Source organism: Vogesella oryzae (genome assembly GCF_902829295.1).
GTDB lineage: Bacteria > Pseudomonadota > Gammaproteobacteria > Burkholderiales > Chromobacteriaceae > Vogesella > Vogesella oryzae.
In genome coordinates, this window is record NZ_CADEPL010000026.1 from 1 (window position 1) to 55,071 (window position 55,071).

The 55,071-nt window shown below is 62.6% G+C and carries 54 protein-coding genes, 1 other RNA gene and 1 riboswitch; of the genes, 25 read left to right on the forward strand and 30 right to left on the reverse strand.

Translation table 11 applies throughout. The annotated features are described in order from the left end of the window. Positions 1–1,521 (forward strand): TonB-dependent siderophore receptor (locus HU218_RS11080; protein ID WP_174875003.1); only part of this gene is annotated, 1,521 nt, incomplete at its 5' end. A 37-nt stretch (positions 1,522–1,558) separates the two neighbouring features. Here the strand turns inward: HU218_RS11080 and HU218_RS11085 are convergent. Next, complete coding sequence (locus tag HU218_RS11085; protein WP_174875004.1) at positions 1,559–2,413, reverse strand: DMT family transporter; 855 nt, start codon at positions 2,411–2,413, stop codon at positions 1,559–1,561. 201 nt (positions 2,414–2,614) lie between these two features. Here HU218_RS11085 and HU218_RS11090 point away from each other — a divergent pair, with 201 nt between their 5' ends. The 3 genes from HU218_RS11090 (at position 2,615) to HU218_RS11100 (ending at position 4,704) form a co-directional block, all read left to right on the forward strand. Continuing rightward, complete coding sequence (locus tag HU218_RS11090; protein WP_174875005.1) at positions 2,615–3,382, forward strand: class I SAM-dependent methyltransferase; 768 nt, start codon at positions 2,615–2,617, stop codon at positions 3,380–3,382. 123 nt (positions 3,383–3,505) lie between these two features. Beyond that, positions 3,506–4,264, forward strand: coding sequence for a substrate-binding periplasmic protein (locus HU218_RS11095; protein WP_174875006.1), 759 nt, complete (start codon positions 3,506–3,508; stop codon positions 4,262–4,264). A gap of 62 nt (positions 4,265–4,326) precedes the next feature. Beyond that, complete coding sequence (locus HU218_RS11100) at positions 4,327–4,704, forward strand: cytochrome b562 (RefSeq protein ID WP_174875007.1); 378 nt, start codon at positions 4,327–4,329, stop codon at positions 4,702–4,704. Positions 4,705–4,815: 111 nt separating this feature from the next. Here HU218_RS11100 and HU218_RS11105 read toward each other — a convergent pair whose 3' ends face one another. Continuing rightward, positions 4,816–5,148, reverse strand: coding sequence for a DMT family transporter (locus tag HU218_RS11105; protein ID WP_174875008.1), 333 nt, complete (start codon positions 5,146–5,148; stop codon positions 4,816–4,818). Between the two features lie 128 nt (positions 5,149–5,276). Between HU218_RS11105 and HU218_RS11110 the strand changes: the two genes are divergently transcribed. Together HU218_RS11110 and HU218_RS11115 are read left to right on the forward strand one after the other, a co-directional pair. Next, positions 5,277–6,167, forward strand: coding sequence for a LysR family transcriptional regulator (locus HU218_RS11110; protein ID WP_174875009.1), 891 nt, complete (start codon positions 5,277–5,279; stop codon positions 6,165–6,167). Positions 6,168–6,405: 238 nt separating this feature from the next. Further along, a complete protein-coding gene (locus HU218_RS11115) occupies positions 6,406–6,882 on the forward strand; it encodes an FKBP-type peptidyl-prolyl cis-trans isomerase (protein WP_174875010.1) in 477 nt (158 codons plus the stop codon). A gap of 442 nt (positions 6,883–7,324) precedes the next feature. On the opposite strand, the gene HU218_RS11120 is transcribed toward HU218_RS11115, so the two are convergent. The 4 genes from HU218_RS11120 to HU218_RS11135 all read right to left on the reverse strand — a co-directional run bounded on the left by HU218_RS11120 (position 7,325) and on the right by HU218_RS11135 (position 13,095). Beyond that, positions 7,325–9,535, reverse strand: coding sequence for a DUF2357 domain-containing protein (locus tag HU218_RS11120; RefSeq protein ID WP_174875011.1), 2,211 nt, complete (start codon positions 9,533–9,535; stop codon positions 7,325–7,327). Between the two features lie 140 nt (positions 9,536–9,675). Further along, entirely contained in the window at positions 9,676–11,364 is a 1,689-nt protein-coding gene (locus HU218_RS11125; protein ID WP_174875012.1) for an McrB family protein, read from the reverse strand. Positions 11,365–11,367: 3 nt separating this feature from the next. Next, positions 11,368–12,588, reverse strand: a complete 1,221-nt coding sequence (locus HU218_RS11130; protein ID WP_217450800.1) for a DNA cytosine methyltransferase — start codon at positions 12,586–12,588, stop codon at positions 11,368–11,370. Positions 12,589–12,618: 30 nt separating this feature from the next. Next, positions 12,619–13,095 (reverse strand): very short patch repair endonuclease, encoded by a 477-nt coding sequence (locus HU218_RS11135; protein ID WP_174875052.1) that lies wholly within the window; start codon positions 13,093–13,095, stop codon positions 12,619–12,621. Positions 13,096–13,275: 180 nt separating this feature from the next. On the opposite strand from HU218_RS11135, the gene HU218_RS11140 reads away from it, so the two are divergent. Beyond that, positions 13,276–14,115 (forward strand): HNH endonuclease, encoded by an 840-nt coding sequence (locus HU218_RS11140; protein WP_174875014.1) that lies wholly within the window; start codon positions 13,276–13,278, stop codon positions 14,113–14,115. Positions 14,116–14,167: 52 nt separating this feature from the next. Here HU218_RS11140 and gyrB read toward each other — a convergent pair whose 3' ends face one another. From gyrB to dnaA, 3 genes are all read right to left on the reverse strand, one after another. Further along, positions 14,168–16,558 carry a DNA topoisomerase (ATP-hydrolyzing) subunit B gene (gene gyrB / locus HU218_RS11145; protein WP_174875015.1) on the reverse strand — a complete coding sequence of 797 codons (2,391 nt, stop codon included), beginning with the start codon at positions 16,556–16,558 and terminating at the stop codon, positions 14,168–14,170. A gap of 107 nt (positions 16,559–16,665) precedes the next feature. Beyond that, complete coding sequence (dnaN, locus tag HU218_RS11150) at positions 16,666–17,775, reverse strand: DNA polymerase III subunit beta (RefSeq protein ID WP_174875016.1); 1,110 nt, start codon at positions 17,773–17,775, stop codon at positions 16,666–16,668. A gap of 36 nt (positions 17,776–17,811) precedes the next feature. Continuing rightward, positions 17,812–19,257: a chromosomal replication initiator protein DnaA gene (gene dnaA, locus HU218_RS11155; protein WP_174875053.1), complete on the reverse strand. Its 1,446-nt coding sequence runs from the start codon at positions 19,255–19,257 to the stop codon at positions 17,812–17,814. Between the two features lie 392 nt (positions 19,258–19,649). Here dnaA and rpmH point away from each other — a divergent pair, with 392 nt between their 5' ends. The 8 genes from rpmH (at position 19,650) to trxC (ending at position 24,733) form a co-directional block, all read left to right on the forward strand. After that, a complete protein-coding gene (gene rpmH / locus HU218_RS11160; protein WP_088965802.1) occupies positions 19,650–19,784 on the forward strand; it encodes a 50S ribosomal protein L34 in 135 nt (44 codons plus the stop codon). A 3-nt stretch (positions 19,785–19,787) separates the two neighbouring features. Continuing rightward, a complete protein-coding gene (rnpA, locus tag HU218_RS11165; RefSeq protein ID WP_174875017.1) occupies positions 19,788–20,141 on the forward strand; it encodes a ribonuclease P protein component in 354 nt (117 codons plus the stop codon). After that, a complete protein-coding gene (gene yidD, locus HU218_RS11170) occupies positions 20,126–20,335 on the forward strand; it encodes a membrane protein insertion efficiency factor YidD (RefSeq protein ID WP_174875018.1) in 210 nt (69 codons plus the stop codon). Before rnpA ends, yidD begins: the two co-directional genes overlap by 16 nt. Before the next feature lie 17 nt (positions 20,336–20,352). Continuing rightward, positions 20,353–22,014, forward strand: a complete 1,662-nt coding sequence (gene yidC / locus HU218_RS11175) for a membrane protein insertase YidC (RefSeq protein ID WP_174875019.1) — start codon at positions 20,353–20,355, stop codon at positions 22,012–22,014. 132 nt (positions 22,015–22,146) lie between these two features. Then, positions 22,147–23,499: a tRNA uridine-5-carboxymethylaminomethyl(34) synthesis GTPase MnmE gene (mnmE, locus tag HU218_RS11180; protein WP_174875020.1), complete on the forward strand. Its 1,353-nt coding sequence runs from the start codon at positions 22,147–22,149 to the stop codon at positions 23,497–23,499. A 3-nt stretch (positions 23,500–23,502) separates the two neighbouring features. Then, positions 23,503–23,625: a hypothetical protein gene (locus tag HU218_RS17065; protein WP_281357162.1), complete on the forward strand. Its 123-nt coding sequence runs from the start codon at positions 23,503–23,505 to the stop codon at positions 23,623–23,625. A gap of 2 nt (positions 23,626–23,627) precedes the next feature. Beyond that, positions 23,628–24,173 carry a dTDP-4-dehydrorhamnose 3,5-epimerase gene (gene rfbC / locus HU218_RS11185; protein WP_174875021.1) on the forward strand — a complete coding sequence of 182 codons (546 nt, stop codon included), beginning with the start codon at positions 23,628–23,630 and terminating at the stop codon, positions 24,171–24,173. Positions 24,174–24,283: 110 nt separating this feature from the next. After that, complete coding sequence (trxC, locus tag HU218_RS11190) at positions 24,284–24,733, forward strand: thioredoxin TrxC (RefSeq protein WP_174875022.1); 450 nt, start codon at positions 24,284–24,286, stop codon at positions 24,731–24,733. Between the two features lie 192 nt (positions 24,734–24,925). Here trxC and HU218_RS11195 read toward each other — a convergent pair whose 3' ends face one another. From HU218_RS11195 to HU218_RS11230, 8 genes are all read right to left on the reverse strand, one after another. Further along, positions 24,926–25,159 (reverse strand): hypothetical protein, encoded by a 234-nt coding sequence (locus HU218_RS11195; protein ID WP_174875023.1) that lies wholly within the window; start codon positions 25,157–25,159, stop codon positions 24,926–24,928. A 521-nt stretch (positions 25,160–25,680) separates the two neighbouring features. Next, entirely contained in the window at positions 25,681–26,250 is a 570-nt protein-coding gene (locus tag HU218_RS11200; RefSeq protein ID WP_174875024.1) for a hypothetical protein, read from the reverse strand. Between the two features lie 154 nt (positions 26,251–26,404). Beyond that, positions 26,405–28,198 carry a dihydrolipoyl dehydrogenase gene (gene lpdA, locus HU218_RS11205; protein ID WP_174875025.1) on the reverse strand — a complete coding sequence of 598 codons (1,794 nt, stop codon included), beginning with the start codon at positions 28,196–28,198 and terminating at the stop codon, positions 26,405–26,407. Positions 28,199–28,294: 96 nt separating this feature from the next. Beyond that, a complete protein-coding gene (gene aceF, locus HU218_RS11210; protein ID WP_174875026.1) occupies positions 28,295–29,959 on the reverse strand; it encodes a dihydrolipoyllysine-residue acetyltransferase in 1,665 nt (554 codons plus the stop codon). Positions 29,960–30,092: 133 nt separating this feature from the next. Next, on the reverse strand, positions 30,093–32,756 hold the full coding sequence (aceE, locus tag HU218_RS11215; RefSeq protein WP_174875027.1) for a pyruvate dehydrogenase (acetyl-transferring), homodimeric type: 2,664 nt from the start codon (positions 32,754–32,756) through the stop codon (positions 30,093–30,095). A gap of 358 nt (positions 32,757–33,114) precedes the next feature. Next, complete coding sequence (locus tag HU218_RS11220) at positions 33,115–34,572, reverse strand: M48 family metalloprotease (protein ID WP_174875028.1); 1,458 nt, start codon at positions 34,570–34,572, stop codon at positions 33,115–33,117. Between the two features lie 59 nt (positions 34,573–34,631). Further along, positions 34,632–36,341: a SulP family inorganic anion transporter gene (locus HU218_RS11225; RefSeq protein ID WP_174875029.1), complete on the reverse strand. Its 1,710-nt coding sequence runs from the start codon at positions 36,339–36,341 to the stop codon at positions 34,632–34,634. After that, positions 36,338–36,676, reverse strand: coding sequence for an ArsR/SmtB family transcription factor (locus tag HU218_RS11230; RefSeq protein ID WP_174875030.1), 339 nt, complete (start codon positions 36,674–36,676; stop codon positions 36,338–36,340). The genes HU218_RS11225 and HU218_RS11230 overlap by 4 nt, the downstream gene beginning before the upstream one ends. A gap of 110 nt (positions 36,677–36,786) precedes the next feature. Between HU218_RS11230 and HU218_RS11235 the strand changes: the two genes are divergently transcribed. From HU218_RS11235 to HU218_RS11275, 9 genes are all read left to right on the forward strand, one after another. Then, positions 36,787–37,647, forward strand: a complete 861-nt coding sequence (locus tag HU218_RS11235; protein ID WP_174875031.1) for an MBL fold metallo-hydrolase — start codon at positions 36,787–36,789, stop codon at positions 37,645–37,647. A gap of 48 nt (positions 37,648–37,695) precedes the next feature. Continuing rightward, positions 37,696–38,679, forward strand: coding sequence for a DUF2804 domain-containing protein (locus HU218_RS11240; RefSeq protein ID WP_174875032.1), 984 nt, complete (start codon positions 37,696–37,698; stop codon positions 38,677–38,679). Between the two features lie 132 nt (positions 38,680–38,811). Beyond that, positions 38,812–39,255 (forward strand): acetyl-CoA carboxylase biotin carboxyl carrier protein, encoded by a 444-nt coding sequence (gene accB / locus HU218_RS11245; protein ID WP_174875033.1) that lies wholly within the window; start codon positions 38,812–38,814, stop codon positions 39,253–39,255. 97 nt (positions 39,256–39,352) lie between these two features. After that, complete coding sequence (locus HU218_RS11250) at positions 39,353–39,778, forward strand: GNAT family N-acetyltransferase (RefSeq protein WP_246211015.1); 426 nt, start codon at positions 39,353–39,355, stop codon at positions 39,776–39,778. A 135-nt stretch (positions 39,779–39,913) separates the two neighbouring features. Then, a complete protein-coding gene (locus tag HU218_RS11255; RefSeq protein ID WP_174875035.1) occupies positions 39,914–40,483 on the forward strand; it encodes a beta-class carbonic anhydrase in 570 nt (189 codons plus the stop codon). Next, complete coding sequence (nadD, locus tag HU218_RS11260) at positions 40,483–41,190, forward strand: nicotinate-nucleotide adenylyltransferase (RefSeq protein ID WP_246211024.1); 708 nt, start codon at positions 40,483–40,485, stop codon at positions 41,188–41,190. Before HU218_RS11255 ends, nadD begins: the two co-directional genes overlap by 1 nt. Before the next feature lie 156 nt (positions 41,191–41,346). Then, on the forward strand, positions 41,347–41,715 hold the full coding sequence (gene rsfS, locus HU218_RS11265) for a ribosome silencing factor (protein WP_174875036.1): 369 nt from the start codon (positions 41,347–41,349) through the stop codon (positions 41,713–41,715). 72 nt (positions 41,716–41,787) lie between these two features. After that, complete coding sequence (gene rlmH, locus HU218_RS11270) at positions 41,788–42,258, forward strand: 23S rRNA (pseudouridine(1915)-N(3))-methyltransferase RlmH (RefSeq protein WP_174875037.1); 471 nt, start codon at positions 41,788–41,790, stop codon at positions 42,256–42,258. 231 nt (positions 42,259–42,489) lie between these two features. After that, the gene (locus HU218_RS11275) at positions 42,490–43,182 is read left to right on the forward strand and encodes a lytic transglycosylase domain-containing protein (protein ID WP_174875038.1); all 693 of its coding nucleotides are present in this window, start codon (positions 42,490–42,492) and stop codon (positions 43,180–43,182) included. A gap of 61 nt (positions 43,183–43,243) precedes the next feature. On the opposite strand, the gene holA is transcribed toward HU218_RS11275, so the two are convergent. The 5 genes from holA to HU218_RS11300 form a co-directional block, all read right to left on the reverse strand. After that, positions 43,244–44,257, reverse strand: a complete 1,014-nt coding sequence (gene holA, locus HU218_RS11280; RefSeq protein WP_174875039.1) for a DNA polymerase III subunit delta — start codon at positions 44,255–44,257, stop codon at positions 43,244–43,246. Beyond that, complete coding sequence (locus HU218_RS11285; protein ID WP_174875040.1) at positions 44,238–44,774, reverse strand: LPS-assembly lipoprotein LptE; 537 nt, start codon at positions 44,772–44,774, stop codon at positions 44,238–44,240. Before HU218_RS11285 ends, holA begins: the two co-directional genes overlap by 20 nt. 81 nt (positions 44,775–44,855) lie before the next feature. Further along, positions 44,856–47,471 carry a leucine--tRNA ligase gene (leuS, locus tag HU218_RS11290; protein WP_174875041.1) on the reverse strand — a complete coding sequence of 872 codons (2,616 nt, stop codon included), beginning with the start codon at positions 47,469–47,471 and terminating at the stop codon, positions 44,856–44,858. Between the two features lie 158 nt (positions 47,472–47,629). Continuing rightward, on the reverse strand, positions 47,630–48,442 hold the full coding sequence (locus tag HU218_RS11295; RefSeq protein ID WP_174875042.1) for a sulfite exporter TauE/SafE family protein: 813 nt from the start codon (positions 48,440–48,442) through the stop codon (positions 47,630–47,632). Continuing rightward, positions 48,442–48,900, reverse strand: a complete 459-nt coding sequence (locus HU218_RS11300) for an EVE domain-containing protein (protein ID WP_174875043.1) — start codon at positions 48,898–48,900, stop codon at positions 48,442–48,444. The genes HU218_RS11295 and HU218_RS11300 overlap by 1 nt, the downstream gene beginning before the upstream one ends. A gap of 262 nt (positions 48,901–49,162) precedes the next feature. On the opposite strand from HU218_RS11300, the gene HU218_RS11305 reads away from it, so the two are divergent. Then, on the forward strand, positions 49,163–49,375 hold the full coding sequence (locus HU218_RS11305; RefSeq protein WP_174875044.1) for a hypothetical protein: 213 nt from the start codon (positions 49,163–49,165) through the stop codon (positions 49,373–49,375). Positions 49,376–49,378: 3 nt separating this feature from the next. Here HU218_RS11305 and HU218_RS11310 read toward each other — a convergent pair whose 3' ends face one another. The 8 genes from HU218_RS11310 to HU218_RS11345 all read right to left on the reverse strand — a co-directional run bounded on the left by HU218_RS11310 (position 49,379) and on the right by HU218_RS11345 (position 54,587). Further along, entirely contained in the window at positions 49,379–49,891 is a 513-nt protein-coding gene (locus HU218_RS11310; RefSeq protein WP_174875045.1) for an anti-virulence regulator CigR family protein, read from the reverse strand. 97 nt (positions 49,892–49,988) lie between these two features. Then, positions 49,989–50,579, reverse strand: coding sequence for a 5-formyltetrahydrofolate cyclo-ligase (locus HU218_RS11315; RefSeq protein ID WP_174875046.1), 591 nt, complete (start codon positions 50,577–50,579; stop codon positions 49,989–49,991). Positions 50,580–50,603: 24 nt separating this feature from the next. After that, positions 50,604–50,784, reverse strand: a non-coding RNA gene (ssrS, locus tag HU218_RS11320) — 6S RNA. A 27-nt stretch (positions 50,785–50,811) separates the two neighbouring features. After that, entirely contained in the window at positions 50,812–51,126 is a 315-nt protein-coding gene (locus tag HU218_RS11325; RefSeq protein ID WP_174875047.1) for a cell division protein ZapA, read from the reverse strand. After that, a complete protein-coding gene (locus HU218_RS11330) occupies positions 51,123–51,326 on the reverse strand; it encodes a hypothetical protein (protein ID WP_174875048.1) in 204 nt (67 codons plus the stop codon). Before HU218_RS11330 ends, HU218_RS11325 begins: the two co-directional genes overlap by 4 nt. A gap of 21 nt (positions 51,327–51,347) precedes the next feature. Then, positions 51,348–52,220: a cobalamin-binding protein gene (locus HU218_RS11335; protein ID WP_174875049.1), complete on the reverse strand. Its 873-nt coding sequence runs from the start codon at positions 52,218–52,220 to the stop codon at positions 51,348–51,350. Then, positions 52,217–52,747 (reverse strand): bifunctional adenosylcobinamide kinase/adenosylcobinamide-phosphate guanylyltransferase, encoded by a 531-nt coding sequence (gene cobU / locus HU218_RS11340; RefSeq protein WP_174875050.1) that lies wholly within the window; start codon positions 52,745–52,747, stop codon positions 52,217–52,219. The genes HU218_RS11335 and cobU overlap by 4 nt, the downstream gene beginning before the upstream one ends. Before the next feature lie 10 nt (positions 52,748–52,757). Then, the gene (locus tag HU218_RS11345; RefSeq protein WP_174875051.1) at positions 52,758–54,587 is read right to left on the reverse strand and encodes a TonB-dependent receptor domain-containing protein; all 1,830 of its coding nucleotides are present in this window, start codon (positions 54,585–54,587) and stop codon (positions 52,758–52,760) included. 119 nt (positions 54,588–54,706) lie between these two features. Beyond that, positions 54,707–54,907: riboswitch (cobalamin riboswitch) on the reverse strand. Positions 54,908–55,071: the final 164 nt, after the last annotated feature.

Below are 55,071 nucleotides of genomic sequence, written 5' to 3' on the forward strand. Positions count from 1 at the left end.
AACCTGACCGGCCCGCTGGGCGACAGTGGCCTGGCCTACCGCGTGATCGGCGAACTGGAAGAAAGCGATTACTGGCGCAACTTCGGCAACACCCGCCGCAAGCTGATCGCGCCGTCGCTGGCCTGGCATGACGGCAACAGCAGCGCGCTGCTGTCTTACGAATACCTGGAATTCAAGACGCCGTACGACCGCGGCACGGTGTTTGCCAACGGCAAACCCGTCAACATCCCGCGCGAGCAGCGGCTGGACGAAGCGTGGAACATTGCCGAAGGCAGCACGCAAACGCTGAACGGCAGCTACAGCCGCGAGCTGAACGACCACTGGCAGCTGAGGGCCAGCGTCGGCTGGAACCTGCTGCAGTACAGCGACAACCAGGCGCGGCCGGTGTCCTACAACGCCACTACCGGCGTGCTGACCCGCCGTGCCGACGGCAACCGCAATTTCGACAACAGCACCCTGCTGCTGTCCACCCGCCTGCAGGGGGATGTACAGCTGCTGGGCCAGCGCCACCAGCCAGCCATCGCGCTGGAGAGCGAACAGCAAAGCGAAGCCAAGGGCGACGTGCTGCAAGGCAGCAACAACAGCAGCTTCAACGTCTACGACCCGGTGTACGGCACGCTGGCCTACCCGAGCAAGATCAGCAACAGCAAGAGCGACACCCGCAGCGACATCGACAGCCAGGCACTGGTGCTGCAGGACATCTGGGACTTTGCCGGCAACTGGAGCGCCAGCCTGGGCAGCCGCTACCAGCATTACCGCCAGGAAGACGGCAGCGGCCGCCCGTACCGCATCACCGCCAGCAGCAGCGGCGACGTGCTGCTGCCGCAGCTGGGGCTGCTGTACAAACTGGCGCCGCAATGGTCGCTGTACGGCAACTACAGCGAATCGTTCAAGCCCAACGCCGCCAGCGATGGCACGAGCTTCGACCCGGAACGCGGCATCGTGCATGAGGTGGGAGGCAAATACGAGCATGGCGGCATCAGTGCCAGCCTGGCGCTGTACCGCATCCTGAAGCGCAATGTGCTGGTGACCGAAAACGACGTCAGCCGCACCGTCGGCAAGGTGCGCTCGCAAGGGGTGGAGCTGGATGTCAGCGGCCAGCTGAGCCGCCAGCTGTCGCTGATCGCCAACTACGCGCACACCGATGCCAAGGTGACCGAGGATGTGGCGGCCAACGTCGGCAAGCAGTTGTACAACGTGCCGCGCCACAGCGGCGCGGTGTCGCTGGCCTATGACTTCGGCCGCGACCCGCTGGGCAACCGCTGGCGCGCCGGTGGCGGCATGCGCTATGTCGGCACCCGCCAGGGCGATGCCAGCAACAGCTTCGAGCTGCCGCGCTACCGGGTGGCCGACGCCTTTGTGGCCTGGCAGAGCAAGCTCGGCCACAACAAGCTGGATGTGCAGCTGAACGTGAAGAACCTGTTCGACAAGACCTACTACAGCTCCAGCAGCGGCAGCGCGTTGCAGGTGAAGATCGGCGACCCGCGCGAAGTCAGCGTGCAGGCGCGGTTATCGTTCTAAGCGCGTCCGGTCAATGCCAGCGGCAGCAAGCCGGCACCTAGCCGGCGCGCTGCCGGCCGGCGATCACCAGCGCGATACCGCCGAGAATCGCCACGGCTGCCAGCGCGGTGCGCCAGCCCAGCGCCTCGCCCAGCAGCAACCAGCCGGCCACCGCCGCCAGCAGCGGCACACTGAGCTGCACCGTGGCCGCGGTGGCGGCGCCCAGCCCGCGCAAGGCGGTATACCAGATGGCGTAGCCGATGCCGGAAGCCAGCGCGCCGGAGGCCACCGCGTAGGCCACGCCGTCCGCTGCCGGTAATTGCGCCGGCGGCCACAGCAACAGCGGCAACAGCGCCAACGGCACCGCGCGCAGGAAGTTGCCGGCGGTGAGCTGGGTCGGGTCGCCACCGCCGCGCCCCAGCAGCGAATACACGCCCCAGGCCACCCCGGCCAGCAGCATCAGCAGCATGCCTTGCAGCGGCGGCGCCGACACCCCGGGCAACAGCAACAGCAGCAGCCCGCCAAGCGCGCAGGCAAACCCCAGCCACTGCCGTGCGGCCAACCTTTCACCGCGCCACAAGCCGTAGCCGATCATGCTGGCCTGCACCGCGCCGAACAGGCACAGCGCGCCGGTGGCGGTGGGCAGCTGGCGATAGGCAAACGAAAACGCTGCGGCATAACCGAACAGCGCGCCGGCACCGGCCCAGCTGCCGGCCCGCGACCACGCCCCGTCACGGCCACGCACCAGTAGCGCCAGCACCAGCGCGCCACTGGCCAGCCGCAGCAGGGTGAAGCTGACGGCATCGATGCGGGTGGTGGCCAGCGCCAGCCGGCACAGCAGCGAATTGCCGGCAAAAGCCAGCATGGCGATCCAGGTCAGCAGCAGGGTACGGGCGGGTGTCGACAGCGGCATCGGGGACTCCGGCAGGAACAGCAGTCATGGCCATAGCATAGTCGGCAATCCGCCGTGGCGGCGGCCACGGTTGGCCGCCGCACGCTGCGACTTTAGTCGCAAGCGGCTGGCTGTTACTGCTGATAACAGGATAACCACCTGCCTTGTACCGGTATGCGGCAGCGGGTACGGTGCAGCTTCTCACCCCATCCGGAGCGCACCATGCAAGCACACCAGCAAGCCACTACCCGCCAGTTCGACCCGCAGGCGCAAGCCTATCTCGCCAGCGCGGTGCATGCCGCCGGCCCCGATCTGGCACAGGCGTGTCAACTGGTGGCGGCCAACGTGCCGTCCGCCGGCACGGCGCTGGATGTCGGCTGCGGCGCCGGTCACCTCGCCTTCCAGCTGGCACCGCTGCTGGCGCAGGTCACCGCACTGGACCCGGCACCCGCCATGCTGGATACCGTGCGTGCCGCGGCGGCGGCCAATGCGCTGGCCAACCTCGATACCTGCCCTGGCCACGCCGGCGCACTGCCGTTTGCCGATGCCAGCTTCGCGCTGGTAGCCAGTCGCTACAGCGCGCACCACTGGCTGGACCTGGCCGCCGGCCTGGCCGACATGCGCCGCGTTACCGCACCCGGCGGCCATGTGCTGATCATCGATGTACAGGCACCGGACCACGCCCTGGCCGATACCCATCTGCAATGCTGGGAGCTGCTGCGCGACCGCTCGCATGTGCGCAACCGCAACGACGGCGAGTGGCGCGCGCTGCTGGCCGGCGCCGGCATCGAATTGCTGGCCCATCACCGTTGGCCGCTGCGGCTTGAGTTCGCCAGCTGGGTAGCACGCATGCGCACGCCGCCGGAGAAAGTGGCACTGCTGCGCCAGTTGCAGCAGGAAGCGCCGCAGGAAGTGGCGGCCGCACTGCAACTGGAGGCCGATGGCAGCTTCACCGCCGCCACCGGGTTGTGGTGGGGTCGGGTGGCCTGACCGGCGCCACCGCCGGGCAGCCGGCTGGCGTCGCGGCGCGCAGGCTTGCGGCAAAAACAGCCTCGCTCAGCCATAATGCCAGCACCAGTCACTCTCCCGCGCGCCGCGCGACTGCCCCGCCCTATGCGCCGACTCCGCCTGCTGCTGGCCGCCATGCTGCTATCCGCTTCTCTGCCGCTGGCGGCGCAAACCCTGAAAATCATGGTGGAAGACGCCGCCAGTCCGTGGTCGAACCCGGACGGCAGCGGCTACGCCAACTTCATCGTGCGCGAGGCATTCCAGTCGCAGGGCATCGACATCGAACTGCAGGTGGTGCCGTATGCGCGCTGCAAGGCCAGCGTGCAGTCCGGCGAAAGCGTGGCCTGTTTCAATATGGCGTGGGAGCCATCGCTGCAGGATCAGGTGATCTTTGCCGACCAGCCGCTGTACACCTCGGAGGCCAGGGTATTCAGCAGCAGCAGCCGTAGCGGCGGCGCGCCGCACAGCCTGGCCGCGATACCGGCCGGCAGCAGCATCGGTCTGGTCAACGGCTACGAGTATCCGCCGGCGCTGATGGCGGCCATCAGCCGGCTGACGATCGACTACTCCAATAACGAAACCACGCTGCTGAGAAAGCTGGCGCTGCGCCGCATCCGCTACGCGGTACTGGTCACCGACCCGAAAAAACAGGCCGCACAGCTGATCGCACAGGCAGGCATTCTTCCCGGCCAGGTACGCTACCTGTTTACCGCCGGCAGCCAGGGGGTCTATATCGGCTTCAGCGTCCGTCACCCGGACGGCGAGTTTGCCCGCCAGCAGTTCAACGACGGCATGAGCAAGATCGGCAGCCACATCCAGCAGTTGCTGCTACGCGACATCCCTGCCACCAGCCAGGCGCGTTAAGCTCCGTTTAATTCCCCGGTCTTACAGTGGCGGCATCCGTGACCAACCAAGGAAGCCCTGCCATGACCCTGACCCGCCCCTTCGCCCAACTGGGCCTGACCCTGCTGACCCTGGCCTGTCTGGCAACCGCCCCTGCCCAGGCCGGCGAAATCAAGAACGTGATGAAAGACATGAAGACCACTGTGAAGGCCGCAATGGCCAGCAACAGCATGGCGGACTTCAACAAGTACTTTACCCAGCTGCAGGCGGATGTCGCCAAGGCCAGCAAGCTGCCGCTGAAAAAAGACCAGCCGACCTACGATAAAGGCATGAAAGAACTGCAGCAGCAGCTGGACGCCGTCAGCCAGGCGGTAAAAGCCAACGACCTGCCCGCTGCCAAGGCCGCGCTGCAGAAGACCGACCCGATCAAGAAGCACTACCACAAGCAGCTGGACGTTTAAGCGGCATGCGGCCAACGTTGGCCGCAGCGCTGCCGGCATAGCAACAGCCCCCGCAATACGGGGGCTGTTGGCATTGCGCCGCACCGGACTGCCGCCCGGTGTTCGCCGGTTCTAGTGTCCACTGGTTTTAGAAAAACCCTGCAGCACCACCACCCCGGCAACAATCAGTGTGATCCCCAGGTACGCCGGCCCATCCAGCACCTGCTTGTACAGCAGCTGCCCCACCATCGCCACGGCCACGATCCCCACCCCGCACCAGATGGCGTACACCACCCCCACCGGCAGTGTCTTCATGATCTGCGGCAGCAGGTAGAACGATGTCACATAGCCCGCTACCACCAGCACGCTGGGCAGCAGGCGGGTAAAACCTTCGCTGGCCTTCAGGCTGCTGGTGGCCACCACCTCGGCCACAATGGCAATCGCCAGCATCAGATAGCTGTTCATTCTGTCCCTCCTTCCCCACGCTGCGCGACACAGCAGGGCGCCCGCCCCGTCTGCCCGCAACAAACGCCGGCATCTTATATCTGCAAATCAGGTACATTAAAGATAGAAACCATCAGGAAATCTGATAGATGAAATGGACGCTGGAGCAACTGGCCACTTTCGTCGCGGCAGCGGACGCAGCGTCGTTTTCCGCCGCCGCCCGCCAGCTGGGCCGTGCGCAGTCCGCGGTGAGCACTGCGATTGCGCTGCTGGAAGCCAGCCTGGATACCGAATTGTTCGACCGCAGCGGGCGGCTGCCCAGCCTCACCCCGGCGGGCGAGGCGCTGCTGGCGGAGGCGCGCGAGCTGCTGCGGCAGTGTCAGCACTTTGACAACCGCGCGCTGACGCTGGGCAACAAGCGGCCGGAACAGCTGACGCTGGCGCTGGACGAAGGTCTGCCGTATCCGGCGGAACTGGAACTGGTGCAGGCGCTGGATCAGGCCTTTCCGCAGCTGGAGCTGACGCTGTGCCACGGCTCGGCGGCCAACATTGCCGAATGGCTGCGCGCCGGCTACGCCGATGTCGGCCTGGCCTTCCGCCGCATCCCCGCCGACGCGATGCTGGCCTCGGAGCCGGTGGGCGCGGTACCGCGCGTGCTGGTGGTGGGCAGCCAGCATCCGCTGCTGGCCGAGCCGCAGATCAACCGCCGCACCCTGGCCCGCTACCGCCAGCTGCTGGTGACGCCGCGCTTTGTGCTGGACGATGCCGACGAGCGCATCAGCCCGCAGCTGTGGCGCACCGACAGCCTGTACGTGATTGCCGAACAGGCCGCCATGGGCCAGGGCTGGGCGGTACTGCCGCTGAACATCGTGCGCTACCCGACGCTGAACGGCCAGCTGGTGGAAATCCACGCCAGCGATCTGGCCTTCCCGGCACTGGAAGTACACCTGTACTGGCGTGCCGGCCAGGAAGCCGCCCCGCTGCTGCAGTGGCTGCGGCGCTATATGGCGAAGGCGGTGTTTGCGCGCAGCGTAGGCTGAGGCAGCGGAATTAAAGTCAGCGCATCGGCGGGCCAAAGCGGCACAGTCCGCGCTAACCATCCCGCCGGCAAAGACAACGACCTCTACACCACACCCGGGGCAAGCGCCCCCGGTCGCTCTCTCTTACCAGCCAGGTGCAAGCGCGGCGCGCCATGAATGCGGCCAACCTGCCGGCAGTTGACACTCCCTGGCTGAACTGCGAACCTTTCCGCCCCCCATTTACTTGCCGTTGCCCACCATGAAAATCACCCAAAACAGCGCCGTTACGCTGCGCATGAAAGTTACCGACAGCCAGGGTCTGGTTTACGACGATGGCAAGCAGCCTGTTGCCTACCTGCACGGCGGTTACGACAACCTGTTCCCGAAACTGGAAGCCGCACTGGAAGGCCAGGAGGCAGGCTTTCAGACCACGCTGCAACTGGCTACCGAAGATACCTTCGGCGAACGTGACGAAGCGCTGGTTACCACCATGCCCAAAGCCGACTTCCCGCCCGGCATCAAGGTAGGCGGCCAGATCCAGCGCCTTGGCCCGGATGGCGAGCCGCGTTATTACTTCGTCACCAAAATCAAGGGCCCGACTGTCCTGCTCGACGGCAACCACCCGCTGTGCGGCAAAACCCTGCGCTTCGCCATCACGGTTGTGGACGTACGCGAAGCCAGCGCCGAGGAAATCGCCCACCAGCATGTGCATGGCGAGCACGGGCATCATCACTGATCTCGCCCGGCCGCTTGAAACAAAACCCTCCCCGATCCGGGAGGGTTTTGTTTTGCCTGTAGACCTGCCAACCTGCTACGCCTTGCAAGCTATCTGACGACATCAACCGGCTCTCTTCGGGGAGTGTTACTGCGCATTACGACAGCCATACCGGGATTACTACGGGTCTCTCGAGGACTCTCATCAAACAGTCGATCACATAGCCCCTGGCAAGCAACGTTGGCCGCAAGCATGCCTGGCATGCCGGATGAAACAAAAGAAGCGCCCGCGCAAGTGGAGGTTATACATTTGCGGCGGAAAGTTTGCCTTCCTCTCTCCTCCTGAAAATGCCTACATTTTTGCCACGTCACGCCTCAACCGGACAGCTTGATAAGTCAACACCGCCAAAACAGCATGCGGCCAACCTTTTACAAGGTTGGCCGCAACTGCCCGGCACAAAAGATCAGGCCGATTCGTAGAGATAGTGGTCTGGCAAATCTTCCAGCGTGCACGCTTGCGGTATTTCGGAAATAGACACCAGACGCGGACTGACGTTACGCCCACCGGTACGCAAAGCCGACTTGCAAACCTCGCCACTCCCCAGCTTGAACAGTACATAGCGCTTGTCTTCCGTACCCGGCTTCGGTACGCCACCAGCCTGGACGAGACTAATTTCATCCCTGCGAAGTTCTTCGCACTTCTCGACCGGATAAATCCTCGGAATATGGCGCTCGGTACCGTCGCTGACCAACAAGGCCAGATAACGGATATCCGCCACATTCACCGGCGTGGCACCGGCAAACTTCTGCTTGCCTATCTTCTTTAGCGTGTCGACAGGAATGTGATACCAGCCAGCGGTCCCCTCCTCGAATCCCTCTATATAACCAGCCTGACGGCCAGATTTTGGTGCCACCGGCGCAACCAGCGTCAGGTCCGGATACTTCGACAGCTGCAGGTTATAGGTATTGACCCGCGCCGCATCGTGCAGCTCGTGTACACCGGCCTCGGCCTGCATATAGGCAAAACCGCTGCGCCCGAAGGTATCGGCCAGAAAGTCGGCCAGCCAGCGGTTTTCACGGCCGGGCAGCAACGGAAACGCCCCGATACCGATCTTGTCTATCCCCTGCTGATAAGGGTTTGCACCAGGCTGCTCGTCGTGGAAACCCGGATACAGCACAAATGCCCCCAGCACCGGGCGGCGCTGGCCGCTTTCCGTCTCCTTGTCAGCTTTCATCACCAGCGCGTCACGGTAGCGGTGCATCTGGTTGATGGCATCTTCCGGGGCAAGATCACCCTTTTTCTCGCTGGAATCAATCCGGTATTTGGCATCGAAAATCCAGTGCAGGCGGCGACCATCGGGAAACTCCGCCTCCAGCACGATGTCGGGCTTCTGCTCGGTGGTCCAGCTGAAAATCTCTTTATTCCCGTTGGTACCGAAAGCCGGTTCGTGCGCCAGCCGCAGCTTCAGACCGCAACCACGTTCCATCATAAAGACCGCATGACTGCCATCCCGCAGCTTCATTTCCATGCCGCTTTTATCCAGCCGCACGCTGCTTTCTTCCTCCACGGTAAAGCCGAGGTTCTTCAGCTGATCGCGCAAAGCCAGCACGCACCACACCTCGTACAGCTCGGCAATGTTTTTTAATGACCCCTCGCCATGTCGTCCCGCCACATCCAGATAACGGCGCAACTCCAGCCAGATGCGGTAAACCGTGGCATAACCATGACGGTGATGCAGCACCAGCGAGTCACCATTCATGCCGGTAAACGTGCCGATGTCGCGGAAAAACGGCCGTGCGGCCAACTGCAACAGCCGGCCGGCATTCTCCTGCAGGCCATCATTAAAGCTGGCCGATAGCCGCCCCTCGTCCGGCTTGTCGTCAGAGACAAACTGGCAACGGATGTTTGCAGCAAAACGCTGTAAATCCCTGCCGGTACGTTGCAGCACCATTTTTACAAATCGGTTTTCCGGCGTGTCCGTCTGCAGGTGTTTTTTATCCACGCGGTAATGGCGATGCGTCAGGCCGTTTCGCAAATCACCGGCAACACGCTCTTCCAGCCGTGGAGAAAGGCGACCATGCAGCCGGTCGGCCTTGCGCTGCTGCACCGTATCCTGCAAGCGGCTATGCGGCGCATCCAGCACCCTGCGGACCGCCTGCTCCAGCGCCTTTTGCAGCCGCGCCAGCTGCGCCAGCCAGAACAGCGGAAAACGCTGGCTGCGCGCCTTGCCGCTACCGGCATCCTGCAAGGTTGGCCGCGCAAAGGCAAAACGCCACAGCGGGTATTGCGCGTCCAGCTGTGCGCCGATTTGCGGGATATCGCTGTCGATATCCATTTTCACCGGATACACACGCAGGGAAAGGGTTTGCCTGTGCAGGCGGCCGCCCAGATGGTATTCCAGCGTCAGCGCCAGCCAGCCGATATCGTTGCCGGTCTGCACCATGCCGCGCAGGGTATTGCCGCGCAGACGGAAGCAGCTCTCCAGCGCCGCCAGCGGGTGGCGGATGCGCGGCGGCGGACTGGCATCCACCCCGTCTGACAGCGTGAATTCGAATTCGTAAGCAAGGTTTTCGAACAGGAAGGCCTGTTCGGCAAGGCAATATTCGGCAGTGTCTGCGGCCTTTAGCGTGCCATCTTCCGCCAGCACATCCAGTGCCGGCGAAAAGCGCACCATGCAGGGTGGCAAGGCATCTTTGCCCCGCGACGCCAGCGTTGCGGCCAATCTTTGACGCCGCTTGTCAGGATCGGCACACCACAATTGCAAAGACCAGTTCCGCGTATGCAGCGTCAGTTCGCTCATGCACTACGCCCCGCTTACGGCCAGAAGCTGGTGAAGCGGTTGGCCGTCAGCCTTTGCTGCATCCAGCCCAGCTTTTTCAGGCTGCGGCAAGCCACCGTCAGCACCTCGCCTTTAGATGTAGTGCGCAGCAGATCGGGCCGCACCTCGCCGGTGGCGATATCCGCCAGCTGGCTGCGTGCCGTGTCCAGCAGGCCATCCAGCACGGTTTTATCGGCGCTGTCCGCCCCGTGCCAGGCAAGGCGCTCCTCGTCACCGTCGATACGCGGCAACACCTTGGTCATCAAAAAGTCGTCCCACACCGCCTGTAGTGCCTTGTCGTCGGCAGGCTTGGCCAGCACCACCGCCAGCAACAGCTCGTTGAGCGCACGATAAGCCAACTCGAACGGCGTGCCTTTCAGCACCGCGTTCACCGCCTTGAGAAAAGCCACGGTTTTGCTGCCAGCGCTATCCGTCGCGACCGCCGCAAAGTCATCCTTTGTCACACTGGTCAGGCGCGGGTAACCCAGCGTCACCGGCTGCGGCGGCGGCTGATCGTCCAAAAAGGTATCAAAATCGTTGGGGAAAAACTCGCCGAAATCCAGCGTAATGGCGCGGTCAATCACCTTGCGCGAAAAGCCGTGGGTGGTCTCGTCCATATTCACGGTACCGGCCACGATCAGATTGGGCGGCAGCGGAATGCCGTGCTTGCAGAAGGCTTGCCACAAACCGTCCCATTGCTCATCGGCCAGCTGCAGGTTTTCACGCAGCTTGTTGCGGCCAACGTCTTCCAGCTGGGCAATGACCGCCGCCGTCAGCAGCGGCTCGCAACGGTACACCCCGTCATCCCACTGCCGGGTTTCCAGCACCGACAGATAATCGGCAAAGTATTGTTCGACCGGTGCCAGATTCATCTCGTCCAGACACAGCCAGTACGGCGTCAATGCATCTGCCTTTGCCAGCAGCCCCGCATCGTCCACACTGTCAAACGCTTCGCGCCACGCAGCGGCCATAAAGCGCAACACATCGGTGGCAACATATTCCGGCTGGCCGCCGATACGCGAGACATAACCCAGCAGGTCGGCCGGCTCATGCCAGTCCGGCCGCACACACACCAGTTTGAAGTTGGATTTGCCATCGCCGGAGGCTTCGGCCTGTTTGCGCACAAAACGGGATTTGCCGGTGCCGGAAATACCGGCGAGGAGGAGGAAGGGTTTAGCAATATCAAATGTAATATTTTCTGATATTGATTTTGATTGAATAAGACTTTTGGAAGGATTTTTCCGGATAGGTTCATATAAAGAGGCAAGACTATCCAGCCTTTCCAAGGCTTTATCAATATTTGAGATATTCAGTTCAATAAAATTGTCACTTATATCTTTCGCTTCTTTCCCACAGCCCCAACCAATTAACTTTGCTAGCGTAGCGAAAATAGGCTTAGTTTGGACTGTGACAAAAGAATTCATTGACAGGTTAGTAAAATAAGCGCCACCCGCATCACGCCAACTACTCTCTTCATACTGCTTTATTTTAATAAATTCAACAATATTCAAACGAATATCTTTGATTGCGGATATGAATGAATCTAAAGAAGCTTCAAAAGCTTTAACTGACCCTCGTTTACCACTATTCTGAAAAACAATACAACCTGACCTATCAAGCAATCTTGCCTCAAAATCCGTACTAACTTCGGACAGAAAAATCTTCAAATTTTCATTTAGATTCATAATTTATATTATCGATTTAATTTTATTAGCAATTGCTGAAATAACAGGTACGCTAACACTATTACCAAACTGCTTGTATGCCTGCACATCAGACGTACAAGGCTGGAAATCTTCGGGGAAACCCTGCAACCTTGCTGCTTCCCGCGGTGTCAGCTTTCTCGGATTGGCATCATTCTGGGCAACCAGAATCTCGCTGCCGTCCTTATAATACCGCGCAGAAATTGTATTTGCATATGGCGATTCACTATCCACGAGTCCATAGCCGAATCCTTTCCCATTTTCCTTGTTCCGTACACGACGCTCCTGGTGGCCTTTCCATAGCCGGTCAGAAATGGTGTACTTAGGGTCAGGGTTCTTTTCAAGAATATCGCCGACTCTGGTAGGAATGCCGAGCGGCTGGGGATAGTCGAAACGGTCAAGCAAGCCGTCACGCCACAACACGATATAGATACGCTGACGGTTCTGAGGTACGCCAAAGTCGATCGACTTCAGCACCATTGCTTTGGCAAGTGCCTGGATCTGCTTGGTAGTACCATTCAAAATGACATCACGTGGTATGTTGCAGCTGTATCCGATAGAGGTCAGGGTCTGCAGAACAATCTGGAGTGTGCGGCCTTTTTCATGACTGATTAACCCCTTCACATTTTCCAGCAGGGCCATTTTCGGGCGTTTAGTCGCCAGTATTTCGGCGATATCATGGAATAGGGTTCCACGAGTATCCTCGATACCCAGCTTTAAACCTGCATGCGAAAACGGTTGACAAGGAAAGCCACCCAGCAAAACATCATGGTCGGGGATTTCTGAAGGATTAATTTTGGTAATATCTCCAAATGGATAATCCCCATGATTCCGGCAATATGTATCTTGAGCTTTGGCATCAAACTCGGACGAAAAAACACACGTACCACCGGCTTGCTGAAATCCCATTCGCATGCCCCCGATGCCGGCAAACAAGTCGATAAACGTGAATTTATTTGCATCATGTGCAGGTTTGACGTGCCGGACTGCATCCAGAATTGCTTTGAGACTAGCTGCACGGGTATCGATGCCCTCTTCTTTAAGCAACACCAACAATCGCTTTTTCAGGGTACCGTCAGTATCCGCAAACAACGCGGTACCCTCTGCCAATGCGGCAAGCCATTGATGCACAAGAGCACGAGGTTCGGTGCCAACAGGGGTATACGTCACCGCTAGCGGCGCAACAATCTTCTCAATTTGAACCATCTGGTCTCGATACATTTGAACTACCACGCCTCAATCCGAATCAGGCAGCACACTGCTACCAACTTCTGTAAAACTGCCCCCGCCATTCAGCCAGGACTCTATAAATTTGATCGTCTCCGGAAGTGCTTCAAACATTTTCTTGCCCTTTAAAGCACACTCCCATACCACCATCACCCGCCAGCCCGCAGCAGCCAGACTGTCCAGCACCACCCTGTCACGCGCCACGTTGGCCGCAATCTTGCCTTGCCAGAACGCGGTATTCGACTTGGGCAGACGGAACAGGCGGCAGGCCTCATGCCCGTGCCAGAAACAGCCATGCACGAAAATCACCGCGCGAAAACGCGGAAACACCATATCCGGCTTGCCCGGCAGGCGCTTGTCGCACAGGCGGTAACGGTAGCCGCGCGCATGCAGGGCCTTGCGCAGCAACATTTCCGGCCGCGTGTCCCTCGCGCGGATACCCGCCATCATCCGGCTGCGGGTTTGCACATCAACAATATCTGCCATAGCCCTTATTAAACCATCAAGGCCCGGCAACCTCCAGGTTGCCGGGCCCTTTATTCCGCTGCCGGTTTTGCCAGTTTACCAGATCGCGTCCTGACCGACGGACTGCATGATTCATGTCAGATTCCATCAGCATGCATAAAGATTAAAATGCCCATCCGGCAATGCATAAAGGATAGCAACGTGACCAGCTCTGTCATCACCCCCTCCGCCGCACATCTGCGCTTCTTCGGCATCCGCAAAAAGGATTTTGCCGCCTCGGTTATTTCGGCAAAAGACGAAGCCAAAAAAGGACAGATCACCTGTACCGGCAAAGAATACGACATCCTGTCAGGGTTCTTTAAAGGGGAACTTCATACCGGCAAGGCCGCAAGCGATCCGGACAAGGCAACCAAACAATTCGTACTCGACAATGCCGGCGGCCAGCCAGTGCCGCTGAAGCTGGTTTACCCGAAAGAAGGTAAAAACGAGCTTCGCCTCTATATGAGCAAGAAAAACGGATTCAGACCGCAAGCCGGGGACATCTGGTATGTATACAAACGGGACAGCAAGAAGCTGCATATCGGCTTTATGTCCCGGCACGAATGGGAGCAGATCGGTAAGCAGGACCCGGATGACGCGGACTACCAGCAGGCCATCCAGGCTGAACTCGCCGGTCAGCCGGTAATGCAGACACGCTATGCCTACCCCAGACTGCTGGCACTTGCGAAATCCGAATGCGAAAATGCCGGCTATCGCTGCCGCGTGGACGGCTCCCACCAATCTTTCATCTCGGGTACTAACGGGAAACCGTTTGTCGAGGTCCACCACCTCGTACCGCTCGGGCAGCAAAGTCACTACACCGTCACGCTGGATTGTGCGGCCAACCTTGTTGCCCTGTGTCCGAATTGCCACCGGCAGTTGCATCATGGCGAAGTGACTAGCAGAAACGTTCTGCTTGAAAAACTGCTGGCAGATAGAAAAGCTGCACTAGCCACTGCAGGGATAGATATCACCCTTGCGGGACTCGAGGTCTGCTACTAGAGACAAAAAAGGCCTCCACCTGGGAGGCCTTTTTTGACAGCAACAGCCGGTATCACACGTCGATATTGCGTGCAATCAATGCGTTACGTTCGATAAATTCCCGACGTGGCTCTACGTTGTCGCCCATCAGCGTGGTGAACACATCGTCGGCGGCCATGGCGTCTTCGATCTTCACTTTCAGCAGGCGGCGTACGGTCGGGTCCATGGTGGTTTCCCACAGCTGACCCGGGTTCATTTCGCCCAGACCCTTATAGCGCTGGATGGACAGGCCCTTGCGCGCTTCGGCCAGCAGCCAGTCCAGCGCGTCGCCAAACTCCTCGACCGGTTTCACGGTTTCGCCACGCTTGACGCTGGCGCCTTCGCGCAGCAGGCCCTGCAGCATGTCACCGGTTTTCACCAGCACTTCGTAGTCGGCGGTATCCAAGAAGTCCTGATCCAGCACCGTTACCTGCACGTTACCGTGCAGCTTGCGGGTGATCTTGATCAGCCATTCGTCGTTCTTCTCGTCGCGCAATACGGCAAGGGAGATCAGCTCTTCCGGCAGTACCGCAGCCAGGGCGCTACGCGCCGCATTGGCAACGGCTTCGCTATCCAGCGCGATGCGGCCAACCTTGAGCAGTGCGTGCAGCACCAGCGGGTCTACCACGCGGCTTTCACGCTCGATGGCGGCGCGGGCCTGCAGGTATTGACGGGCGATTTCGGCTAGGGTGTCGCCGGACAGGGCGGCCTCGCCTTCGGCCGGGATCAGTTCGGACTTGTCCAGCGCCAGCTGCAGCAGGTACTGGTTCAGTTCGAAGTCGTCCTTCAGGTAGCGTTCCTGCTTGCCGTGCTTGGCTTTGTACAGCGGCGGCTGGGCGATGTAGATGTGGCCGCGCTCCACCAGCTCCGGCGTCTGGCGGTAGAAGAAGGTCAGCAGCAGGGTACGGATGTGGGCGCCATCGACGTCGGCATCGGTCATGATGATGATGCGGTGATAGCGCAGTTTGTCCGGGTTGTATTCGTCCTTGCCGATGCCGCAGCCCAGTGCGGTAATCAGCGTGGCCACTTCCTGGCTGGCCAGCATCTTGTCGAAGCGCGCGCGCTCGACGTTGAGGATCTTGCCCTTCAGCGGCAGGATGGCCTGGAACTTGCGGTCGCGGCCCTGCTTGGCGGAGCCGCCGGCGGAGTCACCCTCGACCAGATACAGTTCGGACATCGCCGGGTCTTTTTCCTGGCAGTCCGCCAGCTTGCCCGGCAGGCCCAGACCGTCCATCACCCCTTTGCGGCGGGTGATTTCGCGGGCCTTGCGCGCGGCTTCGCGGGCGCGGGCGGCTTCCACTATCTTGCCGGTGATGATCTTGGCTTCGTTGGGGTTTTCCAGCAGGAAGTTTTTCAGCGCCTCGCTGACTACTTCGTTGACCACCGGACCGATTTCGCTGGACACCAGCTTGTCCTTGGTCTGGCTGGAGAACTTCGGGTCCGGCAGCTTCACCGACAGCACGCAGGTCAGGCCTTCGCGCATGTCGTCACCGGTGGTATCGACCTTGGCCTTCTTGGCCACTTCGCTTTCCTCGATGTAGCCATTGAGGGTGCGGGTCATTACCTGACGCAGCGCGGTAAGGTGGCTACCGCCGTCGCGCTGCGGAATGTTGTTGGTGAAGCACTGCACGTTTTCCTGGTAGGAATCGTTCCACTGCATCGCCACTTCGACGGTCATGCCGTCTTTTTCGCCAATGCCGTAGAACACCTTGGCATGCAGCGGGTTCTTGTTGCGGTTCATGTAACCGACAAAGCCGGCCACGCCACCGGAGAAGGCAAAGTTTTCTTCCTTGCCGTTACGCTCGTCGATCAGGGTGATCGCCACGCCGTCGTTGAGGAAGGACAGCTCGCGGATGCGCTTGGCCAGGATGTCGAAGTGGAACTCCACCTTGCCGAAGGTTTCCTCGCTGGCGCGGAAGGTCACCTGGGTGCCGCGGTGGTTGGTGTGACCGGTCATGGTGAGCGGAGCCACGGCTTCGCCACGGCGGAACTCCATCTCGTGTACCTGGCCGTTACGCCAGATCTTGAGCTTGAGCCAGTCGGACAGCGCATTCACCACCGATACGCCCACGCCGTGCAGGCCGCCGGAAATCTTGTAGCTGTTGCTGTCGAACTTACCGCCGGCGTGCAGGATGGTCATGATGACTTCTGCGGCGGAACGGCCTTCTTCCGGGTGGATGTCGGTAGGGATGCCACGGCCGTTGTCTTCCACCGAGATGGATTCGTCCGGATGGATGATGACCTTGATGGTATCGGCGTGTCCGGCCAGTGCTTCGTCAATGGCGTTGTCCAGCACTTCGAACACCATGTGGTGCAGACCGGTGCCGTCCTGGGTATCGCCAATGTACATGCCGGGGCGCTTGCGCACTGCGTCCAGACCCTTGAGGACCTTGATGCTGTCTGCGCCGTATTCCTGTTCGCTCATAAAACCACTCTTGTCTTGATTCGTCCGGGGCATGGTGCCCTACCGTCTGCGGCCAACGTTGGCCGCAACAGCGCGCGCAAGGCTGGCCCCGCGCGCTTGCCCGCGCATCAGATGCGCATCGGCATCACGATGTACTTGAAGTTGCTGTTGTCAGGGATGGTCACCAGCGCGGAGCGGGTGCCATCGCCAAACGCCAGCTGCAGGGTGTCGGCCGGCAGGTTGGTCAGCACGTCCAGCAGGTAGTTGATGTTGAAGCCGATCTCCAGCTCGCCGCCCTGGAAGGCGATTTCCAGCTCTTCTTCCGCTTCTTCCTGCTCGCTGTTGGTACACAGGATGGACATCGCGCCCGGCTTCAGCACCAGACGCACGCCGCGGAATTTCTCGTTGGCCAGAATGGCGGCACGCTGCAGCGCCTGCAGGAAGGTGACGCGCTCGATCAGGAAGATCTTTTCGTTATCCAGCGGGATCACGCGGTTGTAGTCCGGGAACTTGCCGTCCACCACCTTGCTGATGATCACGGTGCTGCCGAAGCTGAAGCGCACCTGGTTGGACAGCAGCTCGATGTTGATCTGTTCGTCGCTGTCCTGCAGCAGCTTGTACAGCTCCAGGATGGTCTTGCGCGGCAGGATCACTTCGCTCTTGGCCAGCGAAGCCTCGATGTCGGCGCAGGCAAAGGCCAGACGGTGGCCGTCGGTGGCGATCAGGCGGACCTGGTTGCCTTCGGTCTGCAGCAGCAGGCCGTTGAGGTAGTAGCGGATGTCCTGCACCGCCATCGCGTACTGCACCTGGGCGATCAGCCGCTTCAGGTCGCGCTGGCTCAGCTGGAAGCTGGCTTCGGCGGCACTGCCGGCGGTCAGCAGCGGAAAGTCGTCGGCCGGCAGGGTCTGCAGGTTGAAGCGGCTCTTGCCGGCTTTCAGCGTCAGGCGGCCGGCGTCCTGCTGTTCCAGGGTCACGGTGGCGTTGCCCGGAATGGCGCGCAGGATGTCCTGCAGTTTCTTGGCCGAGGTGGTCAGGCGGAATGCCTCACCAGCCATGTCGTCCGGGCTGGCGGTGGTGATCTGGATCTCCAGGTCGGTGGCGAGGAAGCTCACCGCGTCGGCCTTTTTCTCGATCAGCACGTTGGACAGGATCGGCAGGGTGTGACGGCGCTCGACAATGCCGGTCACAGCCAGCAGGGGTTTGAGCAGCGCGTCGCGTTCGGCTTGCAGAATCAGCATGTGCAGACTCCCGGGGTTACGGTTCGTTTATCAGTATCAGTTACGCAGCATGGCCAGCAGCGTATCGTAATCGTGCGCTATGTCACCGTCACTACCGCGCATTTCGGCAATGGTCTTGCAGGCGTGCAGCACGGTGGTGTGGTCGCGGCCGCCAAAGGCGTCGCCGATATTGGGCAGGCTCAGCGAAGTCAGCTCCTTGGCCAGCGCCATCGCCACCTGGCGCGGGCGGGCGATATCGCGGCTGCGCTTCTTGCTGTGCATGTCCGACAGCTTGATCTTGTAGTATTCGGCCACCGTTTTCTGGATGGCATCGATGGTGACCTGGCGGTTGCCGGCGGCCAGGATGTCCTTCAACGCTTCCTTTACCAGCTCCATGGTGATCGGCTGGCTGGTAAAGCGGGCATAGGCCACCACGCGTTTCAGCGCGCCTTCCAGCTCGCGCACGTTGCTGCGCACGTTCTGGGCGATGAAGAACGCCACGTTGTGATCCAGCTTGGTGTTGTCGGCCTCGGCCTTCTTCATCAGGATCGCCACGCGCATTTCCAGCTCCGGCGGCTGGATTTCCACGGTCAGGCCCCAGCTGAAGCGCGAGATCAGCCGCTCTTCCATGCCTTCGATCTGCTTGGGGTAGCTGTCACAGGTCATGATCACCTGCTTGCCACCCTCGATCAGCGCGTTGAAGGCGTAGAAGAACTCTTCCTGGGTGCGGTTCTTGCCGGCGAAAAACTGGATATCGTCGATCAGCAACAGGTCCAGCGAGTGGTAATAACGCTTGAACTCGTCGAACGCCTTGTGCTGGTAGGCGCGCATGATGTCGGCGACGTAGCGCTCGGCATGAATGTAGCGGATGCGCGCCTGCGGATTCTTGGCATAGACATGGTTGCCGATGGCCTGGATCAAGTGGGTCTTACCCAGACCGACACCGCCGTAGACGAACAGCGGGTTATAGGCAGCATCGCCCGGATTTTCGGCAATCTGCAACGCGGCGGCGCGTGCCAACTGGTTACCTTTACCGGTGACCAGGGTATCGAAGGTAAACGCCGGGTTCAGGCGGGTGCTTTCGTGACCACCACCGATAGCCTTCAGTGCGGTCTGCTTCGGCGATGCGGCCAACGACGGATTGGCCGGCTTGTCGGCGACGACGTCCATAGCAGAAGCCACGTTGGCCGCAGCCGCCGGGGCACTACCCGCGCGCGGGCTGCTCTTGGGCGGTGCCAGCGGCGCCGGGGCAGAGCCGGCCGGCGCGCCGATACGCAGCTCCACCGGCAACTCGCCCAGCAGCTCGATCGCCAGTTCCTCGATGCGTGCCAGGAAGCGGTCCTTGATGAACTGCAGGATGAAGCGGTTGGGCGCGTACAACACCACCGCCTCCTCGGCTACTTCGGCAGCCAGAGGGCGGATCCAGGTGTTGAATTGCTGCGAGGAGAGTTCCTCCTCAAGCCGCGTCAGGCACAGTGGCCAGAATTGTTCCGGTTCGGTCATCAAGTAAGTCATAAAAACAAAATCCCGCCGCAAACGATTTTTGAAGCGGCGGGAACGGCTGTCGGCTTATGGCCGGCAGCGTTTTATTGGGGGTTCTGCTGAGGGGGCCGGACTGTCCGCCGCCAGTAGCAGGCGACGGGGCAAGTCTCGGCAGCAGAGCGGCATCTGCAAGAGGGGTAATTCTATAGTGTTTGCCCCGAGTTATCCACAGCACTGCAAGCTTTTTACGCAGCGCCGCCCGGCGGAAGGCACCCCGTGCTGGCAAAAATCAAACAGTCGTTCTGCCAGCAACCATGCTGCCTCGCCGCACTGCGGCATCGACAAGGTTGACAAAAGGCAGTTTTATCTGTGTAATCACGCGTTTATTTCCGTTTCGAAACAGGAAAATCATCATGAAACGTACTTACCAGCCGTCCAATACCCGCCGCAAGCGCACTCACGGTTTCCTCGTTCGCTCCAAGACCCGCGGTGGTCGCGCCGTTCTGGCCGCCCGTCGTGCCAAGGGTCGCAAGCGTCTGGCTGTATAACGCTTGGATCACACCTTTCGCCGTGCGCACCGGCTTTTGAAAACGGATGAGTTCTCATCCGTTTTTCATTTGCGCAACGCACGCAGCAATACGCTGTTCCAGGTGTATGCCCGGCCCAACGGCCTGAGCCATGCCCGCCTGGGACTGGTGGTCGGCAAAAAGACCGCCAAGCGCGCCAACCGCCGCAACTACATCAAGCGTACGGTTCGCGAGTGGTTCCGCCTGCATCGTCACGAACTACCAGCAGTGGATTTCGTGGTGCGTTCCCGCCAGGCCTACCACCGCGACGATTACCATGACGCTATCGCAGCATTGGCCGCACTGTTTGCTAAACTAGCGCGATGTCGCGACTCCTGATTCTGCTGGTGCGTTTTTACCAGCTGGCCATCAGCCCGTGGCTTGCGCCACGCTGCCGCTATCAGCCCACCTGCTCCAGCTATGCCATCGAGGCGCTGCGGAAACATGGTGCGCTGAAAGGCGGTCTGCTTGCGACACGACGGATTTGCCGTTGCCACCCCTGGGGCGGCAGCGGTTATGACCCGGTTCCCTGACCTTTCCGGTAAGTGAGATGGACTCCAAACGACTGATCATCTTCATCGCGCTGTCCTTCGGCATTCTGCTGATGTGGCAGAACTATTTTGCGCCGAAGCCCGCCGCCAAACCCGCCGTGCAGCAACAGGCCAGCGCGGCAGCCTCCGGCAGTTCCGACGTTCCGGCCACTGGCAGCACCAGCGCCGCCCCGGTTGCCGACAGCGCCAAACTGGCCAGCGGCCAACGTGTGGTAGTGGATACCGACGTGCTGCATGCCGAAATCGACACCAACGGTGGCGACCTGCGTAGCCTGCAGCTGAAAAAGCACAATGCAGCCGAGGATGCCAACAAGCCGTTCGAGCTGTTCACCGACAAGGGTGGCCGCCTGTACGTGGCCCAGACCGGCCTGATTTCCGCCGGCAACACCGCCCTGCCGACCCACAAGACCCTGTTCACTGCCGAGAAGACCAGCTACAGCCTGCAAGGCGACACGGTCGAGGTCAAACTGACCGCGCCGGACGCCAACGGTGTCAAAGTCAGCAAGGTGTACACCTTCAAGAAGGGCAGCTACCTGATCGACGTGCGTTACGACATTGCCAACGGCTCTGCCGCACCGCTGTCCACCACCGCCTACTATCGCCTGCTGCGTGACGGCAAGGCACCGGAAGGCGAAGGCCGCTTTGCGCACACCTTCACTGGTCCGGCCGTCTACACCGCGGAAAACGCGTTCCAGAAAGTAGACTTCTCCGCCCTGGACAAGGGCAAGGCCGAATACGCCAAGAACACCACCGACGGTTGGGTGGCGATGATCCAGCACTACTTCATGAGCGCCTGGATTCTGAAGCCGTATGAAGGCCAGGCCGTGTGCGCCAACGCGCAGGCATGTACCTTCCAGCTGGAGCCGAGCAACGGCAACTACTCCGCTGCCGTGATGGTCAACGTGGCCCCGATCGCCGCCGGCAAGACCGCGTCGTTCACCGTACCGCTGTATGCCGGTCCGGAGGAATACAACATCATCACCAAGGTGGCCGACGGCATGGCTTACGCCAAGGACTTCGGCAAGGTGCATGTGTTCTCCTCGCCGCTGTTCTGGCTGCTGACCAAGCTGCACGCCATGGTCCAGAACTGGGGCTGGGCGATCGTGCTGCTGACCCTGCTGGTGAAAGCCGCCTTCTACCCGCTGACCGCTGCCTCCTACCGCTCCATGGCCAAGATGAAGGCGCTGGCGCCGCGTCTGGAGAACCTGAAGCAGCAGCACGGCGACGACCGCATGAAGTTCCAGCAGGCGGTGATGGAGATGTACAAGACCGAGAAGGTCAACCCGCTGGGCGGCTGCCTGCCGATGCTGATCCAGATTCCGGTGTTCATCGGCCTGTACTGGGCGCTGCTGGCCTCCGTCGAGCTGCGTCAGGCACCGTGGCTGTACATCGTCGATCTGGCTCGTCCGGACCCGTACTACATCCTGCCGATCCTGATGGCAGTGAGCATGTTCGCGCAGACCTTCCTCAACCCGCCGCCGGCCGACCCGATGCAGGCGAAGATGATGAAGATCATGCCGCTGGCCTTCTCCGCCATGTTCTTCTTCTTCCCGTCCGGCCTGGTGCTGTACTGGGTAGTCAACAACCTGCTGTCCATCAGCCAGCAGTACTACGTGAACAAGAAGATCGAAAACGCCCGCAAGGCCGCGTTGCAGTCGTAAGCTGCGGCCAACCTTGCAAGGTAAACTCCAAGCCCGGCCACATGGCCGGGCTTTTTGATATATCAACAAGCATGACCATGCTGTCAGTGCATCACCGTGTGCTGACAACATGGCCCTGAACCGGAAACCAGCATGAACCTCGCCTACACCCCCAGCACCATCTGCGCCGTTGCCACCGCCCCCGGACGTGGCGGCGTCGGCGTGGTACGCATCTCCGGCCAGCAGCTGCTGCCGTTCGCCCAGGCCATCAGCGGCGGCAAGACCCCCAAGCCGCGCTATGCCACCTACACCGACTTCCACGCCGCCGACGGCAGCGCCATCGACAACGGCCTGCTGCTGTACTTCCCCGGCCCGAACAGCTTTACCGGCGAGGACGTCATCGAGCTGCAGGGCCACGGCGGCCCGGTGGTGCTGAAAATGCTGATCAGCCGCTGCCTCGAGCTGGGCGCGCGGCTGGCCGAGCCGGGCGAATTCACCAAGCGCGCGTTCCTCAACGACAAGCTGGATCTGGCGCAGGCAGAAAGCGTCGCCGATCTGATCGACGCCGCCAGCGAGAGCGCCGCCAAGAGTGCGCTGAAATCGCTGAAAGGCGCGTTCTCGCACGAGATCCACATACTGGTGGACGAGCTGATCAACCTGCGCATGCTGGTGGAAGCCACGCTGGACTTCCCCGAGGAAGACATCGACTTCCTGCAGAAAGCCGACGCGGTGGGCCGGCTGCGGAATCTGCGCGGCCAGCTGCAGACGGTGCAACGCACCGCCCGCCAGGGCGCGCTGCTGCGCGAAGGCATGCACGTGGTACTGGTGGGGCAGCCCAATGTCGGCAAATCCAGCCTGATGAACGCATTGGCGGGTGACGACATCGCCATCGTCACCGATATCGCCGGCACCACCCGCGACACCGTGCGCGAGGAGATCGTGATCGACGGCGTGCCGGTACACATCATCGATACCGCCGGTCTGCGCGACACCGACGACATGGTGGAACGCATCGGCATCGAGCGCACCTGGCAGGCGGTGGAACGGGCCGACCTGGCGCTGGTGCTGATCGACAGCCGCGAAGGCATCGTCGCCGACACCCAGGCTATCCTCGGCAAACTGCCGGCGAACCTGCCGCGCGTGCATGTGTTCAACAAGGTGGACCTGGCCGGTGGCGAGGTTGGCCGCAGCGAGGAAGACGGTCACCCGGTAGTGCGCCTGTCCGCCCGCACCCACGCCGGCGTCGACGACCTGCGCGCGCTGCTGCTGGAGATGATCGGCTACCAGGGCGAGGACGCCGGCGTGTTCCTGGCACGCGAACGCCACCTGGACGCCATCGCCCGCGCCGCCGACCACCTGGCACTGGCCGAGCAGGACTGGCAACTGGTGGAAATCTTCGCCGAAGAGCTGCGCATGGCGCAGAACGCGCTGTCGGAAATCACCGGCCGCTTCACCCCCGACGACCTGCTGGGCGTGATCTTTTCGCGCTTCTGCATCGGCAAGTAAGCCATGACCATCCTGGTTACCGGCGGCGCCGGTTTCATCGGCGGCGTCGCCGCGTTGGCCGCAACACGGCAGCACAACGACTACGGACACTACCTGCTGGGCCTGCTGCAACACCGGGTGTTCTGAACATGCGCGTAATCGATACCGCCATCGCTGACGTCAAGCTGATCGAACCGGTAGTACACGGCGATGCGCGCGGCTTCTTCTTCGAAAGCTTCAACCAGCGGCAATTCGATGCCGCCATCGGCCGGCAGGTGCACTTCGTGCAGGACAACCACAGCCGCTCGGCGCGCGGCGTGCTGCGCGGCCTGCACTACCAGCTGCAACAGCCACAGGGCAAGCTGGTGCGTGTGCTGCAAGGGGCGATCTTCGACGTGGCGGTGGACCTGCGCCGCGGCTCCGCCACTTTCGGCCAGTGGGTTGGCTACGAATTGTCCGCCGACAACCGGCTGCAACTATGGCTGCCGGAAGGCTTCGCCCACGGCTTTCTAGTGCTGGGCGAGTACGCCGAGGTGCTGTACAAGACCACTGACTACTATGCCCCCGAGCACGAACGCTGCATCCGCTGGGATGACCCGGAGCTGGCAATAGCCTGGCCGCTGGAAGCGGCGCCCATCTTCTCTGCCCGCGATGCACAGGGCGTGCCGCTGCGCGCTGCCGAGCTGTTTGCCTGAGCGATCCTCCAGCCAGGTTGGCCGCAACGCCGGCAGCGGCGGCGTAATGCCGAGCTTGAAAGCCGGCGCCCCCGAACCCATTTCCCAGTCATTGCCTACGGGAGATCACCATGACCACCACCGCCCTGCACCTGGTCTGTCCGCACTGCGCTACCACCAACCGTGTGCCGGCCAACCGCCTTGCCGATGCCCCCAACTGCGGCCAGTGCCGCCAGCCACTGCTCAACGGCAAGCCGCTGGAACTGACGGTGGACAACGCCGAGCAGCACATTTCACGCAACGACATCCCGGTAGTGGTCGATTTCTGGGCGCCGTGGTGCGGCCCGTGCCAGATGATGGGCCCCGCCTTCGCCCAGGCCGCCGCCGCCATGCCGCAGGTGCGCTTTGCCAAGATCAACACCCAGAACGAAACCACCCTCGGCCAGCGCTTCGCCATCCGCAGCATCCCCACGCTGATCCTGTTCGTTGGCGGCCGTGAAATCCAGCGTCAGGCCGGCGCCATGGACACCGTCAGCATCCAGCGCTGGATTGCCGCGGGATTGCAAAAGGCGGGGCGCTAACAGCAAAAGGTTGGCCGCAACGCCGTGACGGCTTGCGGCCAACCTTGTTGGTTCTGAACACGCGTAGCCCGGATAAGCGTCAGCGCATCCGGGGATGCCGACAAACCTACCGCCAGCCAGACCGTCAACACTCAACGGCCTTGGCCGATGAAAGCACATCGCTCATCCCCAGCGGCTTATCTGGGCTACACCTTACCAATGCCCCACGCGTGTGGCAGCCCACCTCAAACCGGCGCGCCCCATCCCGTTGGCGCAGGCCGTAGCAACGGCCGCCTTTTCTTTGGTGACTTTCTTTTGACGAAGCAAAAGAAAGTCACCCGCCGCCGCGCGGAAAGCGGCAGATAAAAAACATCCGCGCAGCGGATACAAATCCAAAAACAAGGTTGGCCGCAAATCAGTGACGAATTGCGGCCAACCTTTGGGCATGTGATCGCGGTAAACCTTGGGCTTCGCAGGCTCAGCCCAACCTACCGTGCTGGATTGCGGCGGGGTTGCAGAAGGGCGGGCGGTAAGCACAAAAGGTTGGCCGCAACACCGTGACGGCTTGTGGCCAACCTTGTTGGTTCTTAACACGCGTGCGGCAGCCAAGCTCGAACCGACGCGCCCCGTCCCGTTGGCGCAGGCCGTAGCAGCGGTTGCCAGCCCGGAAACAAGCCGCCCTCTTTTGAGCGCAGCGTATGGGCGGCGCCGGGATGGTGGCCGCTGCTGCGGGAATTCCTGCGCCACCGGGTCGCCTTTTCTTTGGTGACTTTCTTTTGGCGAAGCAAAAGAAAGTCACCCGCTGCCGCGCGGAAAGCGGCTGATAACAAACATCCGCGCAGCGGATACACCAGACAAAAACAAGGTTGGCCGCAAAACCATCACGGTTTGCGGCCAACCTTGGACATGTGATCGCGGTAAACGCTGCGCTTTGCAGGCTCAGCCCAACCTACCGTGCAACCAATTCCTCATCCAACTGTTTCCGCTACACCTTCAATCTGTCCTTGCAACTGAGAAGACATTTCTAAGTAGTTCTTTGCCGCAGCAGCGGATGGGCGAAGGTCCGTGCTATGTGCAACATCGTTACGGAGTCGGCGGAGTTCATGAAAGAGCGTGACTTGTCTTTGGTTCAGGATTCCCAACTCAGCAAGAGGTTCGGCCAGTCTAGCAGCAGGAATGTAAGAACGAAGCTCGTTTGGTTTCTCTTTGCATTGGAGCACAGTACGAGCTGTGGCTTCCAAAAGAGTCCAAGCTTCTAGAATCGCTGAGCGAGGATGCAGCTCGGCGAGCTGGATGAGAGAGTTTTTTGATGCTGGATCAACGTTGCAAGACTGATTAGTTGGCCTCGTATTACCAGTGTTTGCTTTCACTTCCATTACTTCACGCTCGAACTCTGCCTCTAAAGGTCCTGCCTTGACTCTCTTGAGCTGTGGAACAAGTTTGCCAATCTCATCGCGATGTCGAGTAACCAGAACAACCGTAGCTATTGGCCACGCAAGGGCATCTATCGCTTTAGAAAAGAAAGTAAGGAAGTCCATGGCTATGGCATTCGCCTAATTGGTAATTAGGCATTTGGAAGAGTGAGTGACCGATGCATCATACCTCCTGCCCATGACAAAAGGGCAAGCCCTCATCAGGCTTGCCCTTTCTCGTCTTCACTGCGGCCAACGTTGGCCGCAAGCTGCATGCAGATTACTTCTTGCGCTGCGGCGGCAGGTCGGTGCAACTGCCGTGCGCCACTTCGGCGGCCATGCCGATGCTCTCGCCCAGGGTCGGGTGAGCATGGATGGTCTTGCCGATGTCGGTGGCGTCGCAGCCCATTTCCACCGCCAGGCAGATTTCGCCCAGCATGTCGCCGGCGTGGGTGCCGACGATGGCGCCGCCGATGACCTGATGGGTTTCGGCATCAAAGATCAGCTTGGTGAAGCCTTCGTCACGACCGTTGGCGATGGCGCGGCCGGAGGCAGCCCACGGGAACACCGCTTTTTCGATCTTGATGCCGTCACGCTTGGCGATTTCTTCGGTGACGCCAACCCAGGCCACTTCCGGATCGGTGTAGGCCACGCCCGGAATCACGCGGGCGTCGAAGTAGGATTTGCCGCCGGCGCAGTTTTCGGCTGCCACGTGCGCCTCGTGCACCGCCTTGTGCGCCAGCATCGGCTGGCCGACGATGTCGCCGATGGCGTAGATGTGCGGCACGTTGGTGCGCTGCTGCTTGTCCACTTCGATGAAGCCGCGGTCGGTGACGATCACACCGGCGTTCTCGGCAGCGATCAGTTTGCCGTTCGGTGCGCGGCCGGCGGCCACCAGTACCAGGTCGTAACGCTGCGGCTCTTTCGGGGCCTTGGCACCTTCAAAGGTCACGTAGATGCCGTCGTCCTTGGCTTCCACCGCCACGGTCTTGGTGCTGGTCATGATGTTGTCGAAGCGGTGGGCGTTCATCTTTTCCCACACCTTCACCAAGTCGCGGTCGGCGCCCTGCATCAGGCCGTCCAACATCTCCACCACGTCCAGGCGCGCGCCCAGCGTGGAGTACACGGTGCCCATTTCCAGACCGATGATGCCGCCGCCGATGATCAGCATTTTCTTCGGCACGGCCTTCAGTTCCAGCGCGCCGGTGGAATCGACGATGCGCGGGTCTTGCGGGATGAACGGCAGGTTCACCACGCGGCTACCGGCGGCGATGATGGCGTTCTTGAACTTGATGGTCTGCTTGGCGCCGGTCTTGGCTTGGCCCTCGCCTTCGGTGGTTTCCACCTGCAGGTGATACGGATCGAGGAACTGGCCGACGCCACGTACCACTTGCACCTTGCGCGCCTTGGCCATGCCGGCCAGACCACCGGTCAGCTTGCCGATGACCTTTTCCTTGTAGCCGCGCAGCATGTCGATGTCGATTTCCGGCTCGGCATACTTGATACCGTTGGCCGCCAGGTGTTTCACCTCGTCGATCACCGCGGCGTTGTGCAGCAGCGCCTTGGACGGGATGCAGCCCACGTTCAGGCACACGCCGCCGAGGGTGGCGTAGCGTTCCACCAGCACCACTTTCAGACCGAGGTCGGCGGCGCGGAAGGCAGCGGAGTAGCCGCCGGGGCCGGCGCCCAGCACCAGCACGTCGCATTCGATGTCGGCGGTGCCGCTGTGCGTGGCTGCGGCAGGCGCCGCAACCGGGGCGGCCGCAGGTGCAGCAGGTGCAGCAGGAGCAGGAGCGGCGGCAGCCGGCGCAGGGTTGGCCGCAGCGGCAGCGCCGGCGGCTTCGATGACCACGATCACGTCGCCTTCGGAAATCTTGCCGCCGACGGCGGTGCGCAGTTCTTTCACCACGCCGGCGTGTTCGGCCGGCACTTCCATGGTGGCTTTGTCGGTTTCCAGGGTGATCAGGCTATCGTCCTTGGCCACGCTGTCGCCGACTTTCACGAACACTTCGATCACGTCCACATTGCTGTGGCCGCCGATGTCCGGCACTTTCAGTTCAATCAGATTGCTCATGGTTTTCCATCCGCAATGGCGGGCAGGTTGGCCGCAGCCTTCCTGCCACACGAATCCTTGCGGGCCGGCCAGCCGGCCAGCCCGCGCGAGGCCCGATTACAGGATCAGGCGACGTACGTCGGACAGCAGCTTGCCCAGATGCACGGTGAAGCGGGCCGCAGCGGCGCCGTCGATCACGCGGTGGTCGAAGGACAGGCTCAGCGGGCACATCAGGCGCGGCGCGAATTCCTTGCCGTTCCATACCGGCTTGATCTGCGACTTGCACACGCCGAGGATGGCCACTTCCGGCGCATTCACGATCGGGGTGAAGCTGGTGCCGCCGATACCGCCCAGGCTGGAGATGGTGAAGGTGGCACCCTGCATGTCGGTCGGCTTGAGCTTGCCGTCACGCGCCAGCGCGGACAGTTCGGTCAGTTCCTTGGCGATCTGCTTGATGCCTTTCTGATCGACGTTCTTGATCACCGGTACCACCAGGCCGTTCGGCGTGTCGGCGGCAAAGCCGATGTGGTAGTACTGCTTCAGCACCAGGTTGTCGCCATCCAGCGAGCTGTTGAAGTTCGGGAACGCCTTCAGCGCTTCGGCGGCGGCCTTGATGATGAAGGCCAGCGGGCTGATCTTCAGGCCGGACTTTTCCCATTCCTTGCCGATGGTCTTGCGGAAGTCTTCCAGCTCGGTGATGTCGCACTCGTCGTTGAAAGTAACGTGCGGGATCATCACCCAGTTGCGCGACAGGTTGGCACCCGACAGCTTCTGGATGCGGGTCAGCGGCTTGGTTTCTATCGGGCCGAACTTGGCGAAGTCCACCTTCGGCCACGGCAGCAGGTCGAGGCCGCCACCATTGCCGGCCGGAGCCGCCGCCGGGGCCAGCGCCGCCGGGTTCTGCATCACGGCTTTCACGAAGCCCTTCACGTCGTCTTCGACGATACGGCCCTTGCGGCCGGAGCCTTTCACCTTGGACAGGTCGACACCCAGCTCGCGCGCCAGCTTGCGTACCGACGGACCGGCGTGCGACTTGGCAAAGCCGGCTTCGTCGAACGCGGCAGCCACGGCAGCGGCAACCGGTGCCATTACCGGTGCGGCGGCCGGGGCCGGAGCGGCAGCAGCCGGGGCAGCCACCGGAGCCGGCGCAGCGGCAGGTGCAGCGGCCACCGGTGCGGCGGCAGCGCCGGCACCTTCCACCACCACGATCAGATCGCCTTCGCTGATCTTGTCGCCGACTTTCACTTTCACTTCCACCACACGGCCAGCGGCTGTGGCCGGCACTTCCATGGTCGCCTTGTCGGTTTCCAGGGTGATCAGGCTGTCGTCCAGCTTGATCTCGTCACCGACCTTGATGGCGACTTCGATCACGTCCACACCGCTGTGACCGCCGATATCCGGTACGCGGATTTCGCTGCGGCCAACGTTGGCCGCAGCCACCGGTGCCGGCGCGGCGGCAACGGCTGCCGGTGCAGCTGCTGCCGCGGCGGCCGGAGCAGGAGCCGGTGCGGCTGCGGCCGGAGCCGGAGCGGCGGCGCTGGCGCCCACTTCGATGATGGCGATCACGTCGCCTTCGGAAATCTTGCCACCCAGTACGGCACGGACTTCCTTCACCACACCGGCGGCTTCCGCCGGTACTTCCATGGTCGCCTTGTCGGTTTCCAGGGTGATCAGGGAGTCATCCACCGCCACGGTCTGACCCGGCTGGATGAATACTTCGATGATGTCTACATTGCTGTGACCGCCGATGTCGGGCACTTTCAGTTCGATCAGATTGCTCATGAGCTTTCCATTCGTAGGGCGGGTTTCCGTCCGGAAACGCCGCCGATATTCGGCTACACGCTGGCGCTAGCGCCACGCACGGCAGGGAAACAAGCAGGCGGGAACACCGTCCCGGTGCGCCCGCCCTGGCGGCTTATACCTTCCAGCTCGGCAGCTTGTTCACGTTGATGCCGTACTTGGCGATGGCTTCGGCCACGCGGCTGGCTTCGATCTTGCCTTCACGGGCCAGCGCGGACAGCGCGGCCACGGCGACGTAGTAACGGTCGACTTCGAAGAACTCGCGCAGCTTGGCGCGGCTGTCGGAGCGGCCGAAACCGTCGGTACCCAGCACCACGTAGCGACCCGGTACGTATTCGCGAATCTGGTCGGCGTAGTTGCGGATGTAGTCGGTCGCGGCGATCACCGGACCGCTGCGGCCGGACAGCTGCTGCTCGACGAAGGACTGACGCTGCTCGCCCACCGGGTTCAGCAAGTTGTGGCGCGAGGCTTCCATGCCGTCACGACGCAGCTGGTTGAAGGAGGTCACGCTCCAGATGTCGGAGGCGATGCCGAAGTCGTTGCGCAGCAGGTCGGCAGCGGCGATCACTTCGCGCAGGATGGTGCCGGAGCCCATCAGCTGCACTTTCACCGCGGCGTCGCCACCATCCTTGAACAGGTACATACCCTTCAGGATGCCGTCTTCGGCGCCCTGCGGCATTGCCGGGTGGGTGTAGTTCTCGTTCATCAGGGTGATGTAATAGAACACATCTTCCTGCTCTACATACATGCGGCGCAGACCGTCCTGCAGGATCACCGCCAGCTCGTAGGAGAAGGTCGGGTCGTAGCTGATGCAGTTCGGGATCAGGCCGGCCTGGATGTGGCTGTGACCGTCTTCGTGCTGCAAGCCTTCACCGTTCAGGGTGGTACGGCCGGCGGTGCCGCCGAGCATGAAGCCGCGGGCACGCATGTCACCCGCTGCCCAGGCCAGATCGCCAATGCGCTGGAAGCCGAACATCGAGTAGTAGATGTAGAACGGAATCATCGGGATGCCGTGGTTGGCGTAGCTGGTCGCTGCCGCAATCCACGAGGACATCGCGCCCGGCTCGTTGATGCCTTCCTGCAGCATCTGGCCGTCTTTGGATTCCTTGTAGAACATCAGCTGGTCGGCATCCTGCGGTACGTAGTTCTGACCCTGGGTGGACCAGATGCCGTACTGGCGGAACATGCCTTCCATACCGAAGGTGCGGGATTCGTCCGGCACGATCGGCACGATCTGCTTACCGATGTTCTTGTCTTTCAGCAGGATGCCCAGCTGACGCACGAAGGCCATGGTGGTGGAGTATTCGCGCTCGCCGGAGTCGCCCAGCTGGCTGTCGAACACGTGCAGACCCGGGATGGCCAGCGGTGCCTTCACCGGCTTGCGGGCCGGCAGGTAGCCGCCCAGCGCGGCGCGACGTTCGCGCATGTACTTCATTTCCGGGCTGTCTTCGGCCGGCTTGTAGTACGGTACTTTTTCCAGGTCTTCGTCGGAGACCGGAATGCCGAAGCGGTCGCGGAACTTGCGCAGGTTGTCCAGTGCCATTTTCTTGGCCTGGTGGGCAACGTTCTGTGCCTCGCCGGAGGAGCCCATGCCGTAACCCTTGATGGTCTTGGCCAGGATCACGGTCGGACGACCGTTGGCGTTGTGGCTGGCTTCGTAGTAAGCGGCGTACACCTTGTGCGGATCGTGACCGCCACGGTTCAGTGCCCAGATCTCGTCGTCGGACATGTTGGCCACCATTTCGCGCAGCTCCGGATACTTGCCGAAGAAGTGTTCGCGAACGTAGGCGCCGTCCTTGGACTTGAAGGTCTGGTAATCGCCGTCGACGCACTCGTCCATGCGCTTTTTCAGCAGGCCCTTGGTGTCCATCGCCAGCAGCGGGTCCCAACGCGAGCCCCAGATCACTTTCAGCACGTTCCAGCCGGAACCGCGGAAGTCGCCTTCCAGTTCCTGGATGATCTTGCCGTTACCACGTACCGGGCCGTCCAGACGCTGCAGGTTGCAGTTGATCACGAACACCAGGTTGTCGAGGCCTTCGCGGGCCGCCAGCGCGATGGCGCCCAGGGATTCCGGCTCGTCCATCTCGCCGTCGCCGCAGAAGCACCACACCTTGCGGCCCGGAGTCTTGGCGAGGCCACGGCTTTCCAGGTACTTCAGGAAGCGCGCCTGGTAGATGGCCATCAACGGGCCCAGGCCCATGGATACGGTCGGGAACTGCCAGAAGTCTTCCATCAGCCACGGGTGCGGATAGGACGACAGGCCGCCGCCATCCACTTCCTGGCGGAAGCTGTCCATCTGTTGTTCGGAGATACGGCCTTCCAGGAAGGCACGCGAGTACACGCCCGGGGCAATGTGGCCCTGGAAGTACACCAGATCGCCTTCCTGCTCGTCGTTATGGGCGCGCCAGAAGTGGTTGAAGCCAACGTCGTACAGGGTAGCGGAGGACTGGAAGGAGGCAATGTGGCCACCCAGTTCCAGGTCTTTCTTGCCGGCGCGCAGCACCATGGCCATCGCGTTCCAGCGGTTGATCGAGCGGATGCGGTGCTCCATCTCGTGGTTGCCCGGCGACTTCTGCTCTTTGCCGACCGGGATAGTGTTCTGATAGGCGGTAGTCGCCTCGAACGGCAGATGGGCACCGCGACGGCGGGGGCGCTCTACCATTTTCTCCAGCAGGGAATGGGCACGCTCGGCACCGTCATTGTCCAGTACCGACTCGACCGCCTCGGTCCATTCCCGGGTTTCAATCGGATCGATATCGTCAGGGTAGATTGCTGCCATCTCACGTCCTCACTGTTATTTTCCTTACCGCGCCCGATCGGGTGCGGCAGGCTGACATTCATCGAAGCCCCGCCTAGAGGCTCCCGTTACTGCTCGCGATTATAAACGAACAAAAGCGCAAAAAAAATTTGCGAAAGCGAAAACATTCTTACACGCGGCAAAGTGTATAGCCTGCCTCTTTCACCACGGAATAGCCTATTAGGGTTTTCACTCGAAAACGGTGACAAATAGCCGGATATTGCGACGCAACATGTTGTTTTTTTGCGATTGTCAGGCGTGGCCGGGCGGCACAGTGCGGCCATGCCGCGCAGCTGATTACGGACAGGTTGGCCGTAACCGCGGCACTACATGCGACAAGCTAGCGGCGGGGGCTGCCCGGTTCCGGTTTCAGCTTAGTGGTTAATTCGTTGAGACGCGCCTCGATAGAAGAGCGCAGGTAGAAGTCGTCGCCGAGCGCCTGGCTGGCCAGCTGGTATTGCAGGCGCGCGGATTCGAACTTTTGTTCGTAAAAGAACGCATTGCCCAGTGCGGCGTGATAGCGCAAGGCATCGGCCTCGCCATAGCTGCGCGCGGCCAGCCGCCACAGCTGCGGGCTGTCCTGGTAGCGCGCCAGTGCGGCATCGATGGCCTGCCGCGCCTCGGCCTGGCGATGGTCCTGCAGCAGGGTATCGATCAGCGCCAGCCGCAGCGCACGCCGCCCCGGGTACAGCTCCAGCGCCCGTTGCAGGGTGCTGGCCGCTGCTACCGGATTACCGGCGGCACGCTGCAGCTCGCCTTCCAGCAGCGCCAGCGAGGGATGCGGCGGCAACGCCGCTTTCAGCTGCGGCCACAGCGCCTGCGCCTCGCGCACATTGCCCTGCGCCAGCTGCGCGCGCACCAGTCCGTACAGCGCGGCGCCGCGACTGAGGTAGCGGCCGGCGGCCAGCGCGGTATGGTAGTAGCGCAGCGCTTCGTCGCCGGGCAGGGTCGCCACCCGCAGCTTCTCGCGCAGCAACAGGAAATCGCTACTGTCCTGCCGCATGCGCGGCGGGTAGGCCTGTGCCCGCGCCTGGCTTTCGCTGATGCGCTCCTGGGTCAGCGGGTGGGTACGCAGGAAACCGAAGGCATTGTTGTCGTTGTGGCGCTGCACCTGCTGCAGGCGCTCGAAGAACGCCGGCATGCTGCGCGCGTCGAAACCGGCCGCCACCAGATACTGCATCCCCATGCGATCGGCCTCGCGCTCGAAATCGCGGCTGTACGACAGCTGCTGGCTGGCGCCGATGCCCACCCCGGCATTGATGGCGCCAAATGCTACATCGCTGTTGCTGCTGTGCGCGCCGGCAACCACCCCGGCCAGGATGGCCGCCAGTACCCACAGCTGGCTCTGGCTATTGCTCTGCGACATGCGCGCCAGGTGGCGCTGGGTCACATGCGAGATTTCGTGCGCCAGCACCGATGCCAGCTCGCCCTCGCTCTGTGTCGCCAGCAGCAGCCCGCTATGCACGCCGATGACGCCGCCGGGCAGCGCGAAGGCGTTGATGCTGTTATCGCGCACCACAAAGAAGCTGAACGCCGTTGCCGTATTCTGCGACGCCGACACCAGCGTGCCGCCGAGATCGCCCAGGTAGTCGTTGACCTCGGTATCGTCGATCACCTCGCCATCGTCCTGCAGCGAGTTGAGGATGTCGCGGCCAACCCGGTTTTCCTCGGCTTGCGGCACGGCGGATTCCGCCACCGTACCGAGGTTGGGCAGGTTGTCCGCCGCCAGCGGCGCGCAGGACGGCCAGGCCAGCAACAGGACGGTAAGCAGGGGCGAGAGGCGGAAGACAGTTTTCATGCGGCTTATGATAGCCAGTTAGCGGCCGGCGCTGCTGCGCTAGTTTGTGTGGATGTGTGTCAGATATGAAAATCCGGCGCCGGTTGCAGTGCCTGCCAGGCGGCAAAGGTCGACAGGTGCACCCGCCCGGCAAAGCGGCCGGCCAGACCGGCCTTGCCGAATACATCCCAAACCGGCCCCTTGATTTCGGCCAGCTGCAGGCGCACACCGCGTTCTGCCAGGGTGTCGTCCAGCCGTTCCAGCATCGCCAGTCCGGACACATCGACCCGGTTGACCGCGCTCATCACCAGCAACAGGGTATGGACCTGGCCGGCGGCGGCCAACCTTGCCAGCAAGGCATCGCGCACGTGGCGGGCGTTGCCGAAATACAGGCTTTCGTCGATGCGCAGGATCAGCACCCCGGGCAGGGTAAGGCACGGGTGACGCAGCACGTTGCGGAAGTGGCTGCTGCCGGGCAACAGCCCCAGCTCGGCCATATGCGGCCGGCTGCTCTTCATCAGCCATGCGGCCAACGAGATCACCACGCCGGCAACGATGCCGCTATCCACCCCCAGCCACAACACCAGCAGGAAGGTCACCGCAAAGGCGACCGCATCGCTGCGTTCGGCACGCCAGGCATGCCACAACGGTGCCAGCCGCACCTGCGGCGCCACCGCGGCAATGATGGTGGCGGCCAGCGCGGTCAGCGGCAATGCCGCCAGGCTGCCGCTGCCCAGCAGCAATACCAGCGCGATCAGCAGCGCGCTAAGCAGCGACGCCAGCTGGGTATTGGCACCGGCTTCGGCATTGACCACCGAGCGGGTCAGTCCGCCGGTGACCGGAAAACCGCCGCACAGCGCGGCGCCGATATTGCAGACGCCAAGCGACAGCAGTTCGCGGTCCGGGTCCACTGTCTCGCGGCGCGGGATCGCCAGCAGCTGCGCCACCGACAGGCTCTGGACGTAATTGATCAGCGCGATGAAGAAGGCCGGCAACACCAGCGCCTGCAAGCCGCCGGCCGGCAACGCCGGCCACTGCAGCAATGGCAGGCCGGCAGGAATGCGGCCAACCTGTGGCAGCTGGCCGTGCCAGTCCAGCACGCCCACCGCCACCATGCTGCCCAGCACCACCAGCATCGGCATGCCGCGCGTCAGTATCTCCAGCAACAAGGCAAACGGCCCGCGTAGATGCAGCTGGCGCGGCAGGCCGCGCCGGGCCCACCACAATAGCAGCAGCGCGGGCACGCCGATCTGCAGGGCACGGGAAGAAACCTCGCCCCCATGCCGCCACAGGGCGGCGACGATCTCCGGCAGGCTGGCGCCGCCGCCGTGGAAGCCGGCCAGTGGCGCCAGTTGCGACAGCACGATCAGCAGCGCGGAGGAAGCGGTAAAGCCGGCCAGCACCGGCTCGGACAGCACATCGGCGAGAAAACCCAGCCGGAACAGGCCGAACAGCAGCAGCATCGCGCCGGACAGCAGGGCCAGCCAGATGGCCGCCAGCAGGTATTCCGCCGGTGTCGCCAGCCCCAGCTTGCCCAGCGTGGCCGCCACCAGCAGCGAGGTCACTGCCATCGGCCCTACCGACAGCGCGTGGCTGCGCCCCAGCAAGGCATACAACGGCAGCGGCAACAGGCTGGCATACAGCCCGGTCTGCGGCGGCAGGCCGGCTACCAGCGCATAGGCCAGCCCCTGCGGCACCAGCAGCAGCGCGACCAGCACCCCGGCACTGATATCGCCCGCCAGCCACTGCCGGCGGTAATGCTGCAACCAGTACGGCAACACGCCGCTCATGCCGACTGCTGGGTGTCTTCGATCACCGCCGGCTTCGGCACCCGGCCACAGTACAGGCCGTACAGCGTCTCCAGAATGGCGAGTGCCTGCTCGCTGGCCACGCTGTAGTAGATCCACTTGCCTTCGCGGCGGGTATTCACCAGCGCCTCGTTACGCAGCACACCCAGCTGCTGCGACAGCGTGGGCTGGCGGATGCCGGTCAGCCGCTCCAGTTCGGAGACGCTTTTCTCGCCCTCCACCAGCTGGCACAGCAGCAGCAGGCGATCCTCGTTGGCCAGGCTCTTGAGCAAGGCTGCCGCGCGGCTGGCATTGTCATGCAGTACAGTCAAATCCATGGATATCCCCACTCTGTCATCCATCAGCGTGTGTCTCCGCAGAGCACCGCCAACATTATATTTTGATATATAGTGAAAAAGGCAATCTTTGTCAGCCGTCGGGAGCAACAATGCAAGCACAAATCCAGCCATTCTTCGATTCGGTTACCGGCACCTACAGCTATGTGCTGTACGACCATCCGGGCGGTCACGCCGCCATCATCGACCCGGTTCTGGACTACGACCCCAAGGCGGGCCGCATTTCCTACGGCAACGCCCAGCGACTGGTTGACTTCGTTCACGCGCAAGGGGTGCAACTGGAATGGATTCTGGAAACCCACGCCCACGCCGACCACCTGTCCGCCTCCGCCTGGCTCAAGCAGCAGCTGGGCGGCCGTACCGGTATCGGCCGCGATATCGACAGCGTGCAGCGCGTCTTCAAGCCGATCTTCCAGCTGGAAGAAGACTTTGCCACCGACGGGCGGCAATTTGACCAGCTTTTTGCCGATGGCGACAGCCTGCAGGTCGGCGAATTGCAGCTGCAGGTGCTGGCCCTGCCCGGCCATACCCCGGCCGACATCGGCTACCGTGCCGGCGATGACATTTTCATTGGCGACACATTATTCCAGCCGGACGTCGGCAGCGCACGCTGTGATTTTCCCGGCGGCAACGCCGCCACCCTGTACCGCTCGGCGCAGCGGCTACTGTCGCAGCCGGACCACACCCGGCTGTGGCTGTGCCACGACTATCCACCGTCCGGCCGCGCCGCCAGCGCCTGCAGCACCGTGGCACAACAGAAAGCGGCCAACATCCATCTGCATAGCGGCGTCAGCGAAGCCGACTTTGTCGCCCTGCGCCAGGCCCGCGATGCCACCCTGGGCGCGCCGGTGCTGCTGATCCCGTCGATCCAGATCAACATTCGTGCCGGCAACTTGCCACCAACTGCCGCGAACGGGCTGTCATATTTAAAGATTCCGTTGAATCTGCTGTAGACTGCGGTGCTCATTCACACCGCGGGCGGAGTCTGGCCGTCCAAGCGCATGGCGCCATCCCTACTGCCCGCGGCACCGCCGCGGCTGGTACACGAACGCGGCATTCCGGCCTTCGGCATGTATCGCGGCATCGTGCCGGAACTGTCCTGGCGCGCCCTGCCGGGCCGCCGCCTGCTACGCAAGCTGCACCACAAACGCTGGCAGTATGCCGCCTTTGCCCACGCCGACTTCCTGATCGGGGTCGCGGTGGTGGATGTCGGCTGGGCCGGCAGTGCCTTTGCCTACCTGTTCGACCGCCGCCGCGGCCTGCTGGCGGCCAACTTCGATGCCACCGGCCTGCCGCTGCTGTCCACCCGGGTGGAAAACCGCGCCTTTGGCGATGCCACCTTCCGCCGCGGCAGCGACTGCATCGCCTTCCGCCATGCCGGTAACCGGCTGGAACTCACCGTCAATACCGACGAACTAAAGCTGGCCGCCCATATTGCCCAGCCGGCCGCCGACACCGTGCTGGCGGCCATCGCCCCGGCTAACTGGCTGGCCCACGCCACGCACAAGAGCGGCGCCCTGCACTGCAGCGGCTTTGCCGAATGTGGCGGCGAACGTTTCAACCTGGCCGACTGTCATGCCAGCCTGGATGCCTCCAACGGGCTGCTGGCGCGCGATACCCGCTGGCACTGGGCCAGCGCCCATGCCGGGCAGCTGGGTTTCAACCTGCAAGCCGGCTATATGGGCGACGCCGAGAACGCCATCTGGCTGGATGGTGTGCCATGGCGGGTGGGCGCTGCCGAGTTCGAATTCGATGCGGCCAACCCCTTGGCGCCGTGGCAGATCCGCAGCAGCGATGGTGCGGTGGAGCTGTGCTTTACCCCGGAAGGCGCCCGCAGCGGTGACAAGAACCTGCTGCTGGCCGCCAGCCGCTATATCCAGCCGGTGGGCCGCTTCGACGGCCGGCTGATCCACCCGCTTACCGGCGTGGCCTACCCGGTCAACGCCCTGGCCGGTGTCACCGAAGACCACCACTCGCGCTGGTAACACTACAGCGGACGGCATGCCGACGCTGCATGTCCGCACTGATACATACTGCCAACAAAGCGCCAGCAATAATGCGGCACTATGGCAGCGGCCACCGATCAAGATGGCTTGACCATTAGGAATCGAGAGCACATGGAACTACGCAAACTGAAGCAGCTGCTGCAACTGGTACAGCATTCCGGCATCACCGAGCTGGATGTCAGCATCGGCGGCGAACAGATCCGCATCCGCCGCGGCAGCGCTGCCAGCCCGCTACCCATTCTGTGCGCGCCGCCCGCCGCCGCCATCAGCGTACCGCAGCTGGCGGCCACCCCGTCCGCACCGCAGGCACCGGCCGTGGATGAACAGGCGCAATGCTCGCCGATGCCCGGCACCTGCTATCTGGCCCCCGCTCCGGGCGCCGCCGCCTTCGTGCAGCTCGGGCAACAGGTACAGGCCGGCGACACGCTGTGCATCGTCGAAGCGATGAAGCTGATGAACAGCATCGAGGCGGAACGCAGCGGCACGCTGCGCGCCATCCTGGTGGCCGATGGCGACAACGTGCAGTCCGGCACCCCGCTGTTCCGCATCGACTGAAGCGCGACACCGTGCCGGCGGCCACTGGTCGCCGCCATCGCGTTCTGCAACACTGGCGCATCGCCTTTTCCCCGTCACCCGCGCCATGACCATTACCATGCGCCCCGCCCTGCCAGCCGATGCCGCCGCGCTGGCTGCCCTGTCTACCGAGCTGGGGTATCCGGCCGACAGCAGCACGTTGGCCGCACGTCTCGCCGTGCTGCTAGCCGCGCCGGAACAGCATTTTGTCCACGTGGTCGAACAGCATGACAAGGTGCGCGGCTGGATTCACGGCTATATCCGCCCGCTGCTGGAATCCGCTACCTGCGTGGAAATCGGCGGGCTGGTGGTGGCGGCCGACAGCCGCAGCCAGGGCTTGGGCGCACACCTGCTGCAGGCCTGCGAACAGTGGGCCGCCAGCCACGGCATTGCCGAGCTGACCGTGCGCAGTGCCGAACAGCGGCTGGATGCCCACCGTTTTTACCAGCGCCACGGTTATCGCCATATCAAGACGCAATTGACGCTGCGCAAGCAGCTGCCGTAAGGCCGGCAACGGCACGGGCTTGGCTTCGGAGCCGGGCGTGGTAGCATGGCGCCCGACAAAATCGATAGAGCAAATACACCAATCCCGTGTCGCCTCCCGCTACCCGCGGGCCGGCAACCGAAACAGGAGTACATCATGGGCCTGCTGGACAGCCTGCTTGATCACAACCGCGCCTTTGTCGAGGCGCGCGAGTACGAACAATTCACCACCGACAAGTTTCCGGACAAGAACCTGGCAGTGCTGGCGTGCATGGATGCGCGCCTGGTAGAACTGCTGCCCAAGGCGATGGGCCTGAAGAACGGCGATGCCAAACTGATCAAGAACGCCGGCGCGCTGGTGACCCACCAGTGGGGCTCGGTAATGCGCAGCCTGCTGATTGCGGTTTACGAGCTGCGCGCCGAGGAAATCTGCGTGGTGGCCCACCACGATTGCGGCATGCGCGCCATCGATCCGGCCCGCATCCTGGCCAACGCCCAGGAGCGCGGCGTGTCCGCCGACACCATCACCACCCTGCGCGGCGCCGGCATCGACCTGGATAGCTGGCTGAAAGGTTTCGACAACGTGCAGGACAGCGTGCGCCATACCGTGGCCACCATCCGCAGCCATCCGCTGATGCCGAAAGACATCCCGGTACACGGTCTGGTGATCCATCCGGCCACCGGCAAGCTGGACCTGATCATCGACGGCAACCTGCCGCAGGCCTGATGGCGGCCGACAGCAGACAAGCCACCACCGCTGCAGCGCCAGCCCCCGACGCTGCCGCTGCCGCCATGCGCCGCGTCGGCATGTTCGGCGGCACGTTCGACCCGATTCACAGTGCCCACCTGCGCATGGCGGAAGCCTTCTTCGCGCAGTGCCGGCTGGACGAGCTGCGGCTGATTCCCGCCGGCAATCCCTACCACCGCGACCGCGGCCCGCAAGCCAGCGCCGCCCAGCGGCTGGCAATGGTGCAGCTAGCCATCGCCGGTCACCCCGGCTGGCTGGCCGACGACCGCGAAGTGATGCGCCCACGCCCGGCCTATACCGTGGAAACGCTGGAAGAATTGCGCGCCGAACTGGGCCCGGCCTGCCAGCTATGGCTGCTGATCGGCGGCGACTCCTTGCACCAGCTGCCGACCTGGCAGCGCTGGCAGGACATCCTGCAGCTGGCCAATATCGCGGTAGCGGTGCGGCCCGGTTTCGATGCGGCCAACCTCCCGGCCGAACTGCAGCCGTACTGGCGGCAAGTGCCTGATTTTTCAAATAGCGCGGCTTCCGGTACAATCCGCGCCCTGACCTTGCCCCCCGTCCCCCTCTCCGCCACTTTACTGCGCCACAAGCTGGCCTGCGGCGAGGACTGCAGCGGGCTGATGGCTCCCGAGGTGATGCAGTACATCACCCGCCATCGGCTATACCGGAGTACGGCAAGGTAAGGGGCGTCATCAAGCATTCCGATGCGTCCCGCCGCCGGGCACCCGCCCGCGCTGCCAACCGCCGCTGTCCCGCGGCACCCCGATCTTTTACGGAACCTCTGGCCGCAGCCACCGCTACCCTGCCGCCATGTCCCGCAACGTATTGCAAGGAAAAACATGGAAGTTCAAGACATCGCCAAACTGGCCGTTGAAGCCCTGGAAGACGTAAAGGGCAAGGATATTGTCGAGCTCGACACCACCAACCTGACCTCGCTGTTCTCGCGTCTGGTGGTGTGCACCGGCGACTCCAACCGTCAGGTGAAGGCACTGGCCAACAATGTGGCCGTGACCCTGAAAGAAGCCGGCGTCGACCTGGTCGGCACCGAAGGCCACGAAAGCGGCGAGTGGGTACTGGTGGATGCCGGCGACGTGGTAGTGCACGTGATGCTGCCGGCCGTGCGCGACTACTACGACATCGAAGCGCTGTGGGGCGGCCAGAAGCCGTCCTTCAACCCGGTGGGCCGTCCGTGGAACGCCGCCGTCTAGGCTAGCCGCTTGACCCGAAGTTGGCCGCAGCGTCGCAAGGCGCTGCGGCCAACCTTGTTTTGGAAAGCCGACATGAAAATCACGCTACTGGCGGTGGGCAGCAAGATGCCGCGCTGGGTGGACGAGGCCTTCGGCGATTACGCCAAACGCTTCGGCCGCGACATCAGCTTCGAGCTGAAAGAGATCAAACCGGAAAAACGCGGCGGCGGCGTCACCGCCGAGAAGGGCATTGCCGCCGAACACGAGCGTATCGTGGCCGCCATCCCGCCGCGCAGCAAACTGGTGATTCTGGACGAGCGCGGCAAGAACTGGACCTCGATGCAGCTATCGGCGGCGATGAAGGAGTGGATGGCCGGCGGTGACGATATCACCATCGTCATCGGGGGTGCCGATGGCCTGTCGCAGGAGCTGAAGCAGCGCGCCGACATCATGCTGCAGCTGTCGGCGATGACCCTGCCGCACGGCATGGTGCGCGTGCTGCTGGCCGAACAGCTGTACCGCGCCTACTCCATCCTCAACAACCACCCGTATCACCGCGAATAAACGTCGCCGGCAAGCAACAGCCGGCTGTTTTTTACCCCGGTCCGCTGCCGGCCTGTCACAAGCTGTTTAACGCCACAGCCCCCGAAACAGCTCGCTGGATGCGGCGGAAGCGGGGGCAGCCGGCCATGTCGCCGCCATTATTTGAAAGAAACTGTTACTGGTAATTCTGTTTTTTTCTTATTAATATGCAGGCATCGGGCCACACGGCCAGCTGGTTCTTTAATTGTCATCATGATCAAACGCGCCCTACTGACCGGACTTCTGGCGGCTTTATTTCTACCCGCCGCCTATGCCGCCGGTAGCCAAGCACTGGCTAACGACTACGACATCCGCGCCGATGCCACCGCCCCCGGGCTGGGTGCGACCCTGAGCTATGACATGCCGCCGGCACCGGTACTGCCCGCGGTAACCGAACCGTCTCTGCCCGTCCCGCAAGTGGATGCGCCGGGCTACAACCGGCAACTTGCCGCGCAGTTCGCCAAGCTGATCAACCGTATCGCACGGGAACAGCAACTTGACCCGCAGTTGCTGCATTCCATCATCACCGTCGAATCCGGCTACAACGCCGGGGCAGTCTCGCCGAAAGGCGCCATCGGCCTGATGCAACTGATGCCGGACACCGCGTCGCGCTTCGGCAGCAGCAACCCGGCGGACCCGGTGCAGAACCTGCGTGCCGGCGCTCGCTACGTGCGCTTCCTGCTGGCGCTGTTCAACCACAATATGCCGCTGGTGCTGGCCGCCTACAATGCCGGCGAGGGCGCGGTCAGCAAGTACCGCAATACCATTCCGCCCTATCAGGAAACCCGTGACTACGTGGCCAAGGTGCTGGCCTCCTACCAGCTCCGTACCGGCCAGAGCCTGCTGCCGGCGCAGTACCAGCCGCAGCGTGTCAAGCTGGTGGTCGCGGCCGACACCCCGCTGTAAGCGCAGCGCGCCAGCATGAAAAAAGCCCGGAACGCTCCGGGCTTTTTTCATGCTGCGCTGGCTAGCGTGCGGCCAACCTGGCCGCCAGCCGTTTCAGACTGTGCCACGGCTCTCCCGGCTCCACGCCCTTGATCTGGCGATCGATGCGGGCGCACTCGGCCAGTGCCGCCATCAGCTGCTTGCCGCCGATGCGCTTGAGCGCCGGTTCCGCTACCCGCTGCTTGTCACCCCACAGCCGCAACTCGCCGGCCATGTCGCGCACGCTGCGGCCCTCCTGCAGGCCGCGCCCGAGTCGGATCAGCATGCGCACATCCTCGGTAAACGACCACAACACCAGCACCGGCGCTTCGCCTTCCGCCTCCAGCCCGTCCAGCATGCGCGTGGCCCGCGCCACGTCACCGGATAGCCAGCTTTCCGACAGGTGGAACACGTCGAAACGCGCCACGTTGGCCACCGCTTCGCGCAGCTGTGCCAGCGTCAACTCGCCCGGCGGATGCAATAGCGCCAGCTTGTCGATTTCCTGTTTCGCCGCCAGCAGGTTGCCTTCCACCCGGTCGGCAAAAAAGGTGGCCGCCTCATGGCTCAGGGTCTGGCCCTGCAGCTTCAGCCGCCGCGCGATCCACGCCGGCAAGTCGTTGCGGCCAACCGGGCGCGCCTCCACCAGCACCGCGGCCTTTTCCAGCGCGGTGAACCACTTGCTCTTCTGTTGCGTCTTGTCGAGCTTGGGCAGCTGGATCAGGGTGACGGTATCGTCCGGCGGGTTGGCCGCCAGCTGCTGCAGCGCCTCGCCACCCTCGGTGCCCGGTTTGCCGCCGGGAATGCGGATTTCCAGCAGCTTGAGGCTGGCGAACAGCGACACGCTGCTCATGGCATCACGCAGCTGCGACCAGTCGAAGCCAGCCCCCTCTACAGTCAGCACTTCGCGCTCCAGATAGCCGGCGGCGCGGGCGGCAGCGCGGATGCTGTCAGCCGCTTCCAGCGCCAATAGCGTCTCCTCGCCGTACACCAGGTACAGTGCAGCCGGCGCACCGCGCGCCAGCTGCTCCTTCAGCGCCTCAGGGCTGTTTGCCGGCATCGGCCTTGCTTCCTGCTACCGGCAGATAGCCCAGACGGCGCACCAGCTGGTCGGCTGCTTCCTTGCGCATGTCGGCGCGCAACAGCTGCTCTTCGCGTTCCTTGCCCAAGGTGACCGAGTCGCTATAGCTCATGGTGCGGCGCTGGGTTACGGTAAGTCGCAGCGGTACCTCATCCTGCAGGCGCTGCACCGTGGCTGTCACACTGTAAATCAGCATGTATTCGTTGACGTCACCAGCCAGGCTGACGCCCAGCACATCCTTGCGGTCCTCCTCGTCCACGATGCTCAACACGGCATCGGCAGTACCCTTGATGCCTTCGAACTGGATGCGGCCGTCACGACGCAATGCCGTCTGCAGCGCGGATTGCAGCGAACCGGCCTTGGCAACATGCAGGGTGGTGAAGCTCAGTGGCGCCGACTGCGACAGCGGCGTGGACAGGCCGCGCAGCTGGAAACCGCAGGCGGACAGGCTGCCGATGCAGGCCAGCAGGGCGATGTTGCGCAGCATTCGTTTCATTGCATCTCTTCCAGATGACAGCGGCGCGGGTCAGACCGCGCCGCCTTAAACCGCCGTGGCGCCGGGGCGCCACGCGACGTGTTACACCACGATGTTGACCAGACGGCCCGGCACCACGATGACTTTCTTGGCCGGCTTGCCTTCCATGAACTTCACCACGTTGTCGTGCGCCAGCGCGGCGGCCTCGATGGCATCCTTGGCAGCGTCGGCAGCCACGGTGATGCTGCCACGCAGCTTGCCGTTGACCTGGATCATCAGCTCCAGCTCGCTCTTCACCAGCGCGGCCTCGTCCACCTGCGGCCACGGCGCGTTCAGCAGTTCGCTGCCCGGCTGCAGTTCGCTCCAGATCGCATCGGTGATGTGCGGCACGATAGGCGACAGCAGCACCGTCGCGGCTTCCAGCACTTCCTGCGCCACGGCGCGGCCAACGTCACCGCTGGTATCGGCCTTGTCGTAGGTATTCAGCAGCTCCATCACCGCGGCGATGGCGGTGTTGAACTGCTGGCGGCGGCCGTAGTCGTCGCTCACCTTCTGGATGGTGCTGTGCAGCTTGAAGCGCAGCTCTTTCTGGCTGGCGTTCAGCTCACCAGCGGTGTACGGCGCGGTAATGCCGGCGGCCACGTGCTCGCGGGCAGTTTTCCACAGCCGCTTCAGGAAGCGGTGCGCACCTTCCACGCCGGCATCCGACCATTCCAGCGACTGCTCCGGCGGGGCGGCGAACATCATGAACAGGCGCGCGGTGTCGGCGCCGTATTTCTCGATGAATTCCTGCGGGTCCACGCCGTTGTTCTTGGACTTGGACATCTTCTCGATGCCGCCGATCTGCACCGGCAGGCCATCCACGCGGTGGGTGGCGGCAATGATCTTGCCCTTGCCGTCACGCTCCAGCACCACGTCCTGCGGCGCGATCCAGTCCTTGGCGCCATTGGGCAGGTCGCGATGGAAGGTTTCGCACACCACCATGCCCTGGGTGAGCAGGCTCTTGAACGGCTCGTCGCTGTCCACCAGGCCTTCGTCACGCATCAGCTTGTGGAAGAAGCGCGCGTACAGCAGGTGCAGGATGGCGTGTTCGATGCCGCCCACGTACTGGTCGACCTGCAGCCAGTAGTTGGCCGCATGCTTGTCCAGCATCGCGGTGTCGCACTGCGGGCTGGCGTAGCGCGCGTAGTACCAGCTGGATTCCACGAAGGTATCCATGGTGTCGGTTTCGCGCTTGGCCGCGCCACCGCATTTCGGGCAGCTGGTTTCGTAGAATTCCGGCATCTTGGCCAGCGGGGAGCCGGCGCCATCCGGAATCACGTTTTCCGGCAGCACCACCGGCAGGTCTTTTTCCGGCACCGGCACATCGCCGCAGCACGGGCAGTGGATGATCGGGATCGGGCAGCCCCAGTAGCGCTGGCGGCTGATACCCCAGTCACGCAGGCGGTACTGGGTTTTCTTGGCTCCAGCGGATTTGGCTTCCAGGTCGGCGACGATGGCGTCGAAGGCGCCGGCAAAATCCTTGCCGTCGTACTTGCCGCTGTTGACGGTGATCAGGCCTTCTTTGGCGCCGTACCAGTCTTGCCAGTTGGCGGCATCGAAGTTGTCGTCGCCGGCAGCCGGGGTATACACCTGCTTGATCGGCAGGCTGTATTTGTTGGCAAACTCGAAGTCGCGCTCGTCGTGTGCCGGCACCGCCATTACCGCGCCTTCGCCATAGCCCCACAACACGTAGTTGGCGACCCATACCGGCAGCTTGGCGCCGGTCAGCGGATGGATGACGAACAGGCCGGTATCCATGCCGCGTTTTTCCTGGGTGGCGATGTCGGCTTCGGACACGCCGCCCTTCTTGCACTCGGCGACGAAGGCCGCCAGTTCAGGGTTGACCGCAGCGGCCTGGGTGGCCAGCGGATGCTCGGCAGCCACGGCCACGTAAGTGGCGCCCATCAGGGTATCCGGACGGGTGGTGTACACCTTCAGCTGGCCGCCGTGGCCGATGCTGGCCTGGTCATAGGCAAAGGTGACATCGGCGCCGAAGCTCTTGCCAATCCAGTTGCGCTGCATGGTCTTGACCTGTTCCGGCCAGCCATCCAGTTTGTCCAGGTCGTTCAGCAGTTCGTCGGCGTACTGGGTGATGGCGAAGTAGTACATCGGGATTTCGCGCTTTTCCACCAGCGCGCCGGAGCGCCAGCCGCGACCATCCACCACCTGCTCGTTGGCCAGCACGGTCTGGTCTACCGGGTCCCAGTTCACCACGCCGTTTTTCTTGTAGATCACGCCCTTCTGGAACAGGCGGGTAAACAGCCACTGTTCCCAGCGGTAGTAATCCGGCTTGCAGGTCGCCAGCTCGCGATCCCAGTCCAGCGCAAAGCCCAGGCTATCGAGCTGCTTCTTCATGTACTCGATGTTGGCGTAGGTCCAGGCAGCCGGCGCGCCACCATTCTTCATCGCCGCATTTTCCGCCGGCAGGCCGAAGGCATCCCAGCCCATCGGCTGCAGCACGTTGAAGCCCTGGTGACGCTTGAAGCGCGCCAGCACGTCGGTAATGGAGTAGTTGCGCACGTGGCCCATGTGCAGCTTGCCGGACGGGTACGGGAACATGGACAGCGCGTAGTACTTGGGACGCGAGGTATCTTCAACCGCCTTGAAGGCTGCGGTTTTCTGCCATTTCTGTTGCGCGGCGGTTTCGATCTCGCGCGGGCTGTAATGTTCTTGCATGGTGTCTTTGTCTGAGAAAAGCGAAAAATGGCGAGCAAAATCAATCGCGCCATTATAACGAGGCATGGCAGCGGCGGCGAGGAGCGCCACCACTTGCATTGCTCAAAAAAACAGCAGGACTGACCTGGCGGCCAACCCTGCAACAGTCAAACTGGTTTTCAAGCCTGCCGCAGCAGGCCGAACAGCATCTCGCTGGCCATCACCACCATCAGCACGGCGAAGGCTTTTTTCAGCCCGGCCACCGGCAACGCATGGGCGGCACGCGCCCCCACCGGCGCCAGCAGCACCGTCATCAGCATCAGCGCCAGCATCGCCGGCAGGTAGACGAAGCCGATGGCACCCCATGGCAAGCCCGGCTGCTGCCAGCCGCTAAGCAGGTAGCCGATGGCGCCGGACACCGCGATCGGCCAGCCCAGCGCCGCACTGGTGGCAATGGCGGTATGCACCGGCACATTGCACCAGCTCATGAACGGCACGCTCATCGAACCGCCACCGATGCCGACCCAGCTGGAAATCATGCCGATAACGCCGCCGGTCGCCGTCTGCCCGGCCAGTCCCGGCATGTCGCGGCTGGCCGCCGGCTTTGCGCCCAAAAACATCTGCGCGCCGATCACATAGGCATACAGCACAAAAAACCAGCGCAACGCGTGGCCGGGAATCAGCCCGGCCAGCAAACTGCCGCCAAAGGTACCCAGCACCATGCCCGGTGCCATGCCCCGCACCAGCTGCCAGTCCACGGCGCCTTTCTTGTGGTGCGCCCGCACACTGGCAAAGCTGGTGAACACCATCACCGCCAGCGAGGTCCCCACAGCCAGGTGCTGCACATGGCTACCACCCAGCCCGGCCGCGTCCAGCACCCCCACCACCACCGGCACGATCACCAGTCCGCCGCCCACACCCAGCAGCCCGGCCAGGAAACCGGCCACGGCACCGCACAGCAGCAAGATCGCAAACATCGATAGCGACAACATCACAACACCTCTTCCATCAGGTAGCGCCATTCCTCCGTCGTCACCGGGGTAATCGACAAGCGGTTGCCCCGCTTCAGCACGATCATCTCCGCCAGCAGCGGGTGCTGGCGCAACTCTTGTGGCGACACCAGCCGCGTCTTGCGCACAAAACGCACGTCCACGCACTGCCAGCGCGGATTGGCGGGATCGGACTTGGGGTCGTGATACGGACTGGCGGCATCGAACTGACTAGAGTCGGCATGCGCGGCACTTGCCACCTCGGCGATGCCGGCAATGCCCGGTTCGGGGCAGGAGGAGTGCCAGAACAGCAGCAGGTCGCCCGGTTGCATGTCGTCGCGCATGAAATTGCGCGCCTGGTAATTGCGCACGCCGGTCCACTCGAACAGCTTGTCAGGGTTGGCCGCAAGGTGGTCAATGCCAACCTCGTCGGGTTCGGATTTCATCAGCCAGTAACGCACGGGGTCTCTCCTGCTGCCGCTATGACGCTGGCAGATCATTTCCAAGAAAGCCCATTATCCATCGACTGCTCTGCGCAGGTGAAATTCACGCACGGCCACCCGTTACGCATAGCCCGTCAGACAGATCATCCCGTGTAGCACACCACCAGAAAATCAGCCATTCAACATTTAAAATCAGCCACTTATATGAAAAAATTGATGGGCAGGGCAGCTATGATGGAAGGTGATGTCGTGTCTGCCTCGCCGGCAGAGAGGAGAAGCCATGTACCTGCCGCACACGCTGTACGAAATGGAGCCCTACCTTTGCCTGGGTTCGGGCACGCTGGCTTTGACCCAGCTGGAACTGGCCGTTGGCCGGCTGGCCGGGGCGCTGATCATCCTGGCAGGAGGATATATCCTGATGCTGCGTTACCAGGCGCGCAGCAAGAAACGCCAGCGCACCGGCAGCAAACCGCCACCGGCACGCCGGCGCTGACGGCTAGTGCATGAATACGTCTTTCAGGATTTCATGCACGATCAGGGTGCCGACCGTCACCAGCACCAGGTCGGTACCGACTACGCGCCACTCGTAACCCGGACGCTCCGGCAAGCGCACCAGCATGTCATGCGGTACGTAGCGCTTGGCGATGCCCGGAGGCAGCGGCTTGCCCCGAGCCAGATTCTTGCGGATGCCTGGCGGCAGGGAACGATACTCGCCGTAGTTCAGGTGCGACTCGTATGCGAAGCGACGGGCGTCGTCACGCGAGATGCCTGCACTCTCATAGTGGCGCGAGCCGGCATCGTGATGCGCCGATTTGCCACCCTTGCTGTATTTTTCATGCTTGTCATGCTTCTGGCCCTGCATCCAGGGTGGCGTTTCACCCTGATGCTGGTAACCGTCCTGATGGTTGCCATTGCCCTTGCCTTCCGGCGGGGCGGCCATCACCGGCATGCCAACCAGCGACAGGCTGATGGCGGCCAACAGTGTCTTTGTGTGCCAATCGCGTTTCATGAAGCGACTCCTGTGAAATGACAATTTCAGCCTATCAGACCGGCACGCGAATATCGTTACTAAAAGTGTGTGGAAGTGTGACCGAATGCGACGGCGGTCAGCGGAAGCGGTACAGTCCGCTCTCGGTCACCAGGTAGTCGAGCTGTACATCCCACGGCTCGCGCGGCACCCGCGCCACGCGCTGGCAGTCATAGGCGACACCGACCAGCAGCGGCCGGCGCTGCGGATGGCGCTGGCGAAAGGCCAGCGTGCTGTCGTAAAAGCCGCCGCCCTGCCCCATGCGGTAGCCCTGCGCATCCACCGCCAGCAGCGGCACAAACAGCACATCCAGCTTTTCCGCCCGCAGGCAGGGGCCGTCGTACTCGGCAATACCGTAACGCGGATGCCGATACCAGCGCCGCTCGCCACCCAGCCGGCTGAACCACAGCCGCCGGCTGCCAGCCGGAATCTGCGGCAGGTAAATATCGCCGCCACGCCACAACACGGTGCTGATCAGCACATCCAGATCGAGCTCGGAACCGGCAGCCAGGTAAGCGCCGATCCGCTTGCCGCGCCGCAGAAACCGGGACGCATAGCGTGCGACGGCGCGCATTGCTGCCGCCCGCTGTTGCGGCGTCAGCGCCATACGGGCGCGGCGCACCTGGCGGCGCAAGGCCTGCTTGTCGGCAACGGGATGGTTAGTAGTCATGAGGCAGACTTGGCCAGGGGATGGGAGTCCCCCGCGAGTGTCGATCCGGCAAAATTCGCTTGTACCCTGTTTCCAGGGGGTCGCCTGCATGTTGCTTCGGGCACACCCGCAAGGGGCGCGGCACACCCGCAACGTCTACTAGCAACCAAAGCGAACGCATTGGTACAAAGGAATTTAGGAGCCTTCTCGAACACCGCAGGGGGTAAGCGGATATTCTGGTTGTCGGCAGCGGCTAGAACAGCTTTTGCTGACTGGCGGACAGCGCCTGATCGGCTGCCTCGCTCATGGTGTGTATTTTACGCTGGATTGTGGCCATCTCCAAGCCGCCATCGCCGACTTTTACTTTCAGCAGATCGTGCGCGATGTTCAGCGCCGCCATGATGGCCACCTTGTCGGCATCCATCACCCGGCCACCGGCCTGGATGGTATCGATCTTGTCGGCCAGCAGACGCACAGCCTGTTCCAGCGTTTCCCGTTCGTCGGCCGGGGTACCGATGGTGAACTGACGCCCCAGCAGGGTAACGTCGATCTGAACCACATCACTCATGCCTCTTCCTCCTTGGGCAGCCGGTCAATCAGCGCGGCCACGCGATGGCGGGTTTCTTCCAGCGCAAACTTCAGCTCGGCATTGTCGCGCAGGGATTCGCCCAGCGCGGCGGCAAGGCGGCTGTTTTGCGCATCCAGCTCGTGCACGCGGGCAATCAGCGCGGCGACACGGCTTTCCAGATAGTCGAGTTCATGTTCCATGGCGGCGAGGATAACGGGGCGTCAGGAGGGCGTCAAACCCAGCTTGCGGCGGGCTGTATCCAGCGCGGCACACACGTTGGCCGCCCCCTGCAGCAGGCGCGGACCGGGCCGGCTGACCGGATCGGGCGCCAGCGTGAATTGCAGCCGGTCGCGTACCGCCGGCAGCTGCGGCCAACGTTGCCAGCGTGCCTGCAGCGAGGCATCGAAAGCCAGCATCACCTGTGGCCGGGCAAGCAACACTGCCTCGTTACTGACCTGCGGCGCCGGCAACGGCGCCGCCGCAAACACGTTGCGACCACCACACAGTGCCAGCAAGGAGCCAAGAAAGCTGCGATTGCTGACGGTAAACAGCGGATTGTCGCCCACCTGCACAAACACCCGCAGCGGCGCGGCATGGGCATACTGCTGCTGTAACGACTGTAGTCCGCGTTCATACTGCCGCGCGGCGGCGTCTGCCGCAGAGATGCGTCCGGTTAGCATGCCCAGCCGGCGCAACTCGCTGGAGACATCAGCCAACGCCACCGGCGCACTGATATACAGCGGCACCCCCAACTCACGCAGCCGCGCCAGTTCGCGGCCATTGCCGCCATCACGCCAGGCCACCACCAGATCCGGCTGCTGGCGCATTACCGCCTCCAGGCTGATACCGCTGTAACCACCAACGCGCGGCAATTGTCGTGCCGCCGGCGGGTAATCGCTGTAATCCACCGCCGCCGCCAGCTGCCGTTCGGCACCGATGGCAAACAGGTCTTCCACCAGGTGCGGCGCCAGCGCCACGATGCGCGTTGCCGGCGCCGGTAGCGACACCATCTGCCCCATGCCGTCGCGCACGCTGACCTGCGCCAGCACCGGCCAAGCCGCCAGCAAGCCGGCGGCCAACACCAGCCGTTTCATGCGGCCCCTTTCAGACGCAAAGGTTGGCCGCAGGCCACCAGGGTCACCTGCTGACACACGGTCGCCAGCGCCTGATTCAGCCAGCCAAGCTCATCGACAAACACGCGGGTTTCCTCGCCCAGCGGCACCACGCCCCAGCCGATTTCGTTGGTCACCAGCAGCACGCTGGCCGGAGTCGCGGCCAACGCCGCCAGCAAGGCATCGCGCTGCAGCTGCCAGCCAACCTGATCGAAATCACCATTTACATCGAAAAAACGCATCAACCACATGCCCATGCAGTCCACCAGCAGCAGCTCGCCGGCTGCGGCAGCGGCCAGCACCGGCGCCAGCGCCTGACCGGCTTCGGTCAGCTGCCAGCGTGCCGGCCGTTGCTGCTGATGCCGGGCAATCCGCTCGGCAAACGCCCCATCCCCGGCACGCCGCTCGGCGGTGGCCACATAGCGCACCAGCCCGGCATGCGCCAGCGCCAGTTGCTCGGCAAAGCGGCTCTTGCCACTGCGGGCGCCGCCGGTGATGAGGTGTTTCATCGGAACTCGCTTAGTTGCTGTAACGGGCAGTCAGCAGCCAGCCACGACCGGCCTGGTTATAGCCCTTGGCGGTTTCGTACTGCTTGTCGGCAATATTGGTCAGGCGTGTACCGATAGTCCAGTGCGTATCCAGCTGGTAGTCGGCACCCAGATTGACTACACCATAGCCATCCAGATACTCACTGTTGCTGCTATTGGCAGGGCGGCGGCCACTGAAGCGCCATTCAGCGGTCCAGTGAGTACGTCCCTGTTGCAGTCCAAGAGTGAGTCCGCCAAGCAGCTTGGCACGATTTTTCAGCAGCTTGCCGCTATCCAGATCGCGGGCACGCTGCGAAGTCAGGTTAGCCCCCACAGAGAAAGCGCCAAACGAGCTACCAGCTTCCAGCGTTTGCCCGGAAATACGCGCCCGACCGATATTGTTCATCGTCGAGTAATCATCAGTGATAACAATCAGGTTATCGATTTTGTTATCGAACGCCGTCAGCTTTACAAAATTGCTACCGTGCCGCCAGTCTACCGCCAGCTCCTGGTTAGTTGCCTCTTCCGGTTTCAGGTTGGGGTTACCCTGGTAACCAAAAGAAAGCGGGTAGTACAGATCATTGAATGTTGGCTCCTTGTAGGCGGTGCCATAAGCCGCACGCAGCAGCCAACCCTCTGCCGGCACAAAACCATAGCCAATCTGGCCGGTGCGCTTGCCACCAAACTGTGAGCTGTCGTCATAGCGCACGCTGCCTTGCAGGCGATGGGCACCAAACTCGCCCTGATAGCCGGCGAAGACCGCATTGACGCTACGGCTGGAGGTGGTGAAAGCCGTAGAGCTCGCCACATGCTGCTCGGTATTGGATACCCCGGCGGTGACCTGCTGACCCGGCGCCAGTTTGATGTCGCTCTGCCACAGCCATTCGTCCTGACGGGTTTCAAAAGTACTGTCAGACTGGTCGAAATTGCCGTTGGTGTAGCTGATGGAGCGGTCATCGGTATGGCTGTAGCGCAATGTGCTCAACCAGTTACCGGTCAGCTGATCTTTCAGTTCGACACTCTGGCCGGCCAGGCGGGCATGCTCTTCGTCCTGGGCGTTACTGCTGGAGTCGTACTCGGAAGTCGCCTCGGTCTGGTACAACGTTACACCGATGCTGTGGCCCGCCGCCCACTCGTGCTGCACGCTGGCCAGATAAGTGGTGTTGTCGTAGCCGTCTCGGTCAGGGTTATAGCCGTAGGACACGCCAGAATTGGTCGCCGAAAAACCATCGGTCTGGTTGTGGTCGAAGGCCAGGTTATAGCTGGTGCTGCCGGTCTTGCCGCTGATACCGGCACCGATCTGGCGTTTGCCGTCGGAACCGATGCCAACCTCAGCCTGCAGGTGCGGCTCGCCCTCACCTTTCTTGGTGAAAATCTGGATCACGCCGCCAATGGCATCGGCTCCGTACAGACTGGAAGCCGGGCCGCGCACGATCTCGATGCGCTCCACCGCCGCCAGCGGGATGTGTTGCAGCGAGGTACTTCCCGCGGTAGCAGACACAATCCGCATGCCATCCACCAGCACCACAACGTGACCGGAGTTGGTTCCACGCAGATAAAGACCAACGGTCTTGCCTTCACCGCCATTGCTATAGATTTCCACCCCGGCCTGATGCGCCAGGAACTCCGGCAGGCTGAGGCTGCCGGACTGCTCGATTTCCTCGCGACCCAGCACGGTCACATCGGACAGCACCTTGGCAATCGGCGTCGCTACGCGGGTCGCCGTCACCACCACTTCATCCAGCTGGGTAGCAGTATCGGCCAGGGCGGCATGGGAACAGGCCAGCGCTACCAGCGCGGCCAACGGTTTGTAGTTGAACATTGAGTCACACTCCAGGAAGAAAAAAACGGAGTGCGGAGAAATAAAGGACAACGCAAGCGGCAATAACGGCTGCGGACTGTCAGATCGCCTCCCCGCGATGCTCCAGCAAGGACGCGATTCCGCCACGTCCATCGCAGGCCGGTCTCCGGGCTTGGCCTTGCGGGGCGACGCCTTCCCGCCCAGAGGGCAGTGGCTTGTGGTCGCTCCTGGATGACGCGCGTCATCAGGCCTTACCGTTGCGGGGGCAGCGCCGGACTTGCACCGGCTTCCCGTTTCATCCGGCCTGTTACATGCCGGACACCTGCAGGACACGGATTATACCCGCAGCCGGCGGCCCCCGCCGACATGGCCGGCAATTTGCTTATTCCGCCGCAAGACAATTGCCAGCACACCGCGCCTGCCGTATGGTCGCCGGATAAGTCATCCGCCGGCACAGCCATTGCGCCCGCCGCGCCAGTAAGGAAGCCCCATGCCCCGTATTCCC

Coding starts and splice junctions, on each gene's coding strand:
- HU218_RS11115 (WP_174875010.1), top strand. CDS start 6,406: ATGAAAATCACCCAAAACAGCGCCGTTACGCTGCGCATGAAAGTTACC.
- HU218_RS11120 (WP_174875011.1), bottom strand. CDS start 9,535: ATGGTGCGCTTTTCGCCGGCACTGGATGTGCTGGCGGAAGATGGCACG.
- dnaA (WP_174875053.1), bottom strand. CDS start 19,257: ATGACCGAACCGGAACAATTCTGGCCACTGTGCCTGACGCGGCTTGAG.
- rfbC (WP_174875021.1), top strand. CDS start 23,628: ATGCGCGTAATCGATACCGCCATCGCTGACGTCAAGCTGATCGAACCG.
- HU218_RS11230 (WP_174875030.1), bottom strand. CDS start 36,676: ATGGATTTGACTGTACTGCATGACAATGCCAGCCGCGCGGCAGCCTTG.
- HU218_RS11330 (WP_174875048.1), bottom strand. CDS start 51,326: ATGGAACATGAACTCGACTATCTGGAAAGCCGTGTCGCCGCGCTGATT.
- HU218_RS17065 (WP_281357162.1), top strand. CDS start 23,503: ATGACCATCCTGGTTACCGGCGGCGCCGGTTTCATCGGCGGCGTCGCC.
- dnaN (WP_174875016.1), bottom strand. CDS start 17,775: ATGCTGATTCTGCAAGCCGAACGCGACGCGCTGCTCAAACCCCTGCTG.
- HU218_RS11305 (WP_174875044.1), top strand. CDS start 49,163: ATGTACCTGCCGCACACGCTGTACGAAATGGAGCCCTACCTTTGCCTG.
- HU218_RS11100 (WP_174875007.1), top strand. CDS start 4,327: ATGACCCTGACCCGCCCCTTCGCCCAACTGGGCCTGACCCTGCTGACC.
- trxC (WP_174875022.1), top strand. CDS start 24,284: ATGACCACCACCGCCCTGCACCTGGTCTGTCCGCACTGCGCTACCACC.
- HU218_RS11240 (WP_174875032.1), top strand. CDS start 37,696: ATGGCGCCATCCCTACTGCCCGCGGCACCGCCGCGGCTGGTACACGAA.
- HU218_RS11275 (WP_174875038.1), top strand. CDS start 42,490: ATGATCAAACGCGCCCTACTGACCGGACTTCTGGCGGCTTTATTTCTA.
- nadD (WP_246211024.1), top strand. CDS start 40,483: ATGGCGGCCGACAGCAGACAAGCCACCACCGCTGCAGCGCCAGCCCCC.
- yidD (WP_174875018.1), top strand. CDS start 20,126: ATGTCGCGACTCCTGATTCTGCTGGTGCGTTTTTACCAGCTGGCCATC.
- holA (WP_174875039.1), bottom strand. CDS start 44,257: ATGCCGGCAAACAGCCCTGAGGCGCTGAAGGAGCAGCTGGCGCGCGGT.
- HU218_RS11285 (WP_174875040.1), bottom strand. CDS start 44,774: ATGAAACGAATGCTGCGCAACATCGCCCTGCTGGCCTGCATCGGCAGC.
- HU218_RS11310 (WP_174875045.1), bottom strand. CDS start 49,891: ATGAAACGCGATTGGCACACAAAGACACTGTTGGCCGCCATCAGCCTG.
- HU218_RS11110 (WP_174875009.1), top strand. CDS start 5,277: ATGAAATGGACGCTGGAGCAACTGGCCACTTTCGTCGCGGCAGCGGAC.
- leuS (WP_174875041.1), bottom strand. CDS start 47,471: ATGCAAGAACATTACAGCCCGCGCGAGATCGAAACCGCCGCGCAACAG.
- aceF (WP_174875026.1), bottom strand. CDS start 29,959: ATGAGCAATCTGATCGAACTGAAAGTGCCCGACATCGGCGGTCACAGC.
- lpdA (WP_174875025.1), bottom strand. CDS start 28,198: ATGAGCAATCTGATTGAACTGAAAGTGCCGGACATCGGCGGCCACAGC.
- rsfS (WP_174875036.1), top strand. CDS start 41,347: ATGGAAGTTCAAGACATCGCCAAACTGGCCGTTGAAGCCCTGGAAGAC.
- rpmH (WP_088965802.1), top strand. CDS start 19,650: ATGAAACGTACTTACCAGCCGTCCAATACCCGCCGCAAGCGCACTCAC.
- HU218_RS11315 (WP_174875046.1), bottom strand. CDS start 50,579: ATGACTACTAACCATCCCGTTGCCGACAAGCAGGCCTTGCGCCGCCAG.
- aceE (WP_174875027.1), bottom strand. CDS start 32,756: ATGGCAGCAATCTACCCTGACGATATCGATCCGATTGAAACCCGGGAA.
- HU218_RS11345 (WP_174875051.1), bottom strand. CDS start 54,587: ATGTTCAACTACAAACCGTTGGCCGCGCTGGTAGCGCTGGCCTGTTCC.
- HU218_RS11220 (WP_174875028.1), bottom strand. CDS start 34,572: ATGAAAACTGTCTTCCGCCTCTCGCCCCTGCTTACCGTCCTGTTGCTG.
- HU218_RS11235 (WP_174875031.1), top strand. CDS start 36,787: ATGCAAGCACAAATCCAGCCATTCTTCGATTCGGTTACCGGCACCTAC.
- HU218_RS11105 (WP_174875008.1), bottom strand. CDS start 5,148: ATGAACAGCTATCTGATGCTGGCGATTGCCATTGTGGCCGAGGTGGTG.
- HU218_RS11095 (WP_174875006.1), top strand. CDS start 3,506: ATGCGCCGACTCCGCCTGCTGCTGGCCGCCATGCTGCTATCCGCTTCT.
- yidC (WP_174875019.1), top strand. CDS start 20,353: ATGGACTCCAAACGACTGATCATCTTCATCGCGCTGTCCTTCGGCATT.
- accB (WP_174875033.1), top strand. CDS start 38,812: ATGGAACTACGCAAACTGAAGCAGCTGCTGCAACTGGTACAGCATTCC.
- HU218_RS11135 (WP_174875052.1), bottom strand. CDS start 13,095: ATGGCAGATATTGTTGATGTGCAAACCCGCAGCCGGATGATGGCGGGT.
- HU218_RS11200 (WP_174875024.1), bottom strand. CDS start 26,250: ATGGACTTCCTTACTTTCTTTTCTAAAGCGATAGATGCCCTTGCGTGG.
- HU218_RS11295 (WP_174875042.1), bottom strand. CDS start 48,442: ATGTTGTCGCTATCGATGTTTGCGATCTTGCTGCTGTGCGGTGCCGTG.
- HU218_RS11335 (WP_174875049.1), bottom strand. CDS start 52,220: ATGAAACGGCTGGTGTTGGCCGCCGGCTTGCTGGCGGCTTGGCCGGTG.
- mnmE (WP_174875020.1), top strand. CDS start 22,147: ATGAACCTCGCCTACACCCCCAGCACCATCTGCGCCGTTGCCACCGCC.
- gyrB (WP_174875015.1), bottom strand. CDS start 16,558: ATGAGCGAACAGGAATACGGCGCAGACAGCATCAAGGTCCTCAAGGGT.
- HU218_RS11250 (WP_246211015.1), top strand. CDS start 39,353: ATGCGCCCCGCCCTGCCAGCCGATGCCGCCGCGCTGGCTGCCCTGTCT.
- HU218_RS11195 (WP_174875023.1), bottom strand. CDS start 25,159: ATGCCCAAAGGTTGGCCGCAATTCGTCACTGATTTGCGGCCAACCTTG.
- HU218_RS11255 (WP_174875035.1), top strand. CDS start 39,914: ATGGGCCTGCTGGACAGCCTGCTTGATCACAACCGCGCCTTTGTCGAG.
- HU218_RS11125 (WP_174875012.1), bottom strand. CDS start 11,364: ATGAATCTAAATGAAAATTTGAAGATTTTTCTGTCCGAAGTTAGTACG.
- HU218_RS11085 (WP_174875004.1), bottom strand. CDS start 2,413: ATGCCGCTGTCGACACCCGCCCGTACCCTGCTGCTGACCTGGATCGCC.
- rlmH (WP_174875037.1), top strand. CDS start 41,788: ATGAAAATCACGCTACTGGCGGTGGGCAGCAAGATGCCGCGCTGGGTG.
- HU218_RS11090 (WP_174875005.1), top strand. CDS start 2,615: ATGCAAGCACACCAGCAAGCCACTACCCGCCAGTTCGACCCGCAGGCG.
- HU218_RS11130 (WP_217450800.1), bottom strand. CDS start 12,588: ATGGTTCAAATTGAGAAGATTGTTGCGCCGCTAGCGGTGACGTATACC.
- HU218_RS11225 (WP_174875029.1), bottom strand. CDS start 36,341: ATGAGCGGCGTGTTGCCGTACTGGTTGCAGCATTACCGCCGGCAGTGG.
- HU218_RS11325 (WP_174875047.1), bottom strand. CDS start 51,126: ATGAGTGATGTGGTTCAGATCGACGTTACCCTGCTGGGGCGTCAGTTC.
- cobU (WP_174875050.1), bottom strand. CDS start 52,747: ATGAAACACCTCATCACCGGCGGCGCCCGCAGTGGCAAGAGCCGCTTT.